This window comes from Sediminitomix flava (genome assembly GCF_003149185.1).
GTDB lineage: Bacteria > Bacteroidota > Bacteroidia > Cytophagales > Flammeovirgaceae > Sediminitomix > Sediminitomix flava.
Genome location: NZ_QGDO01000001.1, coordinates 1,672,472 through 1,730,142 on the forward strand (window position 1 = coordinate 1,672,472; position 57,671 = coordinate 1,730,142).

56 protein-coding genes and 9 tRNA genes (2 of these 65 running past the window's edge) are annotated in these 57,671 nt (G+C 36.5%); 39 read left to right on the forward strand and 26 right to left on the reverse strand.

All coding sequences use genetic code 11. The annotated features are described in order from the left end of the window. Positions 1-194: the beginning of a thymidylate synthase gene (locus BC781_RS06515; protein WP_109616399.1), read on the reverse strand. 601 nt of this gene lie to the left of the window's left edge; the window shows 194 of its 795 coding nt (coding positions 1-194); the start codon lies at positions 192-194; its stop codon lies beyond the left edge, outside the window. Between the two features lie 117 nt (positions 195-311). Here BC781_RS06515 and BC781_RS06520 point away from each other — a divergent pair, with 117 nt between their 5' ends. Beyond that, positions 312-2,852 (forward strand): DUF5686 and carboxypeptidase-like regulatory domain-containing protein, encoded by a 2,541-nt coding sequence (locus tag BC781_RS06520; protein ID WP_109616400.1) that lies wholly within the window; start codon positions 312-314, stop codon positions 2,850-2,852. 70 nt (positions 2,853-2,922) lie between these two features. On the opposite strand, the gene BC781_RS06525 is transcribed toward BC781_RS06520, so the two are convergent. Beyond that, positions 2,923-3,705, reverse strand: a complete 783-nt coding sequence (locus tag BC781_RS06525) for a zinc ribbon domain-containing protein (RefSeq protein WP_109616401.1) — start codon at positions 3,703-3,705, stop codon at positions 2,923-2,925. 394 nt (positions 3,706-4,099) lie between these two features. Between BC781_RS06525 and BC781_RS06530 the strand changes: the two genes are divergently transcribed. The 5 genes from BC781_RS06530 to BC781_RS06550 all read left to right on the forward strand — a co-directional run bounded on the left by BC781_RS06530 (position 4,100) and on the right by BC781_RS06550 (position 5,688). Next, a tRNA-Asp gene (locus tag BC781_RS06530) sits at positions 4,100-4,173 on the forward strand. A 39-nt stretch (positions 4,174-4,212) separates the two neighbouring features. After that, a tRNA-Asp gene (locus BC781_RS06535) sits at positions 4,213-4,286 on the forward strand. Between the two features lie 39 nt (positions 4,287-4,325). After that, positions 4,326-4,399 (forward strand) — tRNA-Asp (locus BC781_RS06540). Positions 4,400-4,440: 41 nt separating this feature from the next. Beyond that, positions 4,441-4,514 (forward strand) — tRNA-Asp (locus BC781_RS06545). A gap of 163 nt (positions 4,515-4,677) precedes the next feature. After that, on the forward strand, positions 4,678-5,688 hold the full coding sequence (locus tag BC781_RS06550; protein WP_109616402.1) for an FAD-dependent oxidoreductase: 1,011 nt from the start codon (positions 4,678-4,680) through the stop codon (positions 5,686-5,688). Positions 5,689-5,714: 26 nt separating this feature from the next. Here BC781_RS06550 and BC781_RS06555 read toward each other — a convergent pair whose 3' ends face one another. Next, positions 5,715-6,338, reverse strand: a complete 624-nt coding sequence (locus BC781_RS06555; protein WP_158281414.1) for a toxin-antitoxin system YwqK family antitoxin — start codon at positions 6,336-6,338, stop codon at positions 5,715-5,717. A gap of 210 nt (positions 6,339-6,548) precedes the next feature. Between BC781_RS06555 and BC781_RS06560 the strand changes: the two genes are divergently transcribed. The 11 genes from BC781_RS06560 (at position 6,549) to BC781_RS06610 (ending at position 14,336) form a co-directional block, all read left to right on the forward strand. Further along, on the forward strand, positions 6,549-6,923 hold the full coding sequence (locus tag BC781_RS06560) for a phage holin family protein (protein ID WP_109616404.1): 375 nt from the start codon (positions 6,549-6,551) through the stop codon (positions 6,921-6,923). Positions 6,924-6,958: 35 nt separating this feature from the next. Further along, complete coding sequence (locus BC781_RS06565; protein WP_109616405.1) at positions 6,959-7,417, forward strand: hypothetical protein; 459 nt, start codon at positions 6,959-6,961, stop codon at positions 7,415-7,417. A 106-nt stretch (positions 7,418-7,523) separates the two neighbouring features. Beyond that, positions 7,524-7,760: an acyl carrier protein gene (locus BC781_RS06570; protein ID WP_109616601.1), complete on the forward strand. Its 237-nt coding sequence runs from the start codon at positions 7,524-7,526 to the stop codon at positions 7,758-7,760. 154 nt (positions 7,761-7,914) lie between these two features. Continuing rightward, positions 7,915-9,168 carry a beta-ketoacyl-ACP synthase II gene (fabF, locus tag BC781_RS06575; RefSeq protein ID WP_109616406.1) on the forward strand — a complete coding sequence of 418 codons (1,254 nt, stop codon included), beginning with the start codon at positions 7,915-7,917 and terminating at the stop codon, positions 9,166-9,168. A 96-nt stretch (positions 9,169-9,264) separates the two neighbouring features. Beyond that, positions 9,265-9,840: a Crp/Fnr family transcriptional regulator gene (locus tag BC781_RS06580; RefSeq protein WP_109616407.1), complete on the forward strand. Its 576-nt coding sequence runs from the start codon at positions 9,265-9,267 to the stop codon at positions 9,838-9,840. Positions 9,841-9,906: 66 nt separating this feature from the next. Further along, entirely contained in the window at positions 9,907-10,764 is an 858-nt protein-coding gene (locus tag BC781_RS06585) for a hypothetical protein (RefSeq protein WP_109616408.1), read from the forward strand. Positions 10,765-10,861: 97 nt separating this feature from the next. After that, positions 10,862-11,701, forward strand: coding sequence for an MBL fold metallo-hydrolase (locus tag BC781_RS06590; protein ID WP_158281415.1), 840 nt, complete (start codon positions 10,862-10,864; stop codon positions 11,699-11,701). Positions 11,702-11,969: 268 nt separating this feature from the next. Continuing rightward, positions 11,970-12,461 (forward strand): SPFH domain-containing protein, encoded by a 492-nt coding sequence (locus tag BC781_RS06595; protein ID WP_146201637.1) that lies wholly within the window; start codon positions 11,970-11,972, stop codon positions 12,459-12,461. Between the two features lie 146 nt (positions 12,462-12,607). Beyond that, entirely contained in the window at positions 12,608-12,901 is a 294-nt protein-coding gene (locus tag BC781_RS06600; protein WP_109616411.1) for a putative quinol monooxygenase, read from the forward strand. Between the two features lie 15 nt (positions 12,902-12,916). Then, a complete protein-coding gene (locus tag BC781_RS06605; protein ID WP_109616412.1) occupies positions 12,917-13,738 on the forward strand; it encodes an SDR family oxidoreductase in 822 nt (273 codons plus the stop codon). 205 nt (positions 13,739-13,943) lie between these two features. Then, positions 13,944-14,336 (forward strand): hypothetical protein, encoded by a 393-nt coding sequence (locus BC781_RS06610; RefSeq protein WP_109616413.1) that lies wholly within the window; start codon positions 13,944-13,946, stop codon positions 14,334-14,336. Between the two features lie 76 nt (positions 14,337-14,412). On the opposite strand, the gene BC781_RS06615 is transcribed toward BC781_RS06610, so the two are convergent. The 11 genes from BC781_RS06615 to glmM form a co-directional block, all read right to left on the reverse strand. After that, positions 14,413-15,369, reverse strand: coding sequence for a KpsF/GutQ family sugar-phosphate isomerase (locus tag BC781_RS06615; RefSeq protein ID WP_109616414.1), 957 nt, complete (start codon positions 15,367-15,369; stop codon positions 14,413-14,415). Between the two features lie 89 nt (positions 15,370-15,458). Continuing rightward, positions 15,459-16,025, reverse strand: a complete 567-nt coding sequence (locus BC781_RS06620) for a MarC family protein (protein WP_109616415.1) — start codon at positions 16,023-16,025, stop codon at positions 15,459-15,461. A gap of 169 nt (positions 16,026-16,194) precedes the next feature. Further along, positions 16,195-16,773 (reverse strand): hypothetical protein, encoded by a 579-nt coding sequence (locus BC781_RS06625; RefSeq protein WP_109616416.1) that lies wholly within the window; start codon positions 16,771-16,773, stop codon positions 16,195-16,197. Between the two features lie 51 nt (positions 16,774-16,824). Then, positions 16,825-18,042, reverse strand: a complete 1,218-nt coding sequence (aroA, locus tag BC781_RS06630; protein ID WP_109616417.1) for a 3-phosphoshikimate 1-carboxyvinyltransferase — start codon at positions 18,040-18,042, stop codon at positions 16,825-16,827. A gap of 25 nt (positions 18,043-18,067) precedes the next feature. Continuing rightward, positions 18,068-18,787: a lipoyl(octanoyl) transferase LipB gene (gene lipB, locus BC781_RS06635; protein WP_109616418.1), complete on the reverse strand. Its 720-nt coding sequence runs from the start codon at positions 18,785-18,787 to the stop codon at positions 18,068-18,070. Between the two features lie 121 nt (positions 18,788-18,908). Next, positions 18,909-19,277 (reverse strand): hypothetical protein, encoded by a 369-nt coding sequence (locus BC781_RS06640; RefSeq protein ID WP_109616419.1) that lies wholly within the window; start codon positions 19,275-19,277, stop codon positions 18,909-18,911. A 161-nt stretch (positions 19,278-19,438) separates the two neighbouring features. Next, the gene (locus BC781_RS06645; protein WP_109616420.1) at positions 19,439-20,377 is read right to left on the reverse strand and encodes a UDP-glucuronic acid decarboxylase family protein; all 939 of its coding nucleotides are present in this window, start codon (positions 20,375-20,377) and stop codon (positions 19,439-19,441) included. 7 nt (positions 20,378-20,384) lie between these two features. After that, positions 20,385-21,716, reverse strand: coding sequence for a UDP-glucose dehydrogenase family protein (locus tag BC781_RS06650; protein ID WP_109616421.1), 1,332 nt, complete (start codon positions 21,714-21,716; stop codon positions 20,385-20,387). A gap of 163 nt (positions 21,717-21,879) precedes the next feature. Next, a complete protein-coding gene (locus BC781_RS06655; protein WP_109616422.1) occupies positions 21,880-22,509 on the reverse strand; it encodes an L-threonylcarbamoyladenylate synthase in 630 nt (209 codons plus the stop codon). A gap of 123 nt (positions 22,510-22,632) precedes the next feature. Then, on the reverse strand, positions 22,633-23,784 hold the full coding sequence (locus tag BC781_RS06660) for a cysteine desulfurase family protein (RefSeq protein WP_109616423.1): 1,152 nt from the start codon (positions 23,782-23,784) through the stop codon (positions 22,633-22,635). A 115-nt stretch (positions 23,785-23,899) separates the two neighbouring features. Next, positions 23,900-25,300 (reverse strand): phosphoglucosamine mutase, encoded by a 1,401-nt coding sequence (gene glmM / locus BC781_RS06665; protein WP_109616424.1) that lies wholly within the window; start codon positions 25,298-25,300, stop codon positions 23,900-23,902. A gap of 307 nt (positions 25,301-25,607) precedes the next feature. On the opposite strand from glmM, the gene BC781_RS06670 reads away from it, so the two are divergent. The 4 genes from BC781_RS06670 to BC781_RS06685 all read left to right on the forward strand — a co-directional run bounded on the left by BC781_RS06670 (position 25,608) and on the right by BC781_RS06685 (position 26,487). After that, positions 25,608-26,036 carry an acyl-CoA thioesterase gene (locus BC781_RS06670; RefSeq protein ID WP_109616425.1) on the forward strand — a complete coding sequence of 143 codons (429 nt, stop codon included), beginning with the start codon at positions 25,608-25,610 and terminating at the stop codon, positions 26,034-26,036. Positions 26,037-26,166: 130 nt separating this feature from the next. Then, positions 26,167-26,251: transfer RNA gene (locus BC781_RS06675), tRNA-Ser, on the forward strand. 34 nt (positions 26,252-26,285) lie between these two features. Next, positions 26,286-26,370, forward strand: a tRNA-Ser gene (locus tag BC781_RS06680). Positions 26,371-26,402: 32 nt separating this feature from the next. Next, positions 26,403-26,487, forward strand: a tRNA-Ser gene (locus BC781_RS06685). 40 nt (positions 26,488-26,527) lie between these two features. On the opposite strand, the gene BC781_RS06690 is transcribed toward BC781_RS06685, so the two are convergent. Further along, positions 26,528-27,526 carry a DUF4421 domain-containing protein gene (locus BC781_RS06690; protein WP_109616426.1) on the reverse strand — a complete coding sequence of 333 codons (999 nt, stop codon included), beginning with the start codon at positions 27,524-27,526 and terminating at the stop codon, positions 26,528-26,530. 130 nt (positions 27,527-27,656) lie between these two features. After that, positions 27,657-27,872, reverse strand: coding sequence for a hypothetical protein (locus BC781_RS06695; RefSeq protein ID WP_109616427.1), 216 nt, complete (start codon positions 27,870-27,872; stop codon positions 27,657-27,659). Between the two features lie 129 nt (positions 27,873-28,001). Between BC781_RS06695 and BC781_RS06700 the strand changes: the two genes are divergently transcribed. Then, positions 28,002-28,937 (forward strand): NAD(P)-dependent oxidoreductase, encoded by a 936-nt coding sequence (locus tag BC781_RS06700; protein WP_109616428.1) that lies wholly within the window; start codon positions 28,002-28,004, stop codon positions 28,935-28,937. An 84-nt stretch (positions 28,938-29,021) separates the two neighbouring features. Here the strand turns inward: BC781_RS06700 and BC781_RS06705 are convergent, their stop codons facing one another. The 3 genes from BC781_RS06705 to trmB all read right to left on the reverse strand — a co-directional run bounded on the left by BC781_RS06705 (position 29,022) and on the right by trmB (position 33,124). Beyond that, a complete protein-coding gene (locus BC781_RS06705) occupies positions 29,022-31,565 on the reverse strand; it encodes an ATP-dependent Clp protease ATP-binding subunit (RefSeq protein ID WP_109616602.1) in 2,544 nt (847 codons plus the stop codon). Between the two features lie 124 nt (positions 31,566-31,689). Continuing rightward, entirely contained in the window at positions 31,690-32,319 is a 630-nt protein-coding gene (locus tag BC781_RS06710) for a WbqC family protein (protein WP_109616429.1), read from the reverse strand. Between the two features lie 82 nt (positions 32,320-32,401). After that, the gene (gene trmB, locus BC781_RS06715) at positions 32,402-33,124 is read right to left on the reverse strand and encodes a tRNA (guanosine(46)-N7)-methyltransferase TrmB (RefSeq protein WP_109616430.1); all 723 of its coding nucleotides are present in this window, start codon (positions 33,122-33,124) and stop codon (positions 32,402-32,404) included. Positions 33,125-33,346: 222 nt separating this feature from the next. Between trmB and BC781_RS06720 the strand changes: the two genes are divergently transcribed. The 5 genes from BC781_RS06720 (at position 33,347) to BC781_RS06740 (ending at position 37,472) form a co-directional block, all read left to right on the forward strand. After that, a complete protein-coding gene (locus BC781_RS06720) occupies positions 33,347-34,012 on the forward strand; it encodes a ParA family protein (RefSeq protein WP_109616431.1) in 666 nt (221 codons plus the stop codon). A gap of 22 nt (positions 34,013-34,034) precedes the next feature. Further along, positions 34,035-34,349, forward strand: a complete 315-nt coding sequence (locus tag BC781_RS06725) for a hypothetical protein (RefSeq protein ID WP_109616432.1) — start codon at positions 34,035-34,037, stop codon at positions 34,347-34,349. Positions 34,350-34,567: 218 nt separating this feature from the next. Further along, a complete protein-coding gene (locus tag BC781_RS06730; RefSeq protein WP_109616433.1) occupies positions 34,568-35,281 on the forward strand; it encodes a hypothetical protein in 714 nt (237 codons plus the stop codon). Positions 35,282-35,398: 117 nt separating this feature from the next. Further along, complete coding sequence (locus BC781_RS06735) at positions 35,399-36,610, forward strand: hypothetical protein (RefSeq protein WP_109616434.1); 1,212 nt, start codon at positions 35,399-35,401, stop codon at positions 36,608-36,610. A 124-nt stretch (positions 36,611-36,734) separates the two neighbouring features. Further along, a complete protein-coding gene (locus BC781_RS06740; RefSeq protein WP_109616435.1) occupies positions 36,735-37,472 on the forward strand; it encodes a nitroreductase family protein in 738 nt (245 codons plus the stop codon). Positions 37,473-38,133: 661 nt separating this feature from the next. On the opposite strand, the gene BC781_RS06745 is transcribed toward BC781_RS06740, so the two are convergent. The 3 genes from BC781_RS06745 to BC781_RS06755 form a co-directional block, all read right to left on the reverse strand. Beyond that, on the reverse strand, positions 38,134-39,063 hold the full coding sequence (locus BC781_RS06745) for a homoserine kinase (protein ID WP_109616436.1): 930 nt from the start codon (positions 39,061-39,063) through the stop codon (positions 38,134-38,136). Positions 39,064-39,168: 105 nt separating this feature from the next. Continuing rightward, complete coding sequence (thrA, locus tag BC781_RS06750; protein ID WP_109616437.1) at positions 39,169-41,631, reverse strand: bifunctional aspartate kinase/homoserine dehydrogenase I; 2,463 nt, start codon at positions 41,629-41,631, stop codon at positions 39,169-39,171. A gap of 300 nt (positions 41,632-41,931) precedes the next feature. Beyond that, a complete protein-coding gene (locus BC781_RS06755) occupies positions 41,932-46,143 on the reverse strand; it encodes a hypothetical protein (protein ID WP_146201638.1) in 4,212 nt (1,403 codons plus the stop codon). A 237-nt stretch (positions 46,144-46,380) separates the two neighbouring features. On the opposite strand from BC781_RS06755, the gene BC781_RS06760 reads away from it, so the two are divergent. Beyond that, a complete protein-coding gene (locus BC781_RS06760; RefSeq protein ID WP_109616439.1) occupies positions 46,381-47,559 on the forward strand; it encodes an MFS transporter in 1,179 nt (392 codons plus the stop codon). Between the two features lie 14 nt (positions 47,560-47,573). Here the strand turns inward: BC781_RS06760 and BC781_RS06765 are convergent, their stop codons facing one another. Together BC781_RS06765 and BC781_RS06770 are read right to left on the reverse strand one after the other, a co-directional pair. Beyond that, on the reverse strand, positions 47,574-48,788 hold the full coding sequence (locus BC781_RS06765; RefSeq protein WP_109616440.1) for a bifunctional alpha/beta hydrolase/OsmC family protein: 1,215 nt from the start codon (positions 48,786-48,788) through the stop codon (positions 47,574-47,576). Positions 48,789-48,827: 39 nt separating this feature from the next. Next, on the reverse strand, positions 48,828-49,238 hold the full coding sequence (locus BC781_RS06770; protein ID WP_146201639.1) for a DUF3299 domain-containing protein: 411 nt from the start codon (positions 49,236-49,238) through the stop codon (positions 48,828-48,830). A 247-nt stretch (positions 49,239-49,485) separates the two neighbouring features. Here BC781_RS06770 and BC781_RS06775 point away from each other — a divergent pair. The 11 genes from BC781_RS06775 to BC781_RS06825 all read left to right on the forward strand — a co-directional run bounded on the left by BC781_RS06775 (position 49,486) and on the right by BC781_RS06825 (position 55,594). Next, positions 49,486-49,558: transfer RNA gene (locus BC781_RS06775), tRNA-Trp, on the forward strand. A gap of 180 nt (positions 49,559-49,738) precedes the next feature. Further along, positions 49,739-49,811, forward strand: a tRNA-Trp gene (locus tag BC781_RS06780). 105 nt (positions 49,812-49,916) lie between these two features. Continuing rightward, entirely contained in the window at positions 49,917-50,105 is a 189-nt protein-coding gene (locus BC781_RS06785) for a preprotein translocase subunit SecE (protein ID WP_109616442.1), read from the forward strand. 33 nt (positions 50,106-50,138) lie between these two features. Further along, positions 50,139-50,711, forward strand: coding sequence for a transcription termination/antitermination protein NusG (gene nusG, locus BC781_RS06790; RefSeq protein WP_109616443.1), 573 nt, complete (start codon positions 50,139-50,141; stop codon positions 50,709-50,711). Positions 50,712-50,715: 4 nt separating this feature from the next. Then, a complete protein-coding gene (rplK, locus tag BC781_RS06795; RefSeq protein WP_109616444.1) occupies positions 50,716-51,159 on the forward strand; it encodes a 50S ribosomal protein L11 in 444 nt (147 codons plus the stop codon). A 17-nt stretch (positions 51,160-51,176) separates the two neighbouring features. Continuing rightward, complete coding sequence (gene rplA / locus BC781_RS06800; protein WP_109616445.1) at positions 51,177-51,866, forward strand: 50S ribosomal protein L1; 690 nt, start codon at positions 51,177-51,179, stop codon at positions 51,864-51,866. 9 nt (positions 51,867-51,875) lie between these two features. Further along, positions 51,876-52,415, forward strand: a complete 540-nt coding sequence (rplJ, locus tag BC781_RS06805; protein ID WP_109616446.1) for a 50S ribosomal protein L10 — start codon at positions 51,876-51,878, stop codon at positions 52,413-52,415. A 134-nt stretch (positions 52,416-52,549) separates the two neighbouring features. Then, complete coding sequence (rplL, locus tag BC781_RS06810) at positions 52,550-52,927, forward strand: 50S ribosomal protein L7/L12 (RefSeq protein ID WP_109616447.1); 378 nt, start codon at positions 52,550-52,552, stop codon at positions 52,925-52,927. Positions 52,928-53,056: 129 nt separating this feature from the next. Further along, positions 53,057-54,199, forward strand: a complete 1,143-nt coding sequence (locus tag BC781_RS06815; RefSeq protein ID WP_245935584.1) for a site-2 protease family protein — start codon at positions 53,057-53,059, stop codon at positions 54,197-54,199. 152 nt (positions 54,200-54,351) lie between these two features. After that, positions 54,352-54,702 carry a 50S ribosomal protein L19 gene (rplS, locus tag BC781_RS06820; protein ID WP_109616448.1) on the forward strand — a complete coding sequence of 117 codons (351 nt, stop codon included), beginning with the start codon at positions 54,352-54,354 and terminating at the stop codon, positions 54,700-54,702. A gap of 112 nt (positions 54,703-54,814) precedes the next feature. Continuing rightward, positions 54,815-55,594: a UDP-2,3-diacylglucosamine diphosphatase gene (locus BC781_RS06825; RefSeq protein ID WP_109616449.1), complete on the forward strand. Its 780-nt coding sequence runs from the start codon at positions 54,815-54,817 to the stop codon at positions 55,592-55,594. Positions 55,595-55,687: 93 nt separating this feature from the next. Here the strand turns inward: BC781_RS06825 and ahcY are convergent, their stop codons facing one another. After that, positions 55,688-56,995: an adenosylhomocysteinase gene (gene ahcY, locus BC781_RS06830; protein WP_109616450.1), complete on the reverse strand. Its 1,308-nt coding sequence runs from the start codon at positions 56,993-56,995 to the stop codon at positions 55,688-55,690. 144 nt (positions 56,996-57,139) lie between these two features. Further along, on the reverse strand, positions 57,140-57,671 hold the 3' portion of the coding sequence (gene ruvB / locus BC781_RS06835) for a Holliday junction branch migration DNA helicase RuvB (protein ID WP_109616451.1). The gene runs 500 nt beyond the window's last position; the window shows 532 of its 1,032 coding nt (coding positions 501-1,032); the start codon falls outside the window, past its right edge — the gene reads right to left on this strand; it ends in the stop codon at positions 57,140-57,142.

The window sequence follows — 57,671 nt, forward strand, 5'->3', positions numbered from 1 at the left end:
CCTTTCAAAAACCATAAAAGCTCATGAATGATCGATTTAGTGTGTAATTTCTTAGTAGTTAGCAATGGAAAACCTTCTGAAAGATCAAAACGCATTTGATGCCCGAACACACTCAAAGTACCTGTTCCGGTTCGGTCCCCCTTTTTGACTCCTTCAGTCAAAATCTTATTCAATAATTCATGATATTGAACCATATTTATTCGTTTTTGAAATTAGTCAAGAAATAATTGGGGCAAAATTAAGGATTCGAAAGTGATCTCCCAATTAACTAAACCAAATACCCTGATCTAAAGGCTAAAACCTACTCTACTTTGAAATATTTAGACAGACGTTACCTTCTACTACTTACAATTACTCTGGTAACCATTTTCCCTCAACTTTCTTTCGCTCAAGAATTCTCCATATCGGGTCGAGTAACCGATACCGAGACTGGGGAAGGTATTCCCTTTGCCAACGTCTACCTAAAAGGTATTGAGAAAGGTGCGGTTACTGATTTTGAAGGTTTTTACAAATTCAAAACAAAAATAACTGCCGATACCATTGTAGCGACTTATGTAGGTTATCAAGCTCAAGCAAAGAAGTTTAATCGCTTGCAAAAAGTTCAAAACATAGACTTTTTCCTTACTCCAGTTGTACAACAACTAGATGAAGTCACTGTAAGACCCGGCGATTATGAAAACCCAGCTTGGGAAATTTTGAGAGCAGTTATCAAGAATAAAAAGCGGAACAACAAGAATGGCTTGGACGCTTTTGAGTATGAAAGCTACGTCCGAAATGAAATAGATGTCGATAATATCACGGAGAAATTCCGCAAGCGAAAGATTGTCGGAAAGATGGTAGAGGTTGTAGAAAAGTCGAAGAATCTTGTTGGTGAAGATGGACAGCCTATCGTACCTATGTTTGTTTCTGAAACTATCTCAGATGTTTATCAGACCTATAATCCAGAAAGAAGAAAAGAAGTAATTCAGAAGACTAGAATAAAAGGACTAGGCATTGAAGATGGCTCAATCGTATCTCAAATGACAGGTTCTGCTTTCCAAGAATTTAATTTCTATGACAACTGGATTCGGATGCTGTCAAAAGAGTTTGTCTCTCCGATTGCTGATGGCTGGAAAACTTTTTATGACTATACCCTCATTCAAAAGATGTTTGTAATCGATGGGATTAGTTGTTACCGAATAGATTTTAAACCTAGGCAAGAAGGTGACTTGGCATTTCAAGGAAGTATGTGGATTGCTGACGAAGACAATTATTATGCTTTAAAGCAAATCGATGTCACTCTCAATCAAAGCGCCAACCTCAATTTTATTGAAAAAATTAAGATTCAGCAGACACTAACTCCTATAAAAGAAGGTTCTGCTTGGGTTCCTCAAAAAACACGTATTATTCTAGATATTGGGCAAATTAATGATCGTTGGGCAGGACTTCTCGCAAAGAGCTATGTTTCAAATAAGGATCATAGGATTACGGAAGCCAAGTCTTCTAGTTTTTACGCAGAAGAAGTAGAAGTAAACATCAATGACTTTAAGGAAACATCTGAAGAGGCATGGAAGGAATTAAGACATGACTCGCTTTCTGTTGCTGAAATTGAGATGTTAGACATGATTGATACCATCCAGAATATTCCAATTGTAAAAACCTACATAGATATTGCTGAGACTGTAGTCAATGGCTACTTCAATCTTGGGAAAGTAGAAATTGGTACTTATGCACAACTTTATGCCAACAACAATATTGAAGGACATCGTTTTCAAATTGGGATGACTTCTAACGTCGATCTGAGTAGGAAATTTAAGGTAAAAGCTCAAATAGCTTACGGTACAAAGGATGAACAATTCAAATACTTCTTTGAAAATAAATGGTTTTTGAGCAGACCTAAATGGATGATTTTAGGTTTCGAATCTGAATATGATGTAGAACGTGTCGGGGTTTTTAACGATGACCTTTCAAACACAAACCTCTTTGACGCCTCTACCAAGTGGGGAGATTTCAGAAGACCTTTTAAAAATTTCTTCAATAAAGTCTACTTCCAATCTGATGTGTGGCATAGCTTCACTGTAAAAGCCACGATCCGTAACCAAGACTTTGATCCATTATTTAATTTTCAATATGAAATTCCTCAAAGTGATGGAGAAAGCCTGACTGGTAGTGCTTATAAAGCTTCTGAGCTAGTAGGAGAAGTTAGGTATGCTCCAGGTTATAAATTTATACAAACCCAATACAATACACGCGTTGTCGTTGCTAGCGATCAGCGACCTGTTTTACTTTTCCGTTATATTTATGGTGTTCCCAAACTCTTTGGTGGAGATTTCGAATATCATAAATTTCAAGCAGGAATAGATCAGTGGTTCAGAGTAGGCGGTTGGGGTAGATTTGAGTACAATTTAAGAGGAGGTTACATTCCTTCTACACTCCCTTATCCTCTATTGGAAAACCACTTGGGTAACCAAAGTGACCTTTTCTATAACAGCAACTCCTTTAACCTCATGAATTTCTTTGAATTTACGAGTGACAGGTATGTATCATTACGAATGATACATCGTTTTGAAGGCGTTATTCTCAATAGAATCCCTCTACTCAAAAAGTTAAAATGGCGTCTTTTCGTGACTGGAAATCTATTGTATGGTGATTTGAGTGACAAAAATTTAGCCGTTACGCAACCTACAGATTCACTTGGAAATCAGTATGAAACCGTGAATCCTCTTGGTGACACTCCATATGCTGAAGTTAGTTACGGCGTTGAGAATATTTTTAGGTTTATTCGAGTAGACTTTATTCATCGTCTGACTTATTTAGACAACCCAGATGTGAATAATTTTGGAATTAAGATTTCTGCTTGGTTCCGATTATAAATAAGAACTAAAAAGACATAAAAAAAGGACTGCCACTACTGGTAGTCCTTTTTCTATATAAAATTGACAATTAAGCCTCTTTTTTCTTACGACGTGTAGTACGTTTCTTAGGTTTTTCTTCAACAACCTCAACTTCTACACCTGCAAGTACACGACCACAGTGCTCACACACGATGATCTTCTTACGCTCCTTGATATCAGCTTGACGTTGTGGAGGTACAACATTGAAACATCCACCACAAGCAGATTTCTTAACTGAAACTACCGCAAGACCATTCACAGCGTTAGAACGGATACGGTCGTATGCAGTGATAAGACGCTCGTCTTGTACATTCTTAAGCGCTTTATCTCTCTGCTTCATCAGTTTCTCTTCTTCAATTTCAGTTTCACTGATGATTTCATCCAACTCAACTTTCTTTGAAGAAAGGTCTTTCTTTCTTTCTTCTAAAGTAGTTTTAGTATCGATGATTTGCTCTTTCTTCGCAGAGATTGCAGCTTGATCTTGTTTGATTTTCTTATTAGAAACTTGCTCATCAAGATCTAACATTTCAAGCTCTTTATTGATCGCATCATACTCACGATTGTTACGAACATTCATTTGCTGATCTTGCAAATGAGCTACACGATCTTTATAAGACTTGATATTCGCCTTATGCTGATCAATTGAAGCTTCTAAATCTGAAAGTTCACTTTTGAATTTATCAACACGTGTTTCGTAACCCGCAATTTCGTCCTCTAGATCCTGAACTTCTTCAGGTAAGTCACCACGGATTTTTTTTATTTCATCTAATTTGGAGTCTATACTCTGTAGCTTAACCATAGCGTCAAGCTTCTGAGAAACGGTATTTTCCATATAATCCGATAAAGTTTATTATTTCTAAGAGCGTTCCCGATCCTGAATTATTATAGCCCGTAAATTTAGGTAAAAAGGATTTAAAAAGTTTGTTTTTGTGCAGGAATTTATTCAATAATTCTATATTCTCACTGCTTCTACTAAAAATACAACTAAAAATCTGCATGAGTTTCTCTTTTTAGCCATATCTGAAGATCTTTTCTTGACTTTTTACAATTCAAATTTAGCTATACGCTTTTATTTACAAAAAAAATAGACAGTCTTTACTCTTGGATATCAAAAAGTTGCAAAAACAGCACTACTTCACATTGCTATTTTTTACGATCTATATTTGGAAAAGTAAATTCAGCCGTGCATCTTTGCATCGCTTTTCTGAGAAAGGCGACCGAAATAAGGAGCGGTAGTTCAGCTGGTTAGAATACCTGCCTGTCACGCAGGGGGTCGCGGGTTCGAATCCCGTCCGTTCCGCAAATCTCTTTTATAAAAGAGTAAATATATATTTCCCACGGAGCGGTAGTTCAGCTGGTTAGAATACCTGCCTGTCACGCAGGGGGTCGCGGGTTCGAATCCCGTCCGTTCCGCAAATCTCTTTTATAAAAGAGTAAATATATATTTCCCACGGAGCGGTAGTTCAGCTGGTTAGAATACCTGCCTGTCACGCAGGGGGTCGCGGGTTCGAATCCCGTCCGTTCCGCAAAATCTCTTTTATACAAAGAGTAAATATATATTTCCCATGGAGCGGTAGTTCAGCTGGTTAGAATACCTGCCTGTCACGCAGGGGGTCGCGGGTTCGAATCCCGTCCGTTCCGCTGATTTTTAAGCCTTACATTTCTGATGAAGTGTAAGGCTTTTTTTGTATGTATCTCTTTTTCTGTAAAAAGCGATTCTGAAATTTCCTTGAATTCAGTGATTAATCAATAAGCTCTATTTCTAATTTTAGTTGCTCCAAAACTAACATAGAAGATAGAGCGAATGGAAAAAGAACAACACATTGCAATAGTGGGCGCAGGAGTCATAGGACTTTCCACAGCATTACTTTTAGTTGAAAAAGGATATCAAGTTACAATTCACACAAAAGAGCTTCCTTTTACAACAACCTCTGCCATTGCTGCTGCTGTTTGGTTTCCTTATCAAGCTCAACCTTATATACTAGTAAATAAATGGAGTAAGTTTACTTACTACAAACTCAAAGAACTCTCCTTAGAACCAAAAACTGGTGTTCATTTTTCAAAATTCACGATTATTGATCAGAAAAAAAGTGGTCTTCCATGGCTTGATGCTTTCCCGAAAGATCAACATAATAGTGCAAAACAGTTTGATATAAATAATATCCCGTCATTGTCTTATGAGAGAGATGTTCCAGTTATGGAATCGCCAATTTACCTCAATTACCTTTATGAAAAGTTTTTAGCACTTGGAGGTCAAATGGTCTTAGAAGAGGTTCAAGACCTTAAAGAACTTTCATTTAAGTATGACTGGATAGTCAATTGTAGTGGTTTAGGTGCGCTTAGATTAGCCGAGGACGCTAAAGTATTCCCGATACAAGGACAAATTGTGAAGATGAAGCCAAACTCTACTATAAATGGAGTCTTGTGCGAATTTCCAATTGACGAATTTAAAGATGAAACAACCTATATCATTCCTCGTGAAGACTGTATTGTACTTGGAGGAACTGTTCGAAAAGATCAATTTGATTTAACCCCAGATACAAGTACAACTCAAAGGATACTACAACGCTCTGCTTCATTCAACTCAAAAATTAAAACTGAGGATATAATAGATGTGGTCGTTGGATTAAGACCAGGAAGAGACTCCATCAGAGTAGAAAAAGAAGATGGTACTTCAATAATACACAACTATGGGCACGGAGGCTCTGGTTTTACAGTATCTTGGGGTTGTGCTGCCCATGTTGCAGATCTCATTTCTTATTGGTCGGAACACTCAGATCAAAAACTAGTACAAAGGAAAACTTTAGACATCTAAAAAATTCAATCTATAAGTAAACCTAGTTATTGTTCACCATAATCTTGATAGATGGTCTTTTTCCCGTTTTTCTTATACTTATACCAAATGCCTATTGGTTTATCGGCATAATAACTGCCCTCAAACTCTTGAATTCCTTTCTCTGAGTATGTTTTCCATTCCCCATGCCTTAAACCTTCTTTAAACTCACCTTTAGACTGAAGCTGACTATTCTCATAATAGAATTGCCAAATACCATTCGGTTCTCCAAGACGATAACTTCCAAGTCTTTCAATAGAGCCATTCTCAAAATAGAAAACCCATTCTCCTTCGTATAAACCGTTTGAGAAATCCCCCTTTTTACGAATTGTACCATTAGGATGGTAAGAGATACTTACACCCTCCTCTACTCCATTTTTCCAATTTTCTTCCGAGATCTTATTCCCCTCAAAGTCAAAAAAGACACATAAGCCATGAAATTCTCCTTCTTTATAATGTAGTATAGCATTCGTTCCTCCAGAAGGATAATATAGTTTCCACGCACCGACTCGTTGTCCATTTTCCAAAGCCCCTTCTGCTTTTAATGTAGAATCACCGTAATACTCCTTAGTTACTTGCCCAAAAGAAAGTAAAGGCATAAATAAAAGTAGGCTACAAATAATCCCTCTCATGGTCATTTTCTAGATTCTGGTTTAGATTGTCAGATCAAAATAAAAGCATCTCTATTCAATTGACTACTTTTATTCTCATAAAATACTTTTAGAGTTTTCTAAAAAGTAGAAATCTAGGAACAAGTAAGACCAATATTTTTCGTTAAAACTATACTTAAGCTAGAAATTTTGGTAATTTCAAATGTTAGTTTCAACTAAAAACGGCTTTGTATGACATCGAGTACAGGGAAGGATCCTTTGAATCAAGCGCAGAAGAATAGTTTAAATACTTTTACAGAGACCATAGTGAAGATGCTTGAAGCATACTTCAAACTCTTCAAATTGGAAGCTAAAGCTTCTTTGACAAACATTTTTTCGATCGTAATCATCTGCTCAGTAGCTTTAATTCTTTTAAGCCTACTGCTCTTGTTTGCAAGTATCGGAACAGCGCATCTCATTTCCTATTCGTTGGGATGGCCTGAATTTGCGGGTTTCTTTCTCATTTCTCTATTCTATCTGCTGATTATCCTTCTGATCTATTGGAAACGAAGATGGATATGGACTCAACTGTATGTCTTCTTAGACAAGTTTGATTCTGAGTTATAAGGCTCAGTATTTAATAAGTTTAAACAAATACGAATATGGAAAACACTAAGAAAGACGGGGTCGTTAGGATCAAAAATGATATAGAGTTACAAAGACAAGCACTGAAAACCGAGGCAAACGAACTTCGTGAATCTATTCAGTCTCAGTTTAATGATGCTTATGTAGAGGTTGAAAAAAAAGGTAAACGTTACTTTTTTATAGGCTCTGCATTTTTTGGTGCTTATTTACTCGTAAAATGGCTTCTAGATGGCAGAAAACAACAGCCAGAACTCACTGAAAATGTTGTCAGCAAAGCAGTAGAAACCAATACAGGAGAAGAATTACTCGTTTCTGAGGTAAAACAAAATCAAGGCTCTAAATGGTACAGAATGGTCATGGATCGTATTGCACTTTTCATCCTTGAGCTTGCTAAACAGCAGTTAGCCAGATTCTTAGCCGATATGGGTAAACAAGTCTCTTTAGGAATAGAAAAAAAGTTAAATAAATCAGAATAAGTGCATTTAAGCTTTTGTGTATCAAATTTCTAATATTAATTTTGATATTAAGAATGTAAATGTATTTATTTGCAAGTCGATCATCAAAACTAAACTTGTTGAAAAAATGTCTGAAATCGCAGAAAAAGTACAAAAGATAGTAGTAGAGAAATTAGGAGTTGAAGAATCAGAAGTAACTCCTGAGGCTAGTTTCACTAACGACCTTGGTGCAGATTCTCTTGACACTGTAGAATTGATCATGGAATTCGAAAAAGAATTCAACGTATCTATTCCAGACGATCAAGCTGAGTCTATCGCGACTGTAGGTCAAGCGATATCTTACTTGGAAGAGAACGTAGCTTAATCATTAGGCCTTATAGCTTAGTGAATATACACACTCCCAGGGAGGATAACCTGAAAAAAGACCTGACCGTGTTGTTTTCTTAAACAAGAACTGTCAGGTCTGTTTTTTAGCTACAGTGTAAACGATTTTTATCTCTAACCAACCCACTTCTGTTATGAAGTTAAGAAGAGTTGTAGTAACAGGCCTTGGTGCTGTTACACCTATCGGGAATACCGTGGAAGAATATTGGGATTCTTTAGAGAAAGGTGTAAGTGGAGCCCAGCCTATCACAAAATTTGATGCTTCAAAATTCAAAACTCAATTTGCTTGTGAAGTTAAAGGCTTCAATGTAAATGAGTATCTTGACCGTAAAGAAGCTCGTAAAATGGACTTGTTCTGCCAATATGCTATGGCTGTTGGTGATCAAGCAATTAAAGATTCTAAACTAGACCTTGACGCTATCGATAAAAGTAGAGTTGGGGTAATTTGGGGCGCTGGTATCGGTGGATTAACGAGTTTGCAAAAAGAAGTGATCGATTTCGCCAATGGCGATGGAACACCTCGTTTCAACCCGTTCTTTATCCCTAAGATGCTAGTTGACCTTGCTCCCGGACACCTTGCTATTAAGTACGGTTTCAGTGGACCAAACTTCTCAACTGTTTCTGCTTGTGCATCCGCGACCAATGCATTTGTAGACGCATTCAACTACATCCGTTTGGGTAAAGCAGATATGTTCTTGGCTGGTGGTACTGAAGCTTGTGTAAACGAGTCTGGTATCGGAGGTTTCAATGCATTGAAAGCATTGTCTACTCGTAACGACAGCCCTGAATCAGCTTCTCGTCCATTCGATCAAAACCGTGATGGTTTTGTATTGGGTGAAGGAGGAGGTGCTCTAATCCTAGAAGAACTCGATCACGCTCTGGCAAGAGGTGCAAAAATATACGCCGAAGTAATGGGTGGCGGTATGTCTTGCGATGCTCACCACATGACTGCTCCTCATCCTGAAGGAGAAGGTGTCGTGAAAGTAATGCAAGAAGCCCTAAAAGATGCAAATATGTCTCCTGATGAGATTGACTATATCAACGTTCATGGTACGTCAACTCCTCTTGGTGATGTGGCAGAATTGAAAGGTATTCAGAAAGTATTTGGAGATCACGCATACGAGATGAATATTTCTTCAACGAAATCAATGACTGGTCACCTTCTTGGTGCTGCTGGTGCAATTGAAGCCCTTGCATCTATCTTCGCTTTGGAGAGACAAACTGTTCCTCCTACAATCAACAATGAAACTCGTGACGAAAACATCGACCCGAGATTCAAATTGACATTGAACAAAGCGGAAAAGAGAGAAGTAAACGCTGTATTGAGCAACACGTTCGGTTTCGGTGGACACAATTTCTCAATCATCTTGAAAAAATTTGCTGAATAGTCATTATTCAGTTTAAAATATTAAAGGTCAACTCAGCAATGGGTTGACCTTATTTTTTTTATCTTATCATTACATTCCACTAGAATTCTATGTAAGATGGAAGTATTAAAGCAAGAGATTGAGAAGTATACACAGTTTAACTCTGTTGAAGAATGGAATAAATTTTCTTCAAAGCTGACAATAAAAGAAGCCAAAAAACGAGAGGTAATATTTAGAGAAACAGATATCTGTGATAAAGTGATCTACATTTTAGATGGCATTGTTTCATCTGAATACAATAGAGATGATAAACAGGTTATTTCCAGATTTTTTCAGAAAGGAAATCTCTGTTCAAACATGATTAGTGCCTTTTCCAAAACCATTCAATCCGATAATGTGATTGCTATCACCTCAGTCAAATACATCACAATACCGTATGAGTATTTTATGGAGCTATACCTGTATTCAGACTCAATAGGAGTATTTCTGAGAAAAAAGATACTGGAACACCTCGTGGAAGCAAAAAACTTTATCAGTATAAAAACCACAGCAAACACAGAAACCGAGTATGCTTTTCTTGAGGAGTATTATCCTGAGATCATTAGAAAAACACCTTCAAAATATATTGCTGCTTTTATCGGGATCACACCAGAAGCTTTAAGCCGATTTTTAAAACAGCGACACAGTTCTTAACCCACATCAATATTTTTGACCTCTTCTGACAATACTTTTGTATAGAACATTAAAGCACAAAAGATTATGGGAAAGTTAGTGATGCCAAAAGAACGTAAATACGGATGGGAGTTAAAGCCAACTTCATCCGTACATTGGGGACAGGTGAAAAATAAATCGGGGCAATTATGTGTCGTACTGGAGCATTCTTTATTAAGAGGTGTAACTTCAGAAATGATTGTATGGTGGTTCAAAAACTTCGCAAACCTTCGTGTTACCCTAGACGATATTGAAGGTTATGAAAACATCAAAGTTCCTGCCTATCTGTTGTGGCATCCATCAGATCATATTAATGCGAGCTTTAAAGGAAAGTTGGGAGAAAACAATACGGCAAGAGCTGGAGGGAAAATCCAGATTAAAGAAGCGATGCAATTCAATAAATACGGTCTGAAATATCCTGTAGAAAACGAACTGAACATTTTTTATTGTGAAAAAGATGGTTGGGGAATGGGAAAACAAATCCCATTTCTAGGTACAATGATATTTCTCCGCATCTCATTTAAAGATGTATATGAAAATGGAGAAATTATAGGCGTCCACTATCATTATGAGGTTGTAGCTGGCACACACAAGCAAAATTTTATAGCTAAGGCAATCACTAAAAAGATTGTAGGACAATATACTTCCGAATTTTGGGAGGCATGGATTACACACAATACAATAGAAGTAGGTGTTTTTGAAAACTTTCTTCCTGCACTTTATAGTCAGCGTCATGATCTTTCCAATTTACATTATGCCAAGAGCATGAACCCAATCACAAAAGAAATGTCTGCTGAAATCCAAACGGGTTTTGATTTCAAGTTATTGGAAGATCGATTAAAAGGTTATGAAGAAAGTGAAAATGCATTTAGCTATCAGAAAGGTTTAGAAAAAAGCTTTTTATAATATGTTTAGGTCAATTCAGTAATGAGTTGACCTTATTTTTTGACTATTGTATATTGCTTTTTCTATACCAACCAATTCACATAAAACGATCATTGTTTTGATCTCTACACAATCATTTATACACGAAGAAGTACAAGGGTTCAAATTTGGATATGCCCCGTTTGGGAAACCCAGTTTATTTGTACATACCTATTTCATAGACGGACTTCTGATTGACACAGGACAGCGCAAACTACACAAGCAAATCATAGCTTCCACTAAAGATTTACCAGTTGAAAAAATATTTATTACACATCATCACGAAGATCATACAGGAAATATTCCTTCACTTCAAAAATTACATCAGTGCCCTGTCTACTCCTCAGAGAAAACTTCTGAGCTAATGAAAAACCCTCCAAGACTGAGCTTCATTCAAAAAGTGATGTATAGTCAAAGAGAAGCTTATCACGACTTAATTCCTATAAAAGATAAAGTCAGTACCAATAATTTTGAATTCGAGATTATTCCAATCCCTGGTCATGCTTCTGATATGGTAGCACTTTATGAGCCAAACAGGAAGTGGCTTTTTTCAGCCGACTTGTACATCAATTCATACATTGGATATTTCCTTTCTAATGAAAGCATCTCTGATCAGATTGAATCTACCCAAAGGATTTTAAAACTAGATTTTGATACTCTATTCTGTGCCCACAATCCACAACTTCAGAACGGAAAAATTCAGCTCGAGAAAAAACTCCGATTCATGGAAAATTTCTTTGATGATGTAGCAAAACTTCACACGAAAGGATTCTCAGAAAATGAAATTTTTAAAACACTCAACTTGAAAGAGAATCATCTTGTAAAAATACTCTCTAATGAAAATCTGTCTAAAATGAATATGGTTAGGTCTGTTATTCGTGACATTAAACGGAAAAATAAGCACGCCATAAATTCTTAGAAAAAGACTATTTATCTTTAGCTTTTTAAACTCAAAACTTAATTTTAGCTAATTCAAATAATGCCATTACCAATGGCTAAAACTTTCTACAACTTTAGAACACCACCCTCTATTTAATTGAAGTTCAGATGCTTTTAATTTTTCAGACTTACTTCGGATAAAACTCCTTTCACTTTAAAAAGAATAAGTGATTCATTAGATTAGATTTAATTTTTTCCTATGTGGAAATTCAATACCTCATATACTTTTACCTAACTCAAAACTAAAAATGATGAGAAAATTTCATCTACTCCTCTTACTACTTTTGCAAAATTATTGTTGGGCTCAAGATTCTATTGAAACAAAAGAAGATTTCTCTAAACGAATATTTGAAGCTATTGTAGCTCAAAACGAAGAAGTACTAAAAAGCTGCTACATTATTGAGACTGAAATTGTACAAATATTTGAGCTACATCTGCCCGAAGAATTAAAAGAAAGCGCCAAGCAACGAGGAGCTGCTCAAGCTCAAAAGCTAGAGCGATGGATTCCTATGGATTTTCAGGAGCTTAAAAAAGAAACTGAAGCTGAAAAGATCAATTGGAAAAAGGCTAAATTCATCTCATTTGATGCTCAAAATGTAGAAGGAGCGCCTTTTGAAGCGTATAACATCCATATCTTAATGAATCATGAAGGTACTGATTACCAAATCAATTTATCCGATTGTTGGCTAGTTGGCAATAAATGGAAAATCACCAAGAGTATATGGATGCAGAAGGTTTAGATTTTATTTACCCTATTTAAAAAAAGCTATACGAACTCTCCCGAAGATCGTATAGCTTTTTTTATTACAACTACCTTCTTCTTTCCCCTAAAACATTCATACAGAAACGACATATTCACAAGCCCTGTTTACTTCAATAAAAAAATATGAGCAAACAAATTTTCACCGTAGTCGCACTGACTGCAAAAGAAGGCAAACTAGAAGAACTAAAGGAAGTGGTTTCTAAATTGGCTGAAGAAACACGTAAGGAAGCAGGAGTCATAGAATATCTGGTCATAGAAAACGCCCTAAAACCCAATACCGTATTTTCGATTGAAAAATGGGAAAATGAAAAAGAAGAAGAAAAGCATTGGGAAACGCCTCATCTCAAAAGTGCACTAGAGAAACTTGATGATATTTTAGCTTCGGAAGCTGTCATTCACAAAGGATTTTCATTCTAACTAAAAAACTAAACTATGAGTAAGACGATATTAATTACTGGTGCTGGTTCTGGACTAGGAAAGGGTACAGCTATCGGACTTGCCCAAAAGGGACATAAAGTAATTGCTACAGTAGAAAATTGGCCTCAAGTATCATTATTAAAAAATGCTGCAAAAGAGGCCGGTGTCGATTTGATTATTGAAAAATTGGAATATACCAACGAAAGTGATCACGAAACCATCTTACGAAAATATGGTATCGATATTGATATTTTTGTAGCTAATGCTGCCACTGGAGAAACAGGCCCTGCCGCTGAAATTCCTTTAGAAAGATTTCGTCATGTTTTTGAGATCAACGTGTTTAGGACTTTAGAATTATCTCAGAAGTTTGCAGCCATTTTTGCAAAAAGAAGAAATGGAAAAATCATTGTAGTTTCATCTACAGCTGGACTCCGAACTTACCCTTTCCTAGCTCCTTATGTGGCTTCAAAACATGCTGTAGAAGCTATTTTCCAATTAATGCAACTAGAACTTGAGCCACTAGGTGTACAAGTTGCGACAATCAACCCTGGACCATTCAACACAGGTTTTAATGATCGCATGTATGACACTGTTGACCAATGGTTCCAAGCGGGGAAGAATTTCACACCTGAACAGCCTCTAAGAGAAATGCAAGCCATGTTTGCCAAAGAAGGATTTCAGTACGATCCACAAGGCATGGTAGACGTAATGGTTGATGTAATTTTAAAAGATACCCACAAATTTCGTAATGTATTCCCCGAAGAGTTTGGTGATGATGTGAAAAAGTATCAAGAAGATCTTTGGAACTTAGAAGTATCACCGAAAAAGAAAAAGTAATAAAGAATCAGAACTCACCAAGAGAGGAGCTTATGTTTCTCTCTTTTTTATTTCATTAACCCCAAAACAAAAGTTAAAAGACAAAGCTATAAGCGTGAAAGAAGAATAAGCTCCTTATTTTACCTACTTAAATAAATAACTTTTAAAGTTTTACGATCTGTAAACCCCTTTAAAAGATTCTTTTAAACTATAAACTACAAACAAAATGAAACCATTTTTTTTAATTCTTTGCTCTCTTTGCTTTGTTCAGTTAGCTTATGCTCAAGACTCACAAGCCTATTCTGACCTTCGATCCAAAGTAGACTCTATCATCCAATTTGAAATAGAATATAAAGTAGATTCCACAACGAATAAAATGGCTGATATGAGTAAAGCCTCTCGTTCAACTAATGGAATCACATGCTTTTCTACTACACCTCAAAATCCGATGACCTTATTAGTATTAGATGGTGAAATCATCGCACCAGAGCAATTAAGTACTCTAACGTTGAATGAGGTTGAAGTAACTAAAGTATTTAAAAAAGACGATTCGACAGCTATGGCTCTTTATGGCACAAGGGCTAAAAATGGTATTATATTACTAAAATCAAAAGGCTAAACTCGGACATAAAATAAAAGGTCAACTCAAGTGAAATGAGTTGACCTTTCTATTTACAAAACCTAGAAGGTTATATCTAGATACTATAAAGTTGCATTACTCCAATTGGCTTTTGCTCTTCAACTACAATCAATGAAGTAATTTTATATTTCATCATCAGTTCTTCTGCATCTACAAGCATTGCATCTGAAACAATAGTTTTAGGTGAAGCAGTCATAATTTCATTCACAGAAGTGTTCGACAAGGCACTGTGTTTTTGCCATGCTCTTCGAAGGTCTCCATCGGTTACAATTCCACTTATTTTACCTTCATCATCTATCACTATTGCCATCCCTAGTTTCCCTTCAGTCATCGTTAGGATTAGGTCTTCCATTAAGGTTTCAGCCGTAACAATAGGCAACTTCTCTGAACGCATAACATCTTTCACTTTCGTCAAAAGTTTACGTCCGAGACTTCCACCAGGATGGAACATTGCAAAGTTTTCTGGTTTGAAATCTCTCGCTTCCATCAATGCTACTGCTAGAGCATCTCCCATTGCAAGTGTTGCTGTTGTTGAAGAAGTTGGAGCTAACTCCAAAGGACAAGCTTCTTTATCTACACTAATATTTAAGAAAAAGTCAGAGTTCTTCACTAATGTAGAATCTGCTTTTCCACAAATAGAAATAAACTTGTTTCCATTTCTCTTCACAGCAGGAATCAATTGTATCAATTCCTCCGTTTCTCCCGAATTAGAAATACCGATAAAAATATCTTCCGAAGTGATCATTCCAAGGTCTCCATGAAAAGCTTCAGCAGGGTGCAAGAAGAAACTTGGCGTTCCTGTACTTGCTAGCGTGGCTGCGATTTTCTTTCCGATATGTCCAGATTTCCCCATTCCACAAACAATCACTTTTCCTTTACAAGCTAATATACTCTCTGTTGCATTGGCAAAATCATCTGTTAGTTTATCAGCCAGTTTCAATACTTCGTCTGCTTCTATTTTAAATACCCTTTTTGCAGCTTCTAGGGCGTTAGTTTTATTGTTTGTGTTCATGTCTTCAAATGTTATACACAGCGTATAAAGTAATCATATACAAAAGCGAATACGATTTCTCAAAAATCATATTCGCCATGGTGTCATTTCTAGATATTTGCTTTAAAAAGTTTGATGGCAATTGCCAAAAGGATAATCCCGAATACTTTTCTTAAAATGTTTGCTCCTCCCGTTCCTAATTTTCTAGCTATCCAATCAGAGGATTTAAGAACTAGGTAAACAAACAATAAATTAAGAATGATACCGACTAATATATTTGCTTGATCATATTCTGCTTTTAACGAAATAATAGTAGTCATTGTACCAGCTCCTGCTATCAGCGGAAATGCCAAAGGTACAATCGAACCACTTGAATTACTTGGATCGTCTTTGAAAAGCGTAATTCCCAAAATCATTTCAATTCCTAAAAAGAATAAGATCAATGAACCTGCAATTGCAAAGGATTCTACATCAAGACCAAAAAGTTTCAAGATATACGTTCCTAAAAATAAGAACGCAATCATAATGATCCCTGCGATAAAAGTCGCTTTCATAGATTCAATCTTCCCTTCTTTCTTTTTCAAGTCGATAATAATCGGAATAGAACCGACAATATCAATAACAGAAAAAAGGATAATTGTTACAGAAAAGATTTCTTTAAATGCTAATCCGAACATTTCAAAATTTGAGGTTTAAGGTGTAAAAATATTGTTAGAAAGTTTATTAGAAAAAGAAGTCCATGACTCAACTTAACTACTTAAAATTGAGTTGCTTTTTTAGTATATGATACCTTTTGACTTCCGATTGCTGCAAAAGAAAGAAAGTACTTTATAAAATACAATTAATTTACAAATGACTTGAGCCTAATCGGTAAGTGATCCTTTCATTTACTAGCTGACAGAGTCTGAGAGGAGGCATAGTTCTCCAGTTTTCAATGTTTAGAGAGCCTCCAAAATTTATATAATTATCAATATTGAAGTGTTCCATTTCTTCTATTACAAAATCCCTAAAATTGAGCGCAGCTATCCAACCATCTTCAACATCATCAAACCACTCTTCGTAGTAGCAGTCATCTGAACCATGAAAATTGAATATATTTTCACCAATAAGTATGAATTTTGTGATTTCGTACGGAAGTAATCTATCAACAATTTCCCTTTTGAGGTACATGATGTCATTGTGGAGTGTATCATTCCATTCTCCAAAAAGTTCAATAACAACCACACCTTGCTGATAGTTAGTATACAGGATTTTGATATAGAGCGTTTCAGAACCTATAAAATCCCAAAGAGGATGTATGTAATAACCGTATATGGTATTTGTATAGTAATCTGTTTCGTATTCTTTGAGATAAAATGGTGAATGAGGGTCTGAGTTAGAATTGTAATGTTTCATCCACCCATAAAACGGTTCTAATTCCTGCATAGTAGTGAAATGGAAAAGATGCCGCAACATTTCTGCTGCGGCTATATTTCTTTACTTAATTTCGAAACCTACTTGTTTCAAATGATCCCAGAAGATTGGATAAGACTTTTGAACAACATCAGGCTCTTCAATCTCAACAGAATGAAGTAATGCCAAAGGTGCAAAAGCCATAGCCATACGGTGATCTTCGTAGGTATCAACACGAGCACCATCCAGTTGGATAGTACCAGATTTTACGACAATTTCATCGTCCCCGAATACCTCTACTGCAATGCCCATTTTCTGAAGTTCTGTCTCAATTGCAGCAATTCTATCCGTCTCTTTAATACGGAGTGATTTTAGCCCTCGAAGACGACCTTCAATACCTAATGCAGCACATACCACAGCAATTGTTTGTGCCAAATCTGGACAATGTGTAAAGTCATAATCAAAGCTTTCTTTCGCCTCAATTTTCTGAAGAACAACCCCTTCATTATCGAAAGTCGAAGAAACCCCTAATTGTTCCATAATTTCCACAATTGCTCGATCTCCTTGCAGAGAATTGTCTCTTAGATTTAGCAACTTAATCTTAGCTTCTTTCGCCAAAGCTACAATGCTATACCAATAACTCGCTCCAGACCAATCTGATTCGATTGTATAAGCATTTTCTTGATATTCCTGTGGAGCAATGCTAATACAATTAGAGTCACTCCAATTGTAGCTGATCCCAAACATATCCATCAGTTGAAGCGTCATCTCGATATATGGTCTTGATGCGACTTCTCCTGTAAGCTGAATTTTCAAGCCTTTTGGAAGTGTTGGCGCAATCATGAGCAAAGCTGAAATATATTGGCTACTGATATCACCTTGTACACTTACTTCTTCTGATGATTGCTCAAAAGATTTAATGTGAAAAGGAGGATAGCCATCATTTTTCAGATACTCGATTTCAGCTCCAATACTACGTAAAGCATCAACTAATATCTTGATTGGACGTTCTTGCATACGTTCTGTTCCAGTCATGATTGTATCGCGATTTTTGGAAGTAGAGAATGCCGTCAAGAAACGCATAGTGGTTCCAGCATCCAACACATCCAAAGTCTGATCATCTGACTTTAGCAAACGCATCATTGTTTGAGTATCTCTAGCTGCAGAGATATTGTCTAGTGTAATTTGTTGTTGTGAAAGTGCTTGAATAATCAAAGCTCTATTACTTTCACTTTTGGAAGACGTAAGTGCAATGTTTCCCTCAACCGCTTGACTTGGGTGAGAGACTGAATAAATTTCCATAAATGTAAAGAAGTTAGGTTAAACCTTATTCTTTGATAATTTCCATTTCAAAAAGTGAAGTGATATGCCCTAAAAGCTTTTCCTCAACTTCAGGAAGAGGTATTTCTCGACCTAATTCTTCCTTCATTGAAGTCACTGCTTTATCAGAAATACCACAAGGTACTATATGACCAAAGTAAGATAAATCTGCATTTATATTGAAAGCAAAACCATGCATTGTAACCCAACGACTAGCTTTTACGCCCATCGCACAGATTTTACGAGGTCTTTTTTGTTCAATATGATCAATCCAAACTCCAGTTAATCCATCAATTCGACCAGCTTCAATTCCATAGTCTGCTAATGTCATAATGATAGCTTCCTCTAGAAGTCTGAGATATTTATGTATATCAGTAAAAAAATTATCAAGATCTAATATTGGATAGCCTACAATTTGTCCAGGACCATGATATGTAATATCTCCTCCTCTATTAATTTTAAAGAACTCCACTTCATTTGCTTCAAGCCCTGTTTGGTTAAGCAAAAGGTGGCTTTCTTTTCCACTCTTCCCTAAAGTATAGACATGTGGATGCTCACAGAAAAGGATATAATTCTTTGTTGGAGTAGGCTCTCCTCCTTCTTTTTCTGCTTTTCTATTATTGAGTTTTTGTTGAACCGTTGCGTCAAAGAGTTCTGTTTGGTAGTCCCAAGCCTCTTGATAACGCATTTTCCCTAAGTGTCTAAAGATTGTTTGCTTGTTCATCATGCTGTCTTCTGCGGTTCTTAAATCTATAATTTGACAATCAATATAAAACGAGTAATAATACCGATTGTTCATGTTGAAAAAAACCTCTACTTGTGTGGTAGAGGTTTTTCATATAAATAGATTATTTATTCTTTATCAAAGGTACAAATTGCATGATGATTTGCCAATCTCTAGCCATATTAAGCATAGCATTAGCAACCATTTCACTTACATAACTCTGTTTTTCTTGTGCTAGCCAAACTTTATAGAGATAATCAACCCGTTTCTCTGGAGAAATAGAAGGCATAAAATCATTTAGGTAATCTGTAGCTCTTTCAAAGCAAGTGAGATAATCATCGGATATAAACGTCTCAACCCATTCCAATTCAGATTGAGCATCTAGTTGAGATGCAGTTTCCAATAATACTTTATTATCATCATTATCTGCACCATGAAAATGTAAAATAACAGCCTTGAGTAAAAGGAATGCTTTTTTTTCCGAGTTATCCATTTGTGATTGTTTGTACTCTAATGTAAAGATAACAAATCACTTTACAAAAGTTCAATACAATCCTTATCTAATTGTTTTCTAATATTAGTCTAAATAACTAGATATGTATAACATAAGTATATAAAAAAAGGCTACCAAAACGAGGTAGCCTAATATGTGGATTAATAAACAAGTTTTCCTTTAAAATATTCTAAGGTGATTTTGAGACCTTCTTTTCTATCAACTTTAGGTTCCCAATCTAAAATTGCCTTTGCTTTTGAGATATCAGGTCGCCTTTGTTTAGGATCATCTTTTGGCAGAGGATTATACGTAATTTCACTTCCCGAACCAGTCAATTCAACTACTTCTTCAGCAAATTCTCTGATCGTTATCTCAGATGGATTCCCAATATTTACTGGCAAATGATAATCACTAAACAGTAATCGATAAATACCATCTACTAAATCATCTACATAACAGAATGATCTTGTCTGACTTCCATCGCCAAAGACAGTAATATTATCTCCTTTCAGTGCTTGACTCATGAAAGCTGGTAACGCTCGACCATCATCTAGTCGCATTCTTGGTCCATAGGTATTAAAAATTCTTACAATACGAGTTTCTACGCCATGAAATTCATGATATGCCATAGTCATCGCCTCTTGGAAACGTTTTGCCTCATCATATACACCTCTCGGACCAATAGGATTTACATGCCCCCAATAGTCTTCTTTCTGAGGATGTACTTCAGGGTCTCCATATACTTCAGAGGTAGATGCTATTAAGAACCTTGCTCCTTTATCCTTTGCTAAGCCTAATAAATTATGACAACCTAAAGAACCTACCTTAAGGGTTTGAATAGGCATTTTCAAGTAATCAATTGGACTCGCAGGAGAAGCAAAATGTAATATATAATCCAACTCTCCTGGTACGTGAACAAACTTGGTTACATCATGATAATAGAATTCAAAATTCTCAAGAGGAAAAAGATGCTCTATATTATCTTTTGAACCAGTCAGAAGGTTATCCATTCCAATAACATGATATCCTTCTTTTATAAACCTATCGCATAGGTGCGAACCGAGAAAACCAGCTGCTCCTGTTATTAATACTCTTTTCATCTAGACTCTAATTAACATGGTTTTTTCTAAGCTCAACAGTATTTCTTCCTATACTATTATAATAGAAGCCTTTATCAATCATCAACTCAGTATCATAAAGATTTCTACCATCAAAGATCACTTTCTCTTTCATCAATTCTCCCATAAATGAGAAATCTGGAGTTCTGAAAATGCTCCATTCTGTAACTATAGCTAGTGCATCAGCTTCTTTAAGCGCATCATATCGATGCTCTACAAAATTCACTCGATCTTCGAATATCTTTTTCATATTCTCAGATGCCTCGGGGTCATAAGCAGTCACTTTTGCACCAGCTCTCAAAAGATTTTCGATTGTATAAATAGCAGGGGCTTCCCTGATATCATCTGTGTTTGGTTTGAAAGCTAACCCCCAAACAGCAATATGCTTACCATTTAAATCATTATTGAAATACTTCAATATCTTCTCTGATAGTACATGCTTTTGTTTGTTATTCACTTCCATAACAGACTTCAATACCTTAAAGTCGTACTTATTATCAACAGAAGTTTTATGAAGTGCTTGAACATCTTTCGGGAAACAGCTCCCTCCATAACCAACACCTGGGAATAAGAATCTTCTTCCGATTCTATTATCACTCCCCATACCTTTTCTTACTTCATCAACATTTGCACCTACTGTCTCGCAAAGGTTTGCGATCTCATTCATAAATGTAATACGAGTTGCTAGGTATGAATTCGCTGCATACTTGGTCATTTCAGCTGATCTTTCATCCATAAAGTAGATTGGATTCCCCTGTCTCACAAATGGTTCATACAATCTGTGCATTACATCTTGTGCTCTTGCAGATGAAGTTCCAACTACAACACGGTCTGGCTTCAAAAAGTCATCAACAGCTACTCCTTCTCTTAGGAACTCAGGGTTAGAGACAACATCGAAATCTACTTTAGCATTCTTTTTGATTGCTGCTGCTACTTTTTCAGCAGTTCCTACAGGTACTGTACTTTTGTCCACAATTACTTTATAGGAAGTAATCATTTGTCCCAATTGTTCTGCCACACCTAAAACATAGGACAAGTCTGCAGATCCATCTTCACCAGGAGGTGTTGGTAAAGCCAAAAAGATGATCTCAACATCTTTTACAGCTTCCTCTAAATCTGTTGTGAAGAAAAGTCTTTGTTCTTTAGTATTTCTTTGAAATAGGTTTTCTAAACCAGGCTCATAGATCGTTAATTCTCCAGCATTTAGTTTTGCTACTTTCTGGGCATCATTGTCTACACAAATTACGTGATTACCTGTTTCAGCAAAACAAGTACCTGAAACAAGTCCAACATAACCAGTACCAATAACTGCAATCTTCATGACGGTGATTTTTTTGATTAGGGAAATAACAGGTCATGAATGTAGTAGTTTCTTAGATAAGAAAAACGCTGACATCACTGATTTACAAGTATCTGAAAATAGAATCTTCTGATATTTATAAAGTATTTTTAGAGATCTCTATTCTTAGCCAATTATCAAAACTCTACAGAATTAGATCTACTTCTCCTAAACCCTCTCTGATTATTTCTGGAGATTCACCTAAACAGTCTACGACTGTTGTACCTTGGTTTTGACCATATCCGCCATCGATAATTAAATCTACTCTCTTTCCAAATTCTTCATATATCAACTCTGGGTCAGTAGGATACTCAAGAATACTATCATTGCTCTTTAGTGAAGATGAAATGATAGGATTACCTAAAACTCTTACAATCTCTCTAGGAATATTATTATCTGGCACACGAATACCTACTTGCTTTTTCTTACCATCTACAATTTTAGGAACTCGATTACTAGCTTCAAAAATAAAAGTATAAGGACCTGGCAATGCCTTTTTCATACTTTTAAAAATTGGGTTAGGTACTCGCTTCACATAAGTTGTGATATCTGATAAGTCATAACAGATAAAAGATAAGTTTAATTTATTAGGTTTAATTCCTTTAAATTGACATAGCCTTTTTATTGCGGATTGATTATAAAGATCACAGCCAATTCCATATACTGAATCGGTTGGATAAATAATTAAACCACCTTTTTGTAATATTCTACACGCTTCTTCAATTAATCTCTCTTGTGGATTATCTGGATTGATACTTAAAAACTCGGCACTCATCTTTACTTGATTATCTGTTTACATTCAAATATAATAATGTCTGTATTTAAGATTAGGAATAAAAAGAAAAGGTTTCCCAATTTGATGGGAAACCTTTTTCGTTCTATATCTTAATTGGATAGTTTACTTTAGGATTGCTTCTCCCTCGTAAATCTCACCAAGCTTCTCTATTGTATAGTCAATTTCTTCTTTTGTTGTGTGCTTACAAAAAGAGAATCTAACGTTACCTCTTTCCGGATCTGATCTTAGAGCCGATAGCACATGAGATCCAATTTGTGCTCCACTCGAGCAAGCACTACCTCCAGATGCTGCTATTCCATTTAAGTCTAGCATAAAAAGTAGCATTCCATTATTTGTAGATGGAGGAAAACTTACGCTAAGCACTGTGTACAGACTATTATCTACATCTTCAGACATTCCATTAAATTGAACCCCTTCAAATGTTTCTCTAAGTCTTTGAATAAAGTAGCTTTTTACATCTTTGATATACTCCATATCATTCTCAATACCATCAGTCGCTATTTGAAGCGCTTTTGCCATTGCTGAAATACTATGAAGGTTTTCTGTTCCACTTCTTAATTCTTTTTCTTGTCCCCCTCCTGTTATTTCAGGTGACAATTCTGTTCCCTTTTTAAGGTAAAGAAAACCAATTCCTTTTGGTCCATGAAATTTATGAGCAGAACCTACTAAAGCATGCATCTTTCCTTTTTTAACATCCAATGGAAGGTGTCCCATTGTCTGTACCGTATCTGTATGGAAAAAAGCGTCGTATTCTTCACATAGACTTCCTACACGTTCTAAGTCTGTTAAGTTGGCTACTTCATTATTTCCATGCATCAAAGAAACTAAAGTATTTTCATGCGTTTTGAGTAGTTCTTCAAGATGCTCATAGTCCACATTTCCTCTTTCATCGGTGTGAACATATAAAGCTTTTACTCTTCCCTCTTTTTCGAGTTCTTCAATCGTATGACCAACAGCGTGATGCTCTAGTCGGCTACTGATTACATACTCTAATTTGTTTGCTTTAATTAATCCTCTAATTGCCAAATTATCAGCCTCTGTACCACTTCCTGTAAAAATAATTTCAGAAGTTGAAGCATTAATCATTTTCGCAATTTGTTGACGTGCTGTTTCTATTAAGCCGCGGGCATCTCTACCAAATGAATGTGTTGCGTTAGGATTACCATTTGTGTTCTCCATCTGGATTACCATTTCCGCTAAAACCTCTTTGTCTAAAAAAGTTGAGGCGGCATTGTCAAGGTAAACTTTTCTCATAATTGTGTAAAATTTGCTAGTTGTAAATGAATCCCCTACAGCTATAACACAAAAGGACAATTTTCTCATATAAATACATGAAAATTGCCCTTTAACATATCATAATAAAAAGGGATTAGTCCTCAGAAGCACGGAAAGTAATGATTTCCTTAATATCAGAGATGATCTTTTGAGCTAAATGATCAGCCACTGAAGGTGTTTCTGCTTCAGAGTAAATACGAATAATTGGTTCTGTATTCGATTTTCTGAGGTGGACCCAAGTATTATCAAATTCGATCTTTACTCCATCAAGAGTATTGATTGGTTGATTGGCATATTTTTTCTGAATTTCCTCTAGAATTTTGTCAACATCAATTTCTGGAGTCAATTCAATTTTATTCTTTGAAATATGGTATTCAGGATAAGACATACGAAGCATTTTCGTAGTACCATTGAAAGATGCTAATTTTGATAAGAACAAAGCAATTCCAACCAACGCATCTCTTCCATAGTGTAATTCAGGTAAAATTACACCGCCATTTCCTTCTCCACCAATAATCGCATTTGTCTCTTTCATCATTGAGACTACGTTTACCTCTCCTACTGCTGATGCCGTATAAGTCTGTCCAGCTTTTTCTGTAACATCCCTCAATGCTCTCGTTGAAGACATGTTAGAAACTGTATTACCAGGAGTCTTACCCAATACATAGTCAGCTACAGCAACTAAGGTATATTCCTCTCCAAATGGAGTACCATCCTCACAAATTAATGCTAGACGATCTACATCAGGGTCTACGACTATACCTAAGTCAAAATTACCTGCCTCTAACTTACCGCAAATTTCAGTAAGATTCTCAGTGAGTGGTTCAGGGTTATGAGGGAATTTTCCATCAGGCACACAGAATAATTCCTCAATTACTTCAACACCAAGTGCTCTCAATAATTTTGGTACAGCTATACCACCAGTTGAATTTACACAATCAATGACTACCTTAAAGTTCTTAGCTCTAATTGCTTCAACATCAACCAAAGGCAGAGCTGTAATCATATCTATATGCTTATCAATATAAGTATCATCTCTTGTGATTAGCCCTATATTTTTTGCCTCTACATAATCAAAATCCTCTTCTTCCGCATATTTAAGGATCTTCAAGCTGTTATCTGCAGAAACAAATTCACCTTTCTCATTAAGTAATTTTAAGGCATTCCAGTTACCTGGATTATGACTAGCGGTGATAATAATACCTCCTGCAGCTTTTTCTTCCGTAACAGCAACTTCAACGGTTGGTGTTGTAGAAAGTCCTAAGTCTAATACATCCAATCCCATCCCGATAAGGGTTGAGTTGACCAAATTAGCTACCATTGAACCTGATACTCGTGCATCACGTCCAACTACAACTTTCTTGTTATCAGAAGACTCTAATACCCATTTAGCATAAGCACTAGCAAATTTAACAACATCAATTGGTGAAAGCGTATCTCCTGCTTTTCCTCCAATAGTTCCTCTGATTCCGGAAATAGATTTTATAAGTGTCAAACTCGAAAAATTTTGATTAGACGACAAAAATATTAAAATATCACTAAAAATTCACCCGACACCTCATGTCAGTATTATTAAAAAAATTGAAAGTGAATATTTATGGGTAAATAACTGTATAGTGAGTAATCAGACCGCAATTTTCGATCATCCTGCAATGTGAATTATTTTAAATCAAAAACCAATTTTGTATACAGACTTTGTTCTATCTAAGAAATTCCAAATTGTACACTAAAAGGAAATCCCTTAAATTGCTGTCTTTGTATTTAAGAAAATCGCATTCTGAGGAATAAAAATCACTGTTAGCATGTTTTTATTTGAGCACAAGATAAGAGTCCGTTATGCGGATACAGATCAGATGGGTGTCGTTTATTATGGAAATTACGCCACCTTTTATGAAACTGGTAGAACGGAATCATTCCGTCATTTAGGGTTAAGCTATAAATCCATGGAAGAAGAAGGTATTATGCTTCCTGTTTTAGAAAATTGGAGTAAGTTCATAAAACCCGCTAAATACGATGATCTTTTAACAGTGAAAACAATGTTGAAAGAAATGCCTAACAGTCGAATTAGATTTGATTACGAAATATTCAATGAAAAAGGAGATCTCCTCAACATTGGCTACACTATCCTTGTGTTTTTAGATAGTAAATCTTTCAGACCAATGCGTATGCCTGAAAGTATAAAATCACTACTTGATCCGTACTTTCAAGAAAAAATAGAAGAATTAACCTGAAAATTTTCTTTCTGAAAATTAAGATCTTACGTATTATTCAACAAAAAATGTTGTAAAAAAGCGTAAACAGGCTTGCTAGATAAGAAAACATCGTGCATATTTGCACCGCGTTAAACGAAAGATCACACACAGAGAGTTGACAGAGTGGTCGAATGTACCGGTCTTGAAAACCGGCGTACCGCAAGGTACCGAGGGTTCGAATCCCTCACTCTCTGCAAATTTCGTTTAACGGAAAGTAGATAATACCTTAGAGAGTTGACAGAGTGGTCGAATGTACCGGTCTTGAAAACCGGCGTACCGCAAGGTACCGAGGGTTCGAATCCCTCACTCTCTGCACCTACTTTAATAATTTAGACCATAATACCTAGAGAGTTGACAGAGTGGTCGAATGTACCGGTCTTGAAAACCGGCGTACCGCAAGGTACCGAGGGTTCGAATCCCTCACTCTCTGCTTCAGAAGCCATTCAAGAAATTGAATGGCTTTTTTTATTTTATAACCTGATTAATGGAATCAAGTATTTTCTCTTCAGATTCAAATTAAAACGCCTTACCAAATTAATTCTAAAATTACCTAGTAAATACAAGGAAGACCCTGCCGTATAAGTCGGGACTGTATTCAGCTGTAAAACAGATGAACCTCCGATATACCACTTATGACTATTATACCCAAGAGCAACTCTCGCTATAGCTTTCATATGTGGAGATACATAATTTTCTTCTGTTTTCTCAGGTAAATCTAAGTATGTTCTACTCACATTCATTCCAAAACCATACACTAAGGAGAAATTTGTAAACCAATGTTCCTTGATCACAAAGGAATGCGCATAACCAAATGAAATTCCTAAATTGATAAAAACACCTTCTTCCACATTTGCCTCATCTGGCAATTCAGGGCGTACAGAAAATGGAATCAATGAAGAATCTGCATCAAAATGTACGCTATTCAGATACCCTCCTAATAAAGGTGTCCCTGTACTATGCAATTGCCATTCATTTTGTGTAAATGCGGCTCTGTAAGAATATTTCTCATGATTAAATATATAGGCCCAATCCACCCCTAATGCAGTTACTCGAAGATCAGGTCTTAAATAAGGCTCATCAGAGTCCCAATCTGGAATTAAATCGTCTGGATTATTTAAATAATACCCTTTAGTAACTTGAAAAAATAAATCTGCTACAAATTTCCTAGAGTATAGATTGAACTGAGCATCGAAAAACTGGGTATCACCAAACCTATCATTATCATTATTGATAAAAGGAAAGTTAAACGCTATGTTGAGTCCTAGCCACCGATAATCTGCCCCAATTCCAATGTTGAAAGGTTTATTGGGAAGGTAAGCGATAATTTCTGAGTCTTTGGGTAAATAGATTAAGGAATTCACTTTATAAACCCCCAGTAAACGAGTTGTGAGAGAATCTATATAACTTATATAGTATACCGAAGTATCTTTCTCTGAAAGGATAGCAGTTGTATCTTGAGCGCAGGACATAGAACACCTCAAGAAAAATAAAGTAGATATACAAAGAAAGTATCGGTACAAAGGGTTAAATGTAAAAACATAAATGTCTTTAAATATCCTAACTAACTTAACAGATATAAAAGAATTGTCTACAGAATCTTTAAATTCCTTCCTCTAATTCAATGATTTCAAAATCTTCTCCCATTCCGTAACGGATCAAGTCATTTAATTCGTAACGTTCTAAAGTATGTAAATCTTTAAGCTGAAAATTATCTTCTTCTAAAGCTTCTAAAACCTCAAAATCGAAAGTCTCACTAAAGTTTGTGAGTCTATATACTAAACCGACCCTAATTGTATTAATCGCTATACCTTTCATAATTGATTGATGATGTTAAGTAGAATTCTAAGTTTCTGTATTTCAAAACGGCACAAAAGTATACATATCATATTTACTATTAAAGTAAAATCATAACTTCGCCCTAGTTAAAACAAGTAACTTAGCTATATGATTAAAGTTTTAATAATTGATAAAATGCATGAATGTATTGTTCCAATGTTGGAAGAAGTCAATATTCATGTAGATTATTTACCTGAATTAACACCTGAGAAGGTTCATGATAAAATAAAAGACTATGAAGGCTTAATCTTACGTTCAAAGATGAAAGTAAATATTGAGTTAATGGATAAAGCTCCTCGTTTACGATTTATAGCAAGAGCAGGTGCAGGTGTTGATCAGATTGATGAAGAATACCTTAAAAGAAGAAATATAAGTCTCATAAATGCGCCAGAAGGCAATAGAGATGCAGTAGGAGAACATGCCCTAGGTATGCTACTTTGCTTGATGAATAAGTTGCATATAGCTGATCGTGAAATTAGGAGTATGCAATGGAACAGAGAAGAAAATAGAGGACGAGAGCTGCACCTTTGTACTGTAGGCATTATTGGCTACGGTAATATGGGACGAGAGTTTGCTAAGAGGTTAAAAGGATTTGGCTGTAGAGTTCTGGCTTTTGATAATGAAAAAACAGGCTATGGTGATGAATATGCTAAAGAAGTCTCTCTTGATCAACTGAGAGAAGAAGCTGATGTACTAAGCTTTCACATCCCCCTTAATCAGTTCAACCGTTACTTAGTTGATGAAGAGTATTTCAAGAAATTCAGAAAGCCTTTCTACCTCATTAACTTGGCCAGAGGTGAAGTGATTCCACTACAAATCATTAAAAAATTCATAGAATCAGGTAAGATACTTGGCGCAGGCTTAGATGTATTGGAAAATGAAAAGCTTAATACATTAACTCCTGAACAAAAAGAAGCCTTTGACTACCTTATAAAATCTGATAACGTGCTATTTTCTCCACATGTTGGAGGGTGGACTGTCGAATCTTACATCAGAATAAGTGAGGTACTAGGAAAAAAGATTAGAAGTCTTTTTATCAATTAAAAAAATTCAACAAAAAAGGTATAAAGAAGAAAGGCAACTAATCAGATTGACTAGTTGCCTTTTATATTTAAGAATCAGAAATAATTATTCTGCTTCTTTTTCAGCTGTTGCTTTTTGGATAGAAACTGTAATTTCTTCTCCTTCGCCTTTATAATCAGCTAAAATGATATCTCCTTCCACTATTTCACCCTTCAACAGTTCTTCTGCTATAGGGTCTTCTAAGTATTTTTGGATAGCTCTATTCAATGGACGAGCACCATACTGAGGATCATATCCTTTTTCTGCTAAGAAGTCTTTTGCTTCAGTAGTTAATTGGATTGTATACCCTAATGTTTGTACTCTTTGGAATAGTTTGCCCAATGAGATATCGATGATCTTATGGATGTGCTCACGCTCAAGTGAATTAAACACAATCACATCATCCAAACGGTTCAAGAATTCCGGCGAGAATGCTTTTTTCAACGCACCTTGAATTGTTGACTTCATGTGACTTCCATCCTGATCTTTTTTGGCTTGAGTACTGAAACCAATACCAGTACCAAATTCTTTAAGATCACGAACTCCAATATTTGAAGTCATAATGATGATTGTATTTCTGAAATCAACTCTTCTACCCAAACCATCGGTTAAGATACCATCATCTAGAACCTGTAGCAATAAGTTGAAAACATCTGGGTGAGCTTTCTCGATTTCATCCAATAGAACTACACTATAAGGTTTTCTACGGATTTTCTCAGTTAGCTGACCACCCTCTTCATATCCAACATAGCCCGGAGGCGCTCCTACAAGTCTCGATACAGAGAACTTCTCCATATACTCACTCATATCAATACGAACCAAAGAATCTTCTTTGTCGAATAGATAATTAGCAAGTACTTTCGCTAATTCTGTTTTACCAACTCCAGTAGGACCTAAGAATACGAACGAACCAATTGGCTTCTTCGGATCTTTCAAACCTACACGAGTTCTTTGAATTGCTTTTGTAAGCTTTTTAATCGCTTCGTCTTGACCGATAACACTTCCATTCAAAGTTTCACCCATATTTAGAAGTTTTTGTCCTTCATTTTGGGCTACACGATTTACAGGAATACCTGTCATCATCGCAATTACTTCAGCTACGTTTGCTTCATCTACAGGATATACTTGCTCATTCGTTTCTTTTTCCCAACGAACTTTAGCCGTATCTAACTGTTCAATCAGCTTTTTCTCTGTATCTCTTAGCTTAGCAGCTTCTTCGTATTTCTGACTCTTAACAACTTTATTTTTCTGTACTTTGATATCCTCGATTTGCTCTTCAAGCTTCACGATGTCATCTGGTACATGAATATTGTTGATATGAACACGAGCTCCTGCCTCATCAAGAACATCAATAGCCTTGTCTGGAAGGAATCGGTCAGAAATATATCGATCAGAAAGTTTCACACAAGCTTCTAATGCTTCTTGTGAGTAACTCACTCTATGGTGATCTTCATATTTGCTTTTGATGTTATCCAATATCTCCATTGTTTCATCTGGAGTGGTAGCATCTACCATTACCATTTGGAAACGACGAGCTAAGGCACCATCTTTCTCAATATATTGTCTATACTCATCTAGAGTAGTTGCACCAATACATTGTATATCACCCCTTGCAAGGGCTGGTTTGAACATATTTGAAGCATCTAATGAACCTGAAGCTCCTCCTGCACCAACGATCGTATGAATCTCGTCAATAAATAAGATAACTTCTGGAGCTTTTTCAAGCTCATTCATTACAGCTTTCATTCTTTCTTCAAACTGTCCTCTATATTTTGTTCCAGCAACTAATGAAGCTAGATCTAGAGTAACAACTCTTTTACCGAATAAGACTCTTGAAACCTTTTTTTGGATAATTCTAAGAGCAAGACCTTCAGCAATTGCGGTCTTACCTACTCCAGGTTCACCTATAAGAATAGGATTATTTTTCTTTCTACGGCTAAGAATTTGAGCAACACGCTCAATTTCGTTTTCACGACCTACAATTGGATCCAGTTTACCATCTTCTGCCATGCGAGTAAGATCACGACCGAAGTTGTCCAATACAGGTGTTTTTGACTTTTCACTACCTTTTGAAGACTCTCGACTTGAAGATGAAGAACCACTACCACCAGAGTAGCCTCTTCCACTTCTCATATCGTCATCATCATCTGTATCAGATGCTGAGACTGGTCCGTCTTGTCTGTATTCAAGTAGCTCTTTGATTACATCATAGGTTACATCAAATTTGTGAAGTATTTGTGTAGCTAAGTTGTCATCATCACGAAGAATAGAAAGGAGTAAGTGTTCTGTTCCTATTAAACTTGCTTTGAATATCTTGGCTTCTAAATAGGTAATTTTAAGAGTTTTTTCGGATTGTCTGGTTAAAGGTATATTGGCAAGGTTTTTTACGTTGTGGCTTGCTGTTCCTTTCGTAGCTTGCTCAACAGCATCCCTTAACTGTGAAAGATCTACCCCTAACTTTTTCAATAACGCAACCGCAATACCTTCACCTTCTCTAAGCATGCCTAGCAAAAGGTGTTCGGTACCGATATAGTCATGTCCAAGTCTGAGTGCCTCTTCACGGCTCAAAGAGATGACTTCCTTAACCCTATTTGAAAATTTAGCTTCCATAGCCATGGGCTTTATAATTTTGATGACTGAAATGCACTGTTTCTTTTGTATAAATTAAAGAATTACATTCTGAAATACAAAAAGAAAGGCCTATGGTTTCCGTAAATTTTCAAACTGTATGAATTTAAGACAGAAACTTACTTTCCTGCATTCTCAAAATGTAAGAAGCATTTGGCCCTTCATTGAATAGAAGATCCAAAATACTTAGGTTCGGGGCAAAACCTTCCCCAAATACTTGTTGGTATGGCTGTACATTAATGATACCAAACTCTTTTTTGGGGTGTATCGCTGATCTGAGGTCCAAAATGTCACACTCTTGAGGAGGAGTAAAGTCTTCAGTTAACCTGATTTGGCACTTGACTCCCAGTATTTTAAGACAGAATGTCAGTATTTCGTAATTGAGTTCGAATAGGTGTGTGTATTCTTTCCCCAACAAAACCTCCTTGATCATATCAGCGTAGTATTCAAAATAAGCTGATCTCCCGTAAGCGGATTGTATGGCACGCCAATGTTGTTTTTGCCAAGATTCTCTCGCATCTATTTTCATCTCCTGAATTGGCAATCCTTTATTGGCACCCAATAAAGGAACAGACAAACGCTCCACTTTATTCGCTGTCAATATATAACAACGGTTTCTGTAAGTCTGTTTCTGAAAATTTTCTTTTGCCTCCAGATATACTACATCAAGCTTAGAAAGTATCGAAAAATATTCGATGTTAGGAAAATAGTGCAAATCAATGATCGCTTCTTTCATCTTTCGCTTCTTAATTAGAAATAGAAATAGCGCTGTGAATATTTTTTCACAACGCTATTCAAATAAAAATTACTTAAATATCTTAGTTAGATGCAATGTTAGATAACAAAGGATTATGTACAGGGTATTTATCTGTAATATCTTTTTTATGTAATCTAAATCGGCAGTAATGAATATTATGTCCTTCGGCTGTAAACTTTCGTTCGTAACGAGTTTTGATTCCGTGGTGCTCCTTCATTAACTCAGGCTCTTCGTATAAGTTAAAAGTTTGAACTTCTGTCGGAATTTTTTCTTCCTCCAAAACTTCAAGTGTGTATTCGAACAAACCTTGGTTATCTGTCTTGAAACGAACAAGACCATTATCTTTTAAGATTTTACGGTAGTTGTTCAAGAAGCGTGGATGCGTCAAACGTTTTTTAGCATCTCCTTTACGTGGACGAGGGTCTGGATGAACAATCCAAATTTCATCTACTTCTCCGTCAGCGAAGAATTTCTCAAGATCAAGAATAAAGCAACGTAAGAAAGCTACATTCTTAAGTCCTTTCTCTTCCACAACATTACTTCCGTACCACAAACGGTCGCCTTTAATATCTATTCCGATAAAGTTTTTGTCTGGGTAAACTTCTCCAAGTCCAGTAGAATACTCTCCACGACCACAAGCCAACTCTAAAACTATTGGATTGTCGTTCTTAAAAATCTTTTCTCTCCACTGCCCTCTAATTGACTCATAAATCTCTTTTCCAGGCTCTACAATGTAGTCTCTTTGTTGCGTTACAGCGAATTTCTTCTGTTTTTGTCTTGCCATCTCCTATCTAAATCAGTTAATCTCAACGATTTACAGAACTGCGAATTTAACTAGAATAATGGAAAATCAATCCCAAAAGTTGGATTCTTATACAAATGTTAGCTTTTCTTTCCTTTTTCGGTATTGTATTCTTTGTTCATGGTATTGTAAAATTATAATAATAGCTGTAGCTTCATGCCTTAGGATAATAGTATCGAACATTCTTTTTTTACACTTTATTGGATGAGTGCTAAGGTCATATCATTTGCCACCCAAAAGGGCGGAGTGGGGAAAAGTACGCTGCTCATGCTGATTGCAGCGGCAGTGCACAATCGAACAGATTTGAAGGTATTGGTAATCGATTGTGACCCTCAAAAATCCGTTAAAGATATTTATTCGCATGAGAATCATCAGGGTTCTTATGATGTCATCAGTTTCAATTGGCGTCAACCCAAACCAGAAATCAACTTTGATAAAACTTTGGTTTTGGCTGAACAGAAATATGACATCATATTCTTGGATATTCCTGGTCGAATAGACGGAAAAGAAATTTATTATAGTATTCTGGTTTCTGACGTGGTCATTGTACCAATTGTAGCGAGTGCTTTAGATATCAAAGCAACGCTCAACTTCTTGCAGACCTTACCTAAAATACGACAGATTAAGGAAAGACAAGGTTACAGTCTTGATGTCTTTGGGGTTGTGAACAAGAAGGATCAGACAATCGAACATATCCGACTAAAAGAGCTCGCTGGTATTGGCGGTTTAGAATTTTTTTACTCTCCTATCTCAAACTTGGTAAGGTACAAAAGAGGAATTTCTACCGTAAACGACATTACAGACCCTACAGTGAGAGACGATGAATTCAACAGATTTTTTGATGAATTCATGACTAAATGTATCCTATAACTATATATTAATTGCGTGCTTTATGACTAAGAGTAAAACAGACCTAATTTTTGATGCTTTAAGAAGAAGTGAAGAAAATGGACTTATTCCTGACTTGAAGGAAAATGATGAAAATGATATGGGTTTGAAAAATGAAGATAAAAAATCACTCTCGGGCTTTCCGAACATGGATATAGATTCAATCAAACCTAAAAAACAACAAATTGAATACTCTTCTGTAAAACTTAGAACTGATCTTTACGAGAGAATCAGAGAAGCAGCAGAAGCTAATGGGGTAAAACAACCAGGAAAATTCATCAGTCTTATTTTAGAAACTTACCTTCAGCACAGAGATTAGTTTTCTAAATAAATAGAAGAAAATATAACAGAGTTGGGAACTGATTTCTCAACTCTTTTTTATTGATTAAGCTGTAAACTAGATTTTATTGATGAAGTCTAGATTTATTCTTTGAATGATCTGACAAGAATATAGGTCTACAAATTTTTTGAGGAAAAAAGGTGTTGTTTTTTATGCGTAACCTACGTTGCTTATTAATTAACTAAAACTCCTAATTTATGAACTCAAAAACTTATTCTTTTAAACTACTAGACTTCGCTACAGACTTTGTGGTAATGGCTTTACTCTTGGCAGGTATCTACTTTGCCCAAACCGATCTTCATTTCCTAGAAAAAACTATTCTTATTGAAGATGGAATGGTAGAAAATGCGACAGTTCTTTTTCTATTGGTCGCTTCTGTCATGACTGTGGTTCGTATTTTCAAATACGCCAGCAGTAAATCTATTCATTGGCTTGTAATGCAAGTCCTGATGGCATCATTCTTCTTATTTATTGCTGGAGAAGAAATGTCTTGGGGACAACGTATTTGGAATGTTGAAACCAACGAATTCTTTCAGCAATACAATCTTCAAGGCGAAACAAACCTACACAACATGAAAGTAGGTGATGTAAAAATAAACACACTGATTTTCGGAAAACTGATTACGGTAGTATTGATTATCCACCTTTGTATCACTCCTTTTCTCTATCGTAAAAAAGAAGGATTCAGAAACTTAGTAAACAAATGGGGTGTACCAATCGGATATTTACATCACGGAATTGTATTCCTGATCTTCAGCATAGGCTTGAATGCAATCCCGACAGGTAGCAAATGGGAACTTTACGAAGTAGTCATAAGCATCATCGTCCTTTCCATTATTTATTCTCCTATGAACAAAGAGATTTATCAATCTAAAAAACATAAAGTGAAAAAAGCACAGTTTAGCATGTGATAAGAAATTCTAGAATTAAGGGATAACTTTTTGTTTTCTGCTTATATAGTTCTGTCTGATTCTCAGATACTGTATATTGCAGCATTAGCTGAAAACTATCTCTTAATTCTATTTTTTATGAAAAAGACATTTACATTACTATTTACTCTTTTTTGTCTAGTGAATGTGGCTTTTGCTCAAAAGCCTGACCGCATCAAACTCGAATTCCAGTACATCAAACTTCCTAAGGTACCTTTCCCTGGCGGTGAAAGAACTTTTAAACTAGAGGGAGAAGCTGCGAATAAAGAAGAAGTTGAAAACCTTCTAGCAAATTGGCAAGCGGAAAAAGATCAGATTGATCTTGAGTATGAAACTGCCATCGAGAATAAAAAAGATGAAATTGAAGCATACAACAAGAAGAAAGTAGGTGAAAGACTTGCCAATGCTGCTCTTGGTGTAAAAGCTCCTTCTTTAGATCAGGTTGTAAAGAAGCCTTATCCAGCTAAACCATACGTTCCTAAAGTTTATGACGCAATGGCATTGGCTAACCAACATGTTGAGATTGAAGGTTTGGTGAGAGATGAAAATTCATCTACAACCCTAAAGTTTGTAACAGAAGGTTTCAAATACCATGATTACGGTATTGTCGGAGACTCTCTTTATACTGCAAGCTATGAAGCTTCTAATCCGATTAAACTTGTTGCGCTTACTAGCGAAGGACAAGAACTTTACTCGCTACATTTCAAATCATCAGACGCTCAGAAGTTCACTTGGGGTTCTGATACCAACAAATACAAATTGAAATTGGAGTGGAAAAAGCAACGTAACAATGAGTTGAGTACAAAAGAAGAGCAGTTGAAAAACAATGCTTTATTTGGCGTTAAATTCACTTTGAACGACTACTACGGTTACACACAAACAAAATACAAAGATGATTTGTGGGTTGGTAAATCGAAAAAGCTAGATTATTCTAAACAACAAGAAGCTGCTACTATTGCCAACGAAGGTTACTTCATGATTCTACGTCCTGAGCTTTATGAGAAAGCAACAGAAAAACTTACTCAAGCTATCGGAATTTGGGAAGAAGAATTAAAAGAGGCTGACAAAAGTAAGAAAGCTAGAATTAGCCCTAAGGTACAAGCGTCTCTGCACTATAACATTGCACATGCTTACCTATGGATGAACAACTTTGAAAAAATGGCTGAGCACTTTGTTCAAATCAGTATGATTGGCGAAGGCAAATTTGAGAGAAAAATGAAGTCTCTTGAACGATTTGCAAAAGGTTACAGAACACGTTATGATGCCTACCAAAAAGCATTGGCACAACAAAAACCAATTGCATTGGACTAATCTTCTGATTAAAAAGTCTTAACCTTTAAAGATATTATCATAACCTCATTCACTTTTGGATGAGGTTTTTTGTTTCTAAAAATATGTACATTTACATGCTCAAACGTGTGTATACCAAGGAAACATGGAAATTATAACAGATAATACAACAGTCTTTCAAGACATAATCAACACAAGACGATCAGTACGAATCTTTGACCAAGAAGAAAACTTTGATCATGATGCTGTAAAACGAAGCCTTGAAATGGCCACTCTTTCCCCAAACAGTTCAAATATGCAACTTTGGGAGTTTTACCGTGTAATTGATCAAGATAAAAGAGACGAACTATCACAATATTGCTTACGCCAAAGTGCGGCAAGAACAGCTAGAGAATTGGTTGTAGTTGTGACTCGCCAAGACAAATGGAAAGAACGCTGCGAGATGAACTTTGAGTTTATCAAGAAACAGATCGGAGATAAAAAAGACCCGAAATCGCTTCGTGCATTAGACTATTACAGAAAACTAATGCCTATGCGCTACAAGGAAGATCCTTTCCGTTTACTCTCACTTTTCAAACAAGTGTATACTTATTTTATGGGGCTGAAAAAACCTCAGATGCGTGAAGTAAGCTATACAGACGCACGTATTTGTGTGCATAAAAGTGCAGCATTAGGAGCTATGACGTTCATGTATCATATGACTGCCGAAGGTTATGACACTTGCCCAATGGAAGGTTTTGACAGTAAGCGTGTCGCTAAAATGCTGAACCTACCTAAAGGCGCTGAAATCAACATGGTGATTGGTTGTGGAAAAGGAGCTGAAGGCGGAATTTACTCAGAACGTCACCGTGTTCCTTACGAAGAAGTAATTAAGACCGTATAAGTCTATCTTGAAAATATAGAATCAGTAAAGTAGTCCATCTTCCGAAGTTGGACTACTTTTTTTATGAATACTTTCAATTTCATCCATGTAGAGTTATAAGTACTAGGACAGATGAATTTGAGCTAAAACTTTACTGCTCTTAGAGTAACTCTAAGAACTCATAAATGAAGGATAGAGGCGGACGCAGTTCTTCAGACTCGATTTCATTCCCAATTTTTCGAGTCTAAAGACTCTTGCTTTCATAGATAAACCTTAGATAGCTTCGCAAATTCTAAGGATAGTTTTATCTATTTTCTTATGTCCTAGTACTTAATTGGCACTCATAAATTCAGCTAGCACATCAAAAAAAATTTGCAACTAGCCTAAACGCAGCCAGATTACTAAAAAATAATTTTTGATGTACTTAAATGTAGCCAGCCTCATTAAAAATTTTTGAAAGCCTATCTAAATACAGCCAAGTAGGTAAATAATTTTTAGAAGCATAGCTAAATGTAGCCAAGTACATTCAGAATTTTTTTCTCCCTGCCTAAATGCAGCCAGACATATTCAGAATAATTTTTTAACACGCTAAATCCAGCCAGCTTTATTTCATATAAAAAAGAAAAACCTAAGTCCTCTTATTCGAGAACTTAGGTTTATTTATAGCTTGTTTTATGACTTCTTAATCCAAAACAATTGGTCCTGCTTGATTGACAGGAGAAACATAAACATCGCAGTGAATTCCGATCTCGCTAAATGCTTTTCTTTTTGCTTCTGCGACCTGACCAGCTATTTCTTCTCCTTTACAAAGTGAGAAAATAGATGGGCCAGAACCCGAAATACTACCACCTAAAGCACCATTGTCAAGTGCAGCTTGCTTCACCGATTCAAATCCTGGAATTAGAATTGAACGAACAGGCTCTACTACCACATCCTTCAATGATCTGCTGATAAGATCATAATCTTCTTGATAAAGACCTGCTACAAGTCCCCCAACATTTCCCCATTGCTCAATGGCACGTTGGAAAGAAATATTACTCTTCAAGATTTGACGAGCATCTTTTGTCGCAACTTCAATATGCGGATGCACAACAGTAACATACAACTCTGAAGGAACAGGAAGTTTGATCACATCAAGAGGCTTATAGCTTCTGATCAACACAATTCCTCCATAAAGTGCTGGAGCAACATTATCTGCATGGGCACTACCACAAGCAACTCTTTCGCCTTCCATAGCAAATGGTAGAAGATTTTCTTGTGTAAGTGGTTTACCCAAAAGTTCGTTGGCAGCAAAAACCCCAGCTACTGTACTTGCAGCACTAGAGCCTAAACCACTTCCGAAAGGCATTTTTTTATGTAAAGTAATCTCCAAACCTTGTTCTTTCGCACCGATAGCTTCAAGGTATTTGATTACAGATATTCCTACTGTGTTTTTTAGCGGGTCAGTTGGCAATCTTCCATCGTCTCCCGTAATTTCAGTAATACGCACACCTGCTTTGTCAGATTTTTTGATAATTACCTCATCTCCGGGCTGACCGAGCGCTAATCCTAAAACATCGTATCCACAAGCCACATTAGCAACAGTAGCAGGGGCGAAAACACGTATACTCATACTGATTTTTATTTTTTAATATATAAATCGATGTCGCTAAAAAGTAGCGACATCGACCTTTTAAAGTGGGGTTCCACTTATCTAAAACATATTTTTTAGCTAATCTTATCCATTCACTAGGTAATTCCCGATAGAGATTACTTCTGCGAATACTCCAGCTGCTGTCACTTCTGCTCCTGCACCAGGGCCTTTGATGATCAACGGCTCATTCAAGTAACGCTTTGTAGTAAAAGCAATCATATTGTCACTACCAGACAAATGGTAGAAAGGATGCGATTGATCTACAGCTTCAAGATTTACGCTTGCTTGACCATTTTCTAGCGTAGCAATAAAACGAAGCACCTTTCCTTCATTTGCGGCTTGCTCTCTCCTATTTTCAAAGAAGTCTGCATTGCTTTCAAGTTCTGCGTAGAAATCATCTACGGTCTGAGCATCCAAACATGATTGAGGAAGGATATTTTCTACATCTACATCTGACGGTTCTAAAGCATAACCTGCCTCTCTTGCCAAAATCAAGATTTTACGAGCAACATCCATCCCGTTCAAATCATCACGAGGGTCTGGTTCTGTAAATCCTTTTTCTTGAGCTGTACGAACCACTTCTGCAAATGGAACGCTTCCGTCAAAACTGTTGAATATATAAGATAGTGTACCCGAAAGGATACCTTCAATTTTCAAAATTTGATCACCACTGTATTTCAAATCATTCAATGGTGAAATCACTGGAAGCCCTGCGCCTACGTTTGTTTCGTAACAAAACTTCACTCCTCTTCTGTTGGCTGCCTTTTGGTAACGCTTATAATCTGCTAAAGAACCAGAGTTAGCCAACTTATTTGGCGTAGTAATAGAGATACTATTCGAAAGAATATCTTCGTAATGATCTACTACCGCCATCGTTGGAGTACAGTCTACAATGATAGAGTTACGCATGTTCATGGCTTTTACTCTATCCACAAACTGAGCTACATCTACAGGTTCAGCATCTTTTAGTAATTCTTCTTTCGAAAGAGAAATATCTAAACCTTTTTCATCCAATTTCATCAACTTACTGTTCGCAAGTCCTGCCAAACGGATTTTGAGTTTTTGATCATTTTGCAAGAACTCCGTTTGCTGACGAATTTGGTTAAGAAGGGTACTACCAATCAAACCTGCACCAATCATATATAAGTGAATGGTATTAAGGTCTTGCTCAAAGAATTTTTCATGAAGTGCATTTAAGGCTTTCTTCAAGTCCGAATTCTTGATTACAACAGAGATATTCAACTCTGAAGAACCTTGAGCAATTGCCGCTACATTGATACCGTTTTTACCAAGTGCAGAGAAGAACTTCCCAGAAATACCTGGCGTATGTTTCATGTTTTCACCAACTACCGCTATAACAGAAAGTGATTCTTCTACATGAACAATATCTACTTTACCTCTCTCAATTTCAGCTGAAAATTCATTTGTGATTGCTTCCTCAGCATCTTCTGCAAATTCTGGAAGAACTGCAAGTGTAATTGAATGCTCTGAAGAGGCTTGCGTAATCAATATTACATTGATATTGGCATTACCCAAAGCACTAAACAAACGAGAAGAAACACCTGGGATACCAATAAGTCCACTACCCGAAAGGGTGAGCAGATGTACTTCTTTTATACTTGAAATTCCTTTGATCGGTAATTCTTCGTTTCCAGATTCTTCACAGATCATGGTACCTGGGTAAGCAGGATTGAATGTGTTACGAATACTGATCGGAATTTTCTTTTCTAATGCAGGAAGAATAGTTGGCGGATAGATCACTTTCGCCCCAAAGTGAGAAAGCTCCATTGCCTCTTCATATGAAATTTGGTCTAATGAGAACGCATCTTTTACAATACGTGGATCCGTAGTCATAATACCATCCACATCTGTCCAAATCTCGATCTCTTCAGCCTCTAATGCTCCACCTATGATAGCCGCAGTGTAATCTGAACCACCTCTACCAAGTGTTGTAGTCTCACCTGTATGGTCAGACGCACAGAAGCCTGTTACAATCGGAGTATAATCAACTCCTGCAAAGTAAGTCTGGATCGCATCTTCAGTATAAGACTGATTTACTTTGGCTGCTCCAAAAGTTTGATCTGTACGGATAAACTTACGTGCATCTTCCGCTTTTGCAGGACAACCTTCTTGAGTGAGATAAGTTGCAATGATCAAAGATGACATGCGCTCACCATAACTCTGAAGCATATCTAGAACTCTCTTCGATAATTCCTTAATAAGGAAAATACCATGAAGAAGCTCATCTATTTCATTGAGTTGTACTTTAAGTTGGGCAATAAGTGAACTTTGCTCACTCACTTCCATAAGACTACGAATCGTGTCCAAATGCTTGGTCTCGATGGTCGTATGAATCTCTTTATAGGTCTCATCTTGTTGTGCTGCTTTTTTCCCTGCTTCAATAAGGGCATTGGTAATACCACTCATTGCAGAAACCACCACAATCGTTGTGTCATATTTTTCCTGATAAGACTTTATAATGGATGCCGTTTGTCTGATATTATCGGCAGAGCCCACGGAAGTTCCTCCAAACTTTAGTACTCTCATGTCTTCATTGTTTGTATGCTGTCTCAAAAAATTTAAGATAAAGGCAGACTAGCCCGTTATCATTTTCATATAACCCTAAAGACAGTGCTTAATCGTAAACTGCAATGAACTGTTAAGCTTCTTTAGATCTTATTTAGGGAAATATAGTAAAGATGCCACCTCTTCTAGATTAGAGAGGTGGCATCTTTTGGATTAAGATAAAGTGCTGCGTTTCACTTTATGTTTCTAAATTACAATAATAATTCATTTATTTTTTAATAAAATCACAAAAAACAGTGATTTTTTTTCAAAAAATTGAAACTAATACAGCATTATCTCGGCATAAGTAGGTTTTGAAATGTTTCCAGCAGCATCTTTAAAGCGGACATAAACTCGTTTCATTCCTTTTCCGCCTTCCAAAGTCCAGTCGGTCTCATGGAAATAAGCATTCCATTCATTTCCAAAATTCTTAGAGTTTGATACTTGCATGTATTTCGCTCCTAAAACATCTGATGTTAGCTTAACAGTTGTGCTAGTTGTAAAACTATCTTCACCATTTAGTTCTAACTTCTTGACCACAGGAGCTTCTAAATCAAGTATAATTTGTGCATGATTTGCTTGTGAAATATTTCCAGCTACATCCCTAAATCGGACATACAAATCTGCCTTTCCTTCTTGATTAAACTTTAGCGAGTATTTAAAATCTTCTTTATATGGCAACCAAGGTGAATTAAAACTGTAATGTGGCGTTTTACTTATCCACATTTTATCAGCTTCCTCTGCTTTTATGTTCAATTGGACTTCTCTTGAAGTCGTATATTGTGCGTCATTATTTATGGAGAAATTTACAGCTACGGGTTCTTCTCGGTCTAAAAGAATACTTTGTTGTAATGTTTCTGAGATATTTCCTGCAAAATCTCCGTACTGTACATAAACCGTTTTATCGCCGTCACCTTCACTAAGTTTCCATTTCATTTTAGATTGATAACGTTGCCAAGGGGCATTTTCTAAATCAGGAGAATTACTTATCCTCACCTTATGAGCACCATAAGCAAATAAGTTTAAGGTTACTTCGCGTTCTGGATCCTTACAATAAAGTCCATCCTCTATTTCTAACTTAATATTCGATGGTACATTCTTATCTAAATAAACTTGGCAATGATAAACGTCTGAGATAACTTCTCCATCAAGAATAAATTGAAGGTATAAATCTTTCACTCCTTCATTCCCTGACAGCTGCCACATGTACTCAGGGTTATAATCTTTCCACTCTTTATAAGAAAGAGAACCTTTATAATCTGACGATCGCATTTTTACTGCATTTTTCACTTGCAAAGTCAGCGGTAATACTGATCTGTTTGTAAATGCTTTTGTCCCTCTAAGAATAATATCTTTTGGCCACATGATTGGTGGCAGTTTTTCTTTTTTAGGTATAAAAGTATCGTATGATACAGGCTCCGATACATTTCCTGCCCAATCTCTCATTCGAACATACAAGGTTCTTTTTCCCGTTTGAAGATTCGCCTTAAAACCATAAAAGAATAATAGGTTAGAATAAGGTCTCCAAGGAGCGTATTTGAAATCTTCCTGTTCACTAATCTGATAGTAGGCAATATCTTCTCCTCTGAAAAGAATTTGAATATCTCTATAATATAAAACTCTAAACTCTGCAGGTACAGGTAGTATTTCAGCATGCAATTGCTGCGGAGGAGTTGTATCTACAATAATTTTATCAGAGATGATTTCTGAAGAAGTTTGTGTTTTACTAAAGTATCTCACGTAAACAGTTCTTACACCATCTCCAGGCTCTAACTGCCAATCGACCTGAGTGCTATAAGGCAACCATTCTGCATCGCTAAAATCTTCGTGATTGCTGATCAACATCTTTTGCGCATTGATCGAGAAAAGATTCAGTTTTACTCGCCCATGAGATTCCGTAAAATATTCATCACCTTGATTGATATGTACCGTTGATCGGATTGGACGAACTAGCAATGTGATACTATCTTCTAACACAGGTGTTAGATTCCCTGCTTGATCTTTAAATTGGATAAATACACGATGAATACCTCCTGAAGGGTCTAACCTCACTGTCCTAGCTTGATCTGTGTAATTGATCCAAGGTGAACCTTCCAAATTTTCCAAAAAGCCAATTCGCATACCTACTGCGCCTCTTGCTCTTGCTTCAAGCTTTATTTCTTCATCGAAAGTACTTTTCTCTCCATTGTTCAAAGTGAATGAATACTCTTGCGGAGGTGTTCCATCAAGAATAATTTCATCGGAAGTCACTACAAAGGCATTGTGTTCTTCATTCCAAATCTTCACAAAAACCTTTTTCACTCCATCCCCTGTTTCAAGCTTCCATGGAATTCTTTTTTGGAAAGGAATTTCCTCAGCATTATCAAAATCTTCCGAATTACTCACAAGCATGGTACTTGTATTCAAGCCCGTCAGATCAAGAGTTACATTTCCATCAACATCATTACAGAATTCAGCTCCTTGATTTATACGAACAGAGGTTCTAACAGGCAAAGCTACTAGGTAAATACTATCTGCTATAATCTCTGACTGATTGTGTGCTTGATCCATAAATTGCATGTAAAGCTTTTTAAGCCCATGCCTAGGGTTCAAGTAAAATGCTCTTGGCTTATCTGTATAATGTATCCAAGGTATGCCCTCAAGATTTGGTGAACTTCCTACACGCATAGCCGTTGCTCCTTTAGCTGAAGCTTCTACTAAGACTTTGTCATCATAAGTATATTCGTCACCGCTATTGATTGAAAACTTACAATCTGTTGGAACTCCAGTATCAACAAAAACACTAGCACTTGTCACCTCTGATGGAACATTTGTTGAATTCAGAAAACGGACATACACTCTCTTTTCTCCGTCTCCTTCTTCTAATGTCCAATCTATTTCCTCTTGGTATGGAATAGGCGTAACATCCTCAAAGTTTATTGAATTACTAATCATCATTTTATCTGAATGATTAGCAAAAAGGTGTAAAGTAACATTCGGGTCTGAAGAAGTATAATAAGGACTACCATCATTAATCCTCACTTCTTCTCTTGTAGGTTTAATCCACAGGTAAATACTATCTTTTAGAATCTCAGACTCATTCTGTGCCCAATCTCTAAATTGCATATATATATAATGAGTACCTCCTTTGTTGGTGATATATGTTTTACGAGGATTAGTCGTATAATCCATCCATGGAGTTTCGCTTAGGTCTGGAGTAAGTCCTATACGCATAGCTACTGCATCTTTCGCTGAAGCTTTTATATTTACATGGGCATCAAATGTCCCATCCGCACCATCATTTATCGTAAACGAACAATCACGTGGTGGTGTATTATCATAAATTATATGTGCTTGAACTCGCTCAGATACGTTTTTTGCTCGATCTCGGAAAATAGCATAGACAAACTTATCCTCTGAAGAATTACTTCCATCTAATTCCCACTCTTTACTTGTGGTATATGGTTCCCAATCTACATTCTTAAATGTACTATCATTTGAGACCTTCATCTCATGGGCACCATTGGAAAAAATAGTTAGATCAGTAGTAAGTTCTTTTATGGTTTCACTATCAAATCTAATTTCATTCTGATGTGGAGGTTTTGTGTCTACGTAAATATTAGCTGTTATAGGTTTCGATTCATTCTTGGCTTTATCCATAAACTTCACATACACCTTTCGGTACCCTTCAAAGTCCCCTTCTTCTAAAAGCCATTCCTCTAAAATATCTTGATATTTACGCCATTTGTGCCCAAAGAAACTTTTCTCATTACTGATTTTCATAAACTCAGCCTCCTTTGCTTCCAAGTACAAAGTTACCTCTCTGTTATACATATTGATAAACAAGGTATTTGTCTCTTCATCAAAAACGGAGTTCTCTGGCTCAATCTCAATACTGATTGGTGTTGGCGGAGTTATATCATACTTGATCTGATCTTCAAAAACTTCAGATTCATTCTCAGCTCTATCTCTAAATTTTACCGAAACTGTCTTCCTCCCTTCATTCTTAGAAAGCTGCCAAGTCAAATTTTTTCGAAATTCCTGCCAGTGTGCATTCGTAAAGTCGCCATCATTCGTGATCATCATTTCATAAGCTTCTTTGCATTCAAGCTTAACCTGTACTACACGATCATTCGTATAATGTCCTTTAGTAATAATTACTCGTCCTTTTTTTGGGGCTTCAGTATCTAATAAAATATCATCTGTAAAGATTTCAGAAGTAGAACCATCTCTGTATTTGAATTTGGCATAAAGCGTTTTCATTCCATCTTCGTCAGAAAACTTCCATGGCATTGGGTTAGGCGTATAACCTTGCCAATCGGTATCTGAAAAATTGAAATCTTCACTTATCAACATCTCCGAAGCTCCTGGAGCCCATGCTTCAAAAGTAACAGTAGAAGTTTTTGTAAACCTTAGACCTTCATTAATCTTCACTCCAACTTGAGCTACAGCATTAGAAAGCGTAAGCATACAGAAGCTAAAAAAAACGAGGTAAATATATTTTAATCTTTGCATTCCTAGATTGATTCGGATTGTTCACAAACTAGTAAATATAGTTTTTAGCAAACAGATCAGTAAAAAACATACCAAAATTAAAGTAGTTGGAGCAATTTAAATAAGGATTATAATAAAACGAGTAAATGCATTTTAAAATTAGTACGTATGTAGCCTTTATAATTGATTTTATAAGAGGTATTTATGTACAAACTGTACTTTGTTTAGTAGCTTTAGCCCTCAAATAATCATAACTCTATGAACAAACAACTATTGCGCGAATTGAAAGCAAAACCAATGTACTCATTTTTGGTATTGCTTTGCGTAGCATCTGCACTAGGATTTCAAGGGTGGAGAACCCTTTTTAATAACTTTGCGGTAAACGAAGTAGGTTTAGATGGACTGCAGATTGGTTCCATTCAGTCCTTTAGAGAAGTTCCTGGATTTCTAGCTCTCACTGCTATTTTTGTCTTACTTTTTATTCGGGAAGACCGTTTTGCATCAATTTCTACTTTCGTGATGGGTGTTGGTGTGATGCTAACAGGACTATTTCCATCTTTTGAAGGAATGATGGCTACTACATTTATAATGTCTGTTGGATTCCATTACTTTGAGACAGCCAATCAATCTTTAAGTCTTCAGTATTTTGACAAGCAGCAAAGTCCATTTGTACTTGCCAATCTGAAAAGTGTCATGGCGATTACAAATATCTCGGTCGGAGCCGTAATCTACTTTTTATCTAAATACACCAACTTCGAAAGCCTTTATCTTCTGATAGGTGGAGCGGTTCTTATTTTAGTGACTTGGGCATTTTTCAAAGACCCTGTAGATAAAACGATGATTCCGCAGCACAAGAAGATGATTCTGAAAAAGCGTTATTGGCTTTTTTATGTACTAAACCTTCTGAGTGGTGCTCGTAGACAAGTATTTGTTGTTTTTGCGGTTTTACTTCTAGTTGAAAAATATGAGTACAGCCTTCAAGAGATAAGTATTTTGTTTGTTGTAAATAACATCATATCTATTTTCTTCAATCCTGTAATTGCTAAAATGATTAATCGATTTGGGGAGCGAAAAACGCTTTCATTCGAATATATTTCATTATCAATTATATTCTTAGCTTATGCTTTTATTGAAAATAGATGGGTTGCTGGCGGATTGTATATTTTAGATCATGTCTTTTTCAATTTCTCAATAGCGATAAAAACCTATTTCCAAAAGAATGCAGATCCAAAAGATATTGCTCCATCAATGGCTGTTGGTTTTACAATCAATCATATTGCTGCAGTATTTTTACCTGTACTTGGAGGCTATATGTGGTTACAAGATTGGAGAATACCATTCTTAGGTGCTTTCGGTCTGTGCCTGATTTCTCTTTTCTTTAGCCAGTTTGTAAAAGAAAAAACGCCTTCTCCAACACAAAAATTAGAGAAAGCGTAATTCATATTTAGAAATTAAGATTTTAACTCGGTAATCACTTTTACAGGCTGTTCTAAGGTTTTATGAACAGGACATTTGTTCGCAATTTGAAGTAAGCGTTCTTTTTGCTCATCTGTTAGATTACCTTTTACCTCAATGACTCTTCTAAACTGATCAATTTTTCCATTGGAACTATTTTCAGTATTAGAAGAGTCATCTGCATGTATTTTGTCATGTTCTAAATGAACATAGATATCCTCCACATCTAATTTTTTATGATCGGCATACATTTTTAATGTGATTGCCGTACAAGAGCCTAAACCTGCCATCACAAAGTCGTAAGGAGTCGGGCCATAATCTTTACCTCCCACACTTTCTGGCTCATCAGCCAAAATATAATGTTTTCCTACTTTGATCTGCGTCGCATATTTTTCAGTTCCTATGTGTGCTACTCCGTGAAGTGGATTATCTAATTTCTTATCTTCTGGAAAAGGGATATACCTTTTCGCCCAAGAACTAATCACCTCACCAACATAAAGCGAATCCGCAACTTTACTCAGAAGGTGGTCTGCACCATCTAATGAAATAAAACTTTTGGGATGGAATGCTATATTATAAATCTCTGCCGCATTATTTATAGATACAGTCTGATCTTGCGGTGAATGCAAAATCAGAATTGCTTTTCGCAAAGATTTCAAGACTGTTTCTAAGTCTCGATTTTCGAGGTCTTCAATAAACTGTTTTTGAATCGTGAAGGGACGTCCTCCGATATTAACTTCTGCAGATCCTTTCAAAATGATATTTTCTTCTTCATTTGCAAAAAGATGCTTTACATGAACAGGTTGAGAAGGTGCGCCAATAGTAGCCACAGCAGATACAGACGGAATTTTGTCTGCGATGTATAAAACTGCTGCGCCACCCAAAGAATGACCGACCAAAAGACTAGGAGCTTTGAAATTTTGCTTTAGAAAATCAGCCGCACTGATCAAGTCATCTAGATTATTGGAGAAATTCGTGTCTGCAAACTCTCCTTCACTTTCGCCAAGACCAGTGAAATCAAATCTTAAAACCCCAAATCCACTTGAAGCTAATTGTCTACTGATATTTCGTACAGCAGATAAGTCTTTGTTACAAGTGAAGCAATGGGCAAATAATACAAATTCTTGGGCATCTTGATTAGGAGGGAGTTCTAAACGAGCAGCAATCTTTTGCCCGCTTTTCCCTGTGAAATGAATCTTTTTAGCATTCATCTTTTGATAGTTGAGTAGAAAGTAGTGGTATTATAAGGATTAAGGTATTTCAATGATTGTAGCTTCTTTGATCATATAGTTCAAATGATCTACATCCGAATCATTAAGATGTAAAATTCCTTTGACTTGTATCACCTCATCTGGCGAGAATCTTTTAGGTTTCTTCTTAAAGTGAATTTCTGCTACGGTTTCAGGCCCTGCACCACCACAGAAAAAGCATGACGAATATGGATTTTGAGAAAGGATAATCATTTTATCTTCCCCCTCCACTTCAAAAGGCATTACAAAACCTGTAATCGTTACTTCGGTTTTGCTTGCTTTCAATAATTTCTTTCCGAAAATAGGCTTCAGAAAATACTGATCCACCTCTTCAAAATAAACATCTTCAAATCTCACATCGGCTAGAATAGACCAACCTTCTACTTTTTGTCCAAAACTTAACAATGACATAAAAAAGAGTGTGAAAATTAAGATTACTGACTTCATAGGATAATTTTCTTCATTTGAAATAAACTTTAAATGAAAAGAAAAATCTGCAGATTGCAAAAAAAAGTGATTTGTAGCTAAAAATTTTCCAATTGATAATCAAGCTATAGTACAATATCACAGCAAAAAAAAGATAAAGGGGTTTGGAAAATAAAATAGAACCCTATTTCTTTGCAACGCTTTCAGAGAGAAACACTGAGGAAAACATTAAACGGGCGTAGCTCAGTTGGTAGAGCAGAGGTCTCCAAAACCTAAGGTCGTGAGTTCGAGTCTTACCGCCCGTGCAAGAAAAACCCCTTCAATTTCGTTAATTGAAGGGGTTTGTTTTTCAAACGAGAAAAAGTGCAAAAAAACTTCACAGGTTAACTAACTCTATTAAAGGGAATTAACTAAAATAATTCTTGATAAAGTTTTGATTATCTAAAGAGAGTTTATACTTTTGCACCTCCGAATCAGGGAAATATACGGGCGTAGCTCAGTTGGTAGAGCAGAGGTCTCCAAAACCTAAGGTCGTGAGTTCGAGTCTTACCGCCCGTGCAAATCAAGCCTAATAAAAGTTGGGTTTATTATAAAGTACTTTTTTTAAACTTATGCAAGAGAGGTTCTTTACAGAGCTTCTTTTTGTGTGTAAAAGCGAATATTATGGCGGTAATGAAATTTATCAGAGAGTCAGTTAAAGAAATGAAAGAGAACGTAACTTGGTTACCATTCTCATCTGTTCAAGAACAGTCTCTTTTGGTGTTAGTAGCATCAACAGTATTTGCGTTAGTTGTTTATGGTGTGGACATCGTTACAAGAGCTACACTAGAAAACATTTACGCATTGTTTTAATAGTAAAACACTGAACCTCGTAATATATAAATCATGAGTGAACTACAATGGTATGTAGTCCGTGCCGTAAGTGGGCAGGAGAAGAAAGTGAAGCAATACTTAGAGAAAGAAGTCGAAAACCAAGGTTTGACTGACTTTGTTACCGAAGTAATGGTTCCTACCGAGAAAGTATTCCAGATTCGTAAATCCAGAGATGGAAAAACGAAGAAAGTTGCGGTAGAACGAAACTTCTTCCCAGGGTATGTGATTGTGCAAGCCAACTTAACACATGGTGAGGTTCTTCACATGATAAACAGTGTTCCAGGTGTCATAGGTTTTCTGAATGCGGATACAAAAGACCCTTCAGTGCTTCCAAAGCCTATGCGAGAGTCTGAAATTAACCGAATTCTTGGTAAAGTGGATGAGGCCGAGACGGAAGAGATCCAAATGGATGTCACATATTCCGTAGGAGAAGAAGTGAAGGTGATGGATGGTCCTTTCAATGGCTTTACTGGTACGGTTGAGGAAGTCTTCGAAGAGAAGAAAAAACTCAACGTTATGGTTAAAATTTTCGGGCGTAATGCGCCAGTGGAACTTGATTATAAACAAGTAGAAAAAGTAGATTAAGAAGATGGCTAAGGAAATCACGGGTTACCTGAAATTGCAGATCAAAGGTGGTGCGGCAAACCCTTCACCTCCAGTAGGTCCAGCGCTAGGTTCGAAAGGACTTAACATCATGGACTTCTGTAAGCAATTCAACGCTAGAACCCAAGACAAAGCTGGTCAGCTCCTTCCAGTTCTAGTAACAATTTATGCAGATAAGTCTTTTGATTTTGTTATCAAGACTCCTCCTGCAGCGAATTTGCTTTTGGAAGCAGCAAAGATCAAGAAAGGTTCTTCAGAGCCTAACCGTAATAAGGTTGCCTCAGTTTCTTGGGACCAAGTGCGTACTATCGCTGAAACAAAAATGCCTGACTTGAATGCATTTACTATTGAGTCAGCAATGAAAATGATCGCTGGTACAGCTCGTTCAATGGGTCTTACTGTTGAAGGAACAGCTCCTTGGGATAACTAAAAACCAGAAACAGAAAAATGGCAAAATTATCTAAGAACTATAAAGAAGCAATTTCAAAAGTAGATGCTGAAAAAGCATACACTCTTCCTGAAGCTTGTGCTTTGTTGAAAGAGATCTCTTTTGAAAAATTCGATGCTTCAGTTGACGTTGACGTGAGACTTGGCGTTGATCCTCGTAAAGCGGATCAAATGGTAAGAGGTGTTGTTACACTTCCTCACGGCGTAGGTAAAGAAGTTAAGGTACTTGCACTGGTAACACCAGACAAGGAAGAAGAAGCAAAAGCTGCTGGGGCTGATTACGTAGGTTTGGACGACTACATCAAGAAAATTGAAGGTGGTTGGACTGACATCGACGTGATCATCACTATGCCAACTGTAATGGCAAAAATCGGTCGTTTAGGTCGTGTTTTAGGTCCTAGAGGATTGATGCCTAACCCTAAAGCGGGTACAGTGACAATGGATGTTGCTAATGCTGTTAAAGAAGTGAAGGCTGGTAAAATTGACTTTAAAGTTGACAAAACTGGTATCATTCACACAAGCATCGGTAAAGTATCGTTCAGCGCAGACCAATTGGCAGACAATGCTGCTGAGTTGATCAATACTCTTAACCGTTTGAAACCATCTGCTGCTAAAGGTACTTACTTCAAAAGTATCACTATCTCTAGCACAATGGGTCCTGGAATCAAAGTTGAAAAAGCTTCTGTATAATTTATCATTATGACAAAACAAGAAAAATTAAACCTTGTTGAAGAATTAAGCCAGAAGCTTGCAAACACTGAAAACTTCTACATCGTAGACGCTGGAACGATGACAGTAGCGGAGGTGAACAACTTCAGACAGGCTTGTTTCAACAAAGGTATCGAATACAGAGTAGTTAAAAATACTCTTATTGCTAAAGCATTGGAAGCATTGAACAATGATGTAGATTATGCTGACTTCAACGCTAACGTGTTGAAAGGCTTCTCTGGTATCATGTTCTCTGAAGCAGGAAACACTCCTGCTAAGGTTTTGAAAGAAGTACACAAAGGTGCTGCTAAAGACCGTCAACTTCCTGCTTTGAAAGGTGCATCTATTGACTCAACACTATTCATTGGTGCTGATCAACTAGAAACACTAAGCAACATCAAATCGAAAAACGAGCTTATCGGCGACGTTATCGGTTTGCTTCAGTCTCCTGCGAAAAATGTTATCTCTGCGCTTAAGAGCGGTCAAGATACAATCGCTGGTGTACTTAAAACTTTGGAAGAAAGAGCTTAATTTTAGCTTTTTCAACCAAACCCTAAGTGGAATGTTACGCAAGTCAAAAGGCTTCAATAATACTTTTGATTCAGTTGCTTCCCATATATTTATTGAAAATTATTGGATTAAGACTTTATTAAATTTCTATTAAAATGGCAGAATTGAAAGAATTCGCAGAACAATTGGTTAACTTGACAGTAAAAGAAGTTCAAGAATTAGCTGAAATCCTTAAAGAAGAGTATGGTATCGAGCCTGCAGCTGCTGCTGCTCCAGTAATGGTTGCTGGTGGTGCTGAAGGTGGTGCTGCTGCTGAGGAGAAAACTGAATTCGACGTTATCTTGAAATCTGCAGGTGCTGCTAAATTGAAAGTAGTTAAAGCATTGAAATCTCTTGCAGGTCTTGGCTTGAAAGAAGCTAAAGAATTGGCTGATAGCGCTCCAGCTCCAATCAAAGAGGGTATCTCTAAAGATGAAGCTGAAAGCCTTAAAGCTGAGCTTGAGAAAGAAGGTGCTGAAATCGAGATCAAGTAATTTCGTTTCAACGATATATATAAAGAAGGGCTGTCCATTCGGACAGCCTTTTTTTGTACCCTATATTTTCATTCGATCACTTTTTTTGCATATTGTTTAGTATTGACAGACCATTAAGATACTAGCCCTTTGAAAAAGCGATTTTTATACTTTCTGAAGAATTATAAATATACTGTACACCTCACTTTATTCTTAATTACCTTATGCTGTAGTATTGCTGCAGGAATAGAGTGGTCGACTACTAAACTTGTCCTATTTTCAGAAATAACCGCTCATGACCTAAACTTAGGTTTACAATACGCCATTAGTTTTCTAGGCATTCTCACAGTACATGAGTTTGGACATTACCTTACCGCTAGATATTACAAACTAGACGTATCCTTACCCTATTATATTCCCTTCTGGATTCCTATCGGACCAAGTCTTGGTACCATGGGTGCTTTTATCAGCATAAATAGTCCTATGAGATCTAAGAAAGAGTTTTTTGATGTAGGTATAGCAGGACCATTGGCTGGTTTTATTGCCGCTCTAGGAGTTCTTATTTATGGCTTCACACATCTACCTCCTCCTGAATATATTTTTTCTATTCATCCAGAGTATAAACAATGGGGTTATAATTATGCTCAACACGCCTATGATGTACTACCTGAAGGAGCAAACTTTAAAATTGGAGAAAACCTTCTTTTCAAACTTATGACAAATTGGCTAGTTGACGACTTGCAATCTATGCCTAATGCTCATGAGCTAATGCATTACCCATTTCTGATGGCTGGATACTTGGCTTGTTTCTTTACTTCTCTAAATCTTTTACCAATAGGCCAACTTGATGGAGGGCATATCTTGTATGGTGTATTTGGATATAAAAAAGCTAAGAATGTATCTTTCGTCTTATTTCTTGCCTTTGTATTCTATGCAGGTCTAGGGCTCTTCAATTTCACTGATTTTACTTCTCTAGCAGAACTTCCATATATCGCGATTTATATAGGCTTCTTATACCTAATATTTGAGAAAATAGCGAAGAAGGATAAAGTTAAAGTATGGGCATATGTATTCTCTATGTTTACATTACAGTTAATTTCTAGTTCATTCTTTGGCATAGAAGGCTACTCTGGCTGGCTTCTTTTTACTTTTTTACTTGGACGAGTTTTAGGAGTAACACATCCTCCTGCTCTTTATGAAGAAGACTTAGGTTTAGGACGAAAAATATTAGCATTTATATCCTTAGTTGTATTTATTCTATGTGCTACACCAAGTCCATTTATATTCGAATAAGATCTTGAATACCTATTGATTAGGGAGATTATCAATCTAAAGATTCTTAATAAATACATAACTTCAATTATTTCAAGGAGATGTATTTAATTTCTGAATAAAGATCCCTATATTTGCAGACTGAATTTTGAATGTATTAAAAATACGATACAATGGATTTATTAAAAAGAGTTGAGCAGGACTTCAACGCTCAAAGAGCGGATCGTCCTGAATTCGGCGCTGGTGATACGATCAACGTACACGTAAGAATTAAAGAGGGTAACAAAGAAAGAGTTCAGCAATTCCAAGGAACTGTTATCCAAAGAAGAAACAAAGGCACTAACGGAGAGACTTTCACAGTAAGAAAAATCTCTAACGGTGTTGGTGTTGAAAGAATTTTCCCTTTGATCTCTCCTGCTATCGATAAAATCGAAGTATTGAGAAAAGGTAAAGTTAGAAGAGCTAGACTATTCTACCTTAGAGGTCGTATGGGTAAAGCTGCTAAAATTAGAGAGAAGCGCTAGTCGCCAACCTTTAATAGCTTTACAAATTAGACCTACCTTAATAGGTTTAAGAAATATCACAGCCGACATGCAACAGCTTGTCGGCTGTTATTTTTTAGATTAAAATAGCAAGATGTACCAGATAGATTTACCAGAAGGAAAAAAGGTGTATTTCGCCTCAGATTTCCATTTAGGAAGTCCTTCATTTGAAGAAAGTCGTAAGAGAGAAGACCTAATAGTCGAATGGTTGGAAGAAGTGAGAAAAGACGCTGCTCATATCTTTCTGATTGGGGATATTTTTGACTTTTGGTTCGAATTTAAAACTGTAATTCCAAAAGGTTTTATTCGATTTCAAGGTAAACTTGCTGAAATCACGGATTCTGGAATTCCTGTAACTATTTTCACAGGAAATCATGATATGTGGCTTTTTGACTATTTTCCTACCGAACTTGGCGTTCAACTCCTGAGAGAACCTACTGATTTCAAAATTGGAAATCATCAGTTCCATATAGGACATGGAGATGGACTTGGTCCTGGTGACTACACTTATAAGATTCTTAAAAAGATTTTTGCCAATAAGATATGCCAATGGCTATTCGGTTTTTTACATCCAAATATCGGTATTGGAATTGCTACAGCTTGGTCACAAAGTAGCAGAAAGAAGAATCACTTTAAAGACGAAGGCTTTGTAGCAAAAGAACGAGAGTGGATTTGGACATACTGCACAGAAGAAGAAGCGAAGAAACACCATGACTTCTATGTTTTTGGGCACAGACATTTGCCTTTAGATTTAGAAGTAAATGAAAGTGCTAAATACCTCAATACAGGAGCTTGGTTTAGTGATAATAGCTTTGGTGTATATGATGGCACAGATTTACATCTCGAGTTCTACAAAAAAGAATTAATCAAATAGATTTGTCTTTTCGAAATAGAATAAGCCCTTCTTAAAAACAGAAAAACCCTTCCTGTTTCCAAGAAGGGCTTTGTGTTATCATAAAATATATGATTAGTAACGGTAGTGCTCTGGCTTATAAGGACCTTCTGGAGTCACACCGATATAAGATGCTTGATCGTCAGACAATACATCCAATTCAACACCAATCTTAGCCAAGTGCAATCTTGCAACTTTCTCATCAAGGTGTTTTGGAAGCATATACACCTCATTCTTGTAGTTGTCTGAATTCAACCACAATTCAATTTGTGCCAAAGTTTGGTTAGTGAATGAGTTAGACATTACGAATGATGGGTGACCAGTCGCACAACCCAAGTTCACCAAACGACCTTCAGCCAAAATGATGATATCGTTTCCGTTTACATTATAAAGGTCAACTTGTGGCTTAATGTTCTCTTTAGTAGAACCATAGTTACCATTCAACCAAGCCATATCGATTTCATTATCGAAGTGACCGATGTTACAAACGATAGTTTTGTCCTTCATAACTTCGAAGTGACGACCTACTATGATATCTTTGTTACCAGTAGTAGTTACCACGATGTCAGCCTCAGCTACAGCGTTGTCCATTTTCTTCACCTCAAAACCGTCCATTGCAGCTTGCAATGCACAGATAGGATCAATCTCAGTTACAATTACACGAGCTCCAGCACCTCTTAGAGAAGCAGCTGAACCTTTTCCTACATCACCGTAACCAGCAACAACAGCTACTTTACCAGCCATCATTACATCTGTAGCACGACGAATACCGTCTACCAATGACTCTTTACATCCATATTTGTTGTCAAATTTAGATTTCGTAACTGAGTCATTTACGTTGATTGCAGGCATTGGAAGCGTACCATTTTCTTGACGCTCAACCAATCTGTGAACACCTGTAGTAGTTTCTTCAGAAAGACCTTTAATATCTTTCACTAGCTCTGGGAAACGATCCAAGACCATGTTTGTTAAGTCTCCACCGTCATCCAAGATCATGTTCAATGGCTTTCCATCTTCAAAAGCGAACAAAGTTTGCTCGATACACCAATCAAACTCTTCCTCATTCATACCTTTCCAAGCAAACACAGGAATACCTGCAGCAGCAATAGCAGCAGCAGCGTGATCTTGTGTAGAGAAGATGTTACAAGATGACCAAGTAACGTCAGCTCCAAGCTCTACCAAAGTCTCAATCAATACTGCAGTTTGGATTGTCATGTGAAGACATCCTGCAATACGAGCACCTTTCAAAGGCTTGCTTGCACCGTACTCCTCACGAAGAGACATCAATCCTGGCATTTCAGCTTCTGCTAGTCTGATTTCTTTTCTCCCCCACTCAGCAAGTGAGATGTCTTTGACTTTGTATTTTACGGTAGTTTTTTCCACTTTAATTGCGGGTTTATAATTAATGAATTAGTGACTAAACAATTTATATAAAGAAAGTAAATTCTTCCCTTCACAAACTTCCAAATACTCGGATTTGTTTACTTGTGATTGAAAAAATGAATTTCTTTCAAATGATTCTTTTTTTTAGAATAAAGATCCTTGGCTCTGATCTTGCGGAGGCGCGATTCCTAGATGTCTGAAGGCTTCTAAGGTCGCTTGACGTCCACGAGCTGTTCGCTTCAAATAGCCCTCTTTAATCAAGAAAGGTTCATAAACTTCCTCAATCGTTTCTGCTTCTTCTCCACAGGCTGTTGCGATGGTATTCAACCCAACAGGTCCACCATTAAACTTTTCAATGATCGTTGAAAGGATACGGTTATCCATTTCATCTAAACCATCATGATCGACATTGAGTGCATCTAATGCCATTTGAGCAATTTCCATCGTAATTGTTCCATTGCCTTTAATTTCGGCAAAGTCACGAGTACGTCTCAAAAGATTGTTGGCGATACGTGGAGTACCTCTACTTCTTCTTGCTATTTCGTAGGCTGCACTATCTTCTACTGGTGCCTCCATGATATTGCAAGAACGTTTTACGATAGAAGACAAAAGCTTTGCATCATAATATTCTAATCGAGCATTGATACCAAAACGAGCACGAAGCGGTGCTGTAAGC

What these genes read in the sequence shown, in the direction of transcription:
- BC781_RS06525 (WP_109616401.1), bottom strand. Translation starts at nt 3,705, where the DNA reads ATGGAAAATACCGTTTCTCAGAAGCTTGACGCTATGGTTAAGCTACAG.
- BC781_RS06550 (WP_109616402.1), top strand. Translation starts at nt 4,678, where the DNA reads ATGGAAAAAGAACAACACATTGCAATAGTGGGCGCAGGAGTCATAGGA.
- BC781_RS06555 (WP_158281414.1), bottom strand. Translation starts at nt 6,338, where the DNA reads ATGAGAGGGATTATTTGTAGCCTACTTTTATTTATGCCTTTACTTTCT.
- BC781_RS06560 (WP_109616404.1), top strand. Translation starts at nt 6,549, where the DNA reads ATGACATCGAGTACAGGGAAGGATCCTTTGAATCAAGCGCAGAAGAAT.
- BC781_RS06565 (WP_109616405.1), top strand. Translation starts at nt 6,959, where the DNA reads ATGGAAAACACTAAGAAAGACGGGGTCGTTAGGATCAAAAATGATATA.
- BC781_RS06570 (WP_109616601.1), top strand. Translation starts at nt 7,524, where the DNA reads ATGTCTGAAATCGCAGAAAAAGTACAAAAGATAGTAGTAGAGAAATTA.
- fabF (WP_109616406.1), top strand. Translation starts at nt 7,915, where the DNA reads ATGAAGTTAAGAAGAGTTGTAGTAACAGGCCTTGGTGCTGTTACACCT.
- BC781_RS06580 (WP_109616407.1), top strand. Translation starts at nt 9,265, where the DNA reads ATGGAAGTATTAAAGCAAGAGATTGAGAAGTATACACAGTTTAACTCT.
- BC781_RS06585 (WP_109616408.1), top strand. Translation starts at nt 9,907, where the DNA reads ATGGGAAAGTTAGTGATGCCAAAAGAACGTAAATACGGATGGGAGTTA.
- BC781_RS06595 (WP_146201637.1), top strand. Translation starts at nt 11,970, where the DNA reads ATGATGAGAAAATTTCATCTACTCCTCTTACTACTTTTGCAAAATTAT.
- BC781_RS06600 (WP_109616411.1), top strand. Translation starts at nt 12,608, where the DNA reads ATGAGCAAACAAATTTTCACCGTAGTCGCACTGACTGCAAAAGAAGGC.
- BC781_RS06605 (WP_109616412.1), top strand. Translation starts at nt 12,917, where the DNA reads ATGAGTAAGACGATATTAATTACTGGTGCTGGTTCTGGACTAGGAAAG.
- BC781_RS06610 (WP_109616413.1), top strand. Translation starts at nt 13,944, where the DNA reads ATGAAACCATTTTTTTTAATTCTTTGCTCTCTTTGCTTTGTTCAGTTA.
- BC781_RS06615 (WP_109616414.1), bottom strand. Translation starts at nt 15,369, where the DNA reads ATGAACACAAACAATAAAACTAACGCCCTAGAAGCTGCAAAAAGGGTA.
- BC781_RS06620 (WP_109616415.1), bottom strand. Translation starts at nt 16,025, where the DNA reads ATGTTCGGATTAGCATTTAAAGAAATCTTTTCTGTAACAATTATCCTT.
- BC781_RS06625 (WP_109616416.1), bottom strand. Translation starts at nt 16,773, where the DNA reads ATGCAGGAATTAGAACCGTTTTATGGGTGGATGAAACATTACAATTCT.
- aroA (WP_109616417.1), bottom strand. Translation starts at nt 18,042, where the DNA reads ATGGAAATTTATTCAGTCTCTCACCCAAGTCAAGCGGTTGAGGGAAAC.
- lipB (WP_109616418.1), bottom strand. Translation starts at nt 18,787, where the DNA reads ATGATGAACAAGCAAACAATCTTTAGACACTTAGGGAAAATGCGTTAT.
- BC781_RS06640 (WP_109616419.1), bottom strand. Translation starts at nt 19,277, where the DNA reads ATGGATAACTCGGAAAAAAAAGCATTCCTTTTACTCAAGGCTGTTATT.
- BC781_RS06645 (WP_109616420.1), bottom strand. Translation starts at nt 20,377, where the DNA reads ATGAAAAGAGTATTAATAACAGGAGCAGCTGGTTTTCTCGGTTCGCAC.
- BC781_RS06650 (WP_109616421.1), bottom strand. Translation starts at nt 21,716, where the DNA reads ATGAAGATTGCAGTTATTGGTACTGGTTATGTTGGACTTGTTTCAGGT.
- BC781_RS06655 (WP_109616422.1), bottom strand. Translation starts at nt 22,509, where the DNA reads ATGAGTGCCGAGTTTTTAAGTATCAATCCAGATAATCCACAAGAGAGA.
- BC781_RS06660 (WP_109616423.1), bottom strand. Translation starts at nt 23,784, where the DNA reads ATGAGAAAAGTTTACCTTGACAATGCCGCCTCAACTTTTTTAGACAAA.
- BC781_RS06670 (WP_109616425.1), top strand. Translation starts at nt 25,608, where the DNA reads ATGTTTTTATTTGAGCACAAGATAAGAGTCCGTTATGCGGATACAGAT.
- BC781_RS06690 (WP_109616426.1), bottom strand. Translation starts at nt 27,526, where the DNA reads ATGTCCTGCGCTCAAGATACAACTGCTATCCTTTCAGAGAAAGATACT.
- BC781_RS06695 (WP_109616427.1), bottom strand. Translation starts at nt 27,872, where the DNA reads ATGAAAGGTATAGCGATTAATACAATTAGGGTCGGTTTAGTATATAGA.
- BC781_RS06700 (WP_109616428.1), top strand. Translation starts at nt 28,002, where the DNA reads ATGATTAAAGTTTTAATAATTGATAAAATGCATGAATGTATTGTTCCA.
- BC781_RS06705 (WP_109616602.1), bottom strand. Translation starts at nt 31,565, where the DNA reads ATGGAAGCTAAATTTTCAAATAGGGTTAAGGAAGTCATCTCTTTGAGC.
- BC781_RS06710 (WP_109616429.1), bottom strand. Translation starts at nt 32,319, where the DNA reads ATGAAAGAAGCGATCATTGATTTGCACTATTTTCCTAACATCGAATAT.
- trmB (WP_109616430.1), bottom strand. Translation starts at nt 33,124, where the DNA reads ATGGCAAGACAAAAACAGAAGAAATTCGCTGTAACGCAACAAAGAGAC.
- BC781_RS06720 (WP_109616431.1), top strand. Translation starts at nt 33,347, where the DNA reads ATGAGTGCTAAGGTCATATCATTTGCCACCCAAAAGGGCGGAGTGGGG.
- BC781_RS06725 (WP_109616432.1), top strand. Translation starts at nt 34,035, where the DNA reads ATGACTAAGAGTAAAACAGACCTAATTTTTGATGCTTTAAGAAGAAGT.
- BC781_RS06730 (WP_109616433.1), top strand. Translation starts at nt 34,568, where the DNA reads ATGAACTCAAAAACTTATTCTTTTAAACTACTAGACTTCGCTACAGAC.
- BC781_RS06735 (WP_109616434.1), top strand. Translation starts at nt 35,399, where the DNA reads ATGAAAAAGACATTTACATTACTATTTACTCTTTTTTGTCTAGTGAAT.
- BC781_RS06740 (WP_109616435.1), top strand. Translation starts at nt 36,735, where the DNA reads ATGGAAATTATAACAGATAATACAACAGTCTTTCAAGACATAATCAAC.
- BC781_RS06745 (WP_109616436.1), bottom strand. Translation starts at nt 39,063, where the DNA reads ATGAGTATACGTGTTTTCGCCCCTGCTACTGTTGCTAATGTGGCTTGT.
- thrA (WP_109616437.1), bottom strand. Translation starts at nt 41,631, where the DNA reads ATGAGAGTACTAAAGTTTGGAGGAACTTCCGTGGGCTCTGCCGATAAT.
- BC781_RS06755 (WP_146201638.1), bottom strand. Translation starts at nt 46,143, where the DNA reads ATGCAAAGATTAAAATATATTTACCTCGTTTTTTTTAGCTTCTGTATG.
- BC781_RS06760 (WP_109616439.1), top strand. Translation starts at nt 46,381, where the DNA reads ATGAACAAACAACTATTGCGCGAATTGAAAGCAAAACCAATGTACTCA.
- BC781_RS06765 (WP_109616440.1), bottom strand. Translation starts at nt 48,788, where the DNA reads ATGAATGCTAAAAAGATTCATTTCACAGGGAAAAGCGGGCAAAAGATT.
- BC781_RS06770 (WP_146201639.1), bottom strand. Translation starts at nt 49,238, where the DNA reads ATGTCATTGTTAAGTTTTGGACAAAAAGTAGAAGGTTGGTCTATTCTA.
- BC781_RS06785 (WP_109616442.1), top strand. Translation starts at nt 49,917, where the DNA reads ATGGCGGTAATGAAATTTATCAGAGAGTCAGTTAAAGAAATGAAAGAG.
- nusG (WP_109616443.1), top strand. Translation starts at nt 50,139, where the DNA reads ATGAGTGAACTACAATGGTATGTAGTCCGTGCCGTAAGTGGGCAGGAG.
- rplK (WP_109616444.1), top strand. Translation starts at nt 50,716, where the DNA reads ATGGCTAAGGAAATCACGGGTTACCTGAAATTGCAGATCAAAGGTGGT.
- rplA (WP_109616445.1), top strand. Translation starts at nt 51,177, where the DNA reads ATGGCAAAATTATCTAAGAACTATAAAGAAGCAATTTCAAAAGTAGAT.
- rplJ (WP_109616446.1), top strand. Translation starts at nt 51,876, where the DNA reads ATGACAAAACAAGAAAAATTAAACCTTGTTGAAGAATTAAGCCAGAAG.
- rplL (WP_109616447.1), top strand. Translation starts at nt 52,550, where the DNA reads ATGGCAGAATTGAAAGAATTCGCAGAACAATTGGTTAACTTGACAGTA.
- rplS (WP_109616448.1), top strand. Translation starts at nt 54,352, where the DNA reads ATGGATTTATTAAAAAGAGTTGAGCAGGACTTCAACGCTCAAAGAGCG.
- BC781_RS06825 (WP_109616449.1), top strand. Translation starts at nt 54,815, where the DNA reads ATGTACCAGATAGATTTACCAGAAGGAAAAAAGGTGTATTTCGCCTCA.